The organism is Pseudomonas protegens, from assembly GCF_003363755.1.
Classification (GTDB): Bacteria; Pseudomonadota; Gammaproteobacteria; order Pseudomonadales; family Pseudomonadaceae; genus Aquipseudomonas; species Aquipseudomonas danubii.
This window is the reverse complement of the sequence record NZ_CP031396.1, coordinates 1,375,408-1,433,078: the sequence shown is the minus strand read 5'-3', so window position 1 is coordinate 1,433,078 and position 57,671 is coordinate 1,375,408. Positions and strand designations below refer to the sequence as shown.

Here is a 57,671-nt window from a genome sequence, read left to right as displayed (position 1 = left end):
CGAAAGCCTGATCCAGCCATGCCGCGTGTGTGAAGAAGGTCTTCGGATTGTAAAGCACTTTAAGTTGGGAGGAAGGGCAGTTACCTAATACGTGATTGTTTTGACGTTACCGACAGAATAAGCACCGGCTAACTCTGTGCCAGCAGCCGCGGTAATACAGAGGGTGCAAGCGTTAATCGGAATTACTGGGCGTAAAGCGCGCGTAGGTGGTTTGTTAAGTTGGATGTGAAAGCCCCGGGCTCAACCTGGGAACTGCATCCAAAACTGGCAAGCTAGAGTATGGTAGAGGGTGGTGGAATTTCCTGTGTAGCGGTGAAATGCGTAGATATAGGAAGGAACACCAGTGGCGAAGGCGACCACCTGGACTGATACTGACACTGAGGTGCGAAAGCGTGGGGAGCAAACAGGATTAGATACCCTGGTAGTCCACGCCGTAAACGATGTCAACTAGCCGTTGGGAGCCTTGAGCTCTTAGTGGCGCAGCTAACGCATTAAGTTGACCGCCTGGGGAGTACGGCCGCAAGGTTAAAACTCAAATGAATTGACGGGGGCCCGCACAAGCGGTGGAGCATGTGGTTTAATTCGAAGCAACGCGAAGAACCTTACCAGGCCTTGACATCCAATGAACTTTCTAGAGATAGATTGGTGCCTTCGGGAACATTGAGACAGGTGCTGCATGGCTGTCGTCAGCTCGTGTCGTGAGATGTTGGGTTAAGTCCCGTAACGAGCGCAACCCTTGTCCTTAGTTACCAGCACGTTATGGTGGGCACTCTAAGGAGACTGCCGGTGACAAACCGGAGGAAGGTGGGGATGACGTCAAGTCATCATGGCCCTTACGGCCTGGGCTACACACGTGCTACAATGGTCGGTACAAAGGGTTGCCAAGCCGCGAGGTGGAGCTAATCCCATAAAACCGATCGTAGTCCGGATCGCAGTCTGCAACTCGACTGCGTGAAGTCGGAATCGCTAGTAATCGCGAATCAGAATGTCGCGGTGAATACGTTCCCGGGCCTTGTACACACCGCCCGTCACACCATGGGAGTGGGTTGCACCAGAAGTAGCTAGTCTAACCTTCGGGAGGACGGTTACCACGGTGTGATTCATGACTGGGGTGAAGTCGTAACAAGGTAGCCGTAGGGGAACCTGCGGCTGGATCACCTCCTTAATCGACGACATCAGCTGCTTCATAAGCTCCCACACGAATTGCTTGATTCATTGAAGAAGACGATAGAAGCAGCTTTAAGCTCCAAGCTGATAGCTCCAAGCTAACAGTTACAAGCTCGAAATTGGGTCTGTAGCTCAGTTGGTTAGAGCGCACCCCTGATAAGGGTGAGGTCGGCAGTTCGAATCTGCCCAGACCCACCAATTTTGTTATGGGGCCATAGCTCAGCTGGGAGAGCGCCTGCCTTGCACGCAGGAGGTCAGCGGTTCGATCCCGCTTGGCTCCACCATAAACTGCTTCTGAAAGCTTAGAAATGAGCATTCTGCTTGAATGTTGATTTCTAGTCTTTTGATTAGATCGTTCTTTAAAAATTTGGGTATGTGATAGAAAGATAGACTGAACGTTACTTTCACTGGTAACGGATCAGGCTAAGGTAAAATTTGTGAGTTAAATTGCAAATTTTCGGCGAATGTCGTCTTCATAGTATAACCAGATTGCTTGGGGTTATATGGTCAAGTGAAGAAGCGCATACGGTGGATGCCTTGGCAGTCAGAGGCGATGAAAGACGTGGTAGCCTGCGATAAGCTTCGGGGAGTCGGCAAACAGACTTTGATCCGGAGATCTCTGAATGGGGGAACCCAGCCATCATAAGATGGTTATCTTGTACTGAATACATAGGTGCAAGAGGCGAACCAGGGGAACTGAAACATCTAAGTACCCTGAGGAAAAGAAATCAACCGAGATTCCCTTAGTAGTGGCGAGCGAACGGGGACTAGCCCTTAAGTGGCTTTGAGATTAGCGGAACGCTCTGGAAAGTGCGGCCATAGTGGGTGATAGCCCTGTACGCGAAAATCTCTTAGTCATGAAATCGAGTAGGACGGGGCACGAGAAACCTTGTCTGAATATGGGGGGACCATCCTCCAAGGCTAAATACTACTGACTGACCGATAGTGAACTAGTACCGTGAGGGAAAGGCGAAAAGAACCCCGGAGAGGGGAGTGAAATAGATCCTGAAACCGTATGCGTACAAGCAGTGGGAGCAGACTTTGTTCTGTGACTGCGTACCTTTTGTATAATGGGTCAGCGACTTATTTTCAGTGGCGAGCTTAACCGAATAGGGGAGGCGTAGCGAAAGCGAGTCTTAATAGGGCGTCTAGTCGCTGGGAATAGACCCGAAACCGGGCGATCTATCCATGGGCAGGTTGAAGGTTAGGTAACACTGACTGGAGGACCGAACCGACTACCGTTGAAAAGTTAGCGGATGACCTGTGGATCGGAGTGAAAGGCTAATCAAGCTCGGAGATAGCTGGTTCTCCTCGAAAGCTATTTAGGTAGCGCCTCATGTATCACTGTAGGGGGTAGAGCACTGTTTCGGCTAGGGGGTCATCCCGACTTACCAAACCGATGCAAACTCCGAATACCTACAAGTGCCGAGCATGGGAGACACACGGCGGGTGCTAACGTCCGTCGTGAAAAGGGAAACAACCCAGACCGTCAGCTAAGGTCCCAAAGTTATGGTTAAGTGGGAAACGATGTGGGAAGGCTTAGACAGCTAGGAGGTTGGCTTAGAAGCAGCCACCCTTTAAAGAAAGCGTAATAGCTCACTAGTCGAGTCGGCCTGCGCGGAAGATGTAACGGGGCTCAAACCATACACCGAAGCTACGGGTATCACGTAAGTGATGCGGTAGAGGAGCGTTCTGTAAGCCTGTGAAGGTGAGTTGAGAAGCTTGCTGGAGGTATCAGAAGTGCGAATGCTGACATGAGTAACGACAATGGGTGTGAAAAACACCCACGCCGAAAGACCAAGGTTTCCTGCGCAACGTTAATCGACGCAGGGTTAGTCGGTCCCTAAGGCGAGGCTGAAAAGCGTAGTCGATGGAAAACAGGTTAATATTCCTGTACTTCTAGTTATTGCGATGGAGGGACGGAGAAGGCTAGGCCAGCTTGGCGTTGGTTGTCCAAGTTTAAGGTGGTAGGCTGGAATCTTAGGTAAATCCGGGGTTCTAAGGCCGAGAGCTGATGACGAGTTACCTTTTAGGTGACGAAGTGGTTGATGCCATGCTTCCAAGAAAAGCTTCTAAGCTTCAGATAACTAGGAACCGTACCCCAAACCGACACAGGTGGTTGGGTAGAGAATACCAAGGCGCTTGAGAGAACTCGGGTGAAGGAACTAGGCAAAATGGCACCGTAACTTCGGGAGAAGGTGCGCCGGTGAGGGTGAAGGACTTGCTCCGTAAGCTCATGCCGGTCGAAGATACCAGGCCGCTGCGACTGTTTATTAAAAACACAGCACTCTGCAAACACGAAAGTGGACGTATAGGGTGTGACGCCTGCCCGGTGCCGGAAGGTTAATTGATGGGGTTAGCTAACGCGAAGCTCTTGATCGAAGCCCCGGTAAACGGCGGCCGTAACTATAACGGTCCTAAGGTAGCGAAATTCCTTGTCGGGTAAGTTCCGACCTGCACGAATGGCGTAACGATGGCGGCGCTGTCTCCACCCGAGACTCAGTGAAATTGAAATCGCTGTGAAGATGCAGTGTATCCGCGGCTAGACGGAAAGACCCCGTGAACCTTTACTATAGCTTTGCACTGGACTTTGAATTTGCTTGTGTAGGATAGGTGGGAGGCTTTGAAGCGTGAACGCCAGTTTGCGTGGAGCCATCCTTGAAATACCACCCTGGCAACTTTGAGGTTCTAACTCAGGTCCGTTATCCGGATCGAGGACAGTGTATGGTGGGTAGTTTGACTGGGGCGGTCTCCTCCTAAAGAGTAACGGAGGAGTACGAAGGTGCGCTCAGACCGGTCGGAAATCGGTCGTAGAGTATAAAGGCAAAAGCGCGCTTGACTGCGAGACAGACACGTCGAGCAGGTACGAAAGTAGGTCTTAGTGATCCGGTGGTTCTGTATGGAAGGGCCATCGCTCAACGGATAAAAGGTACTCCGGGGATAACAGGCTGATACCGCCCAAGAGTTCATATCGACGGCGGTGTTTGGCACCTCGATGTCGGCTCATCACATCCTGGGGCTGAAGCCGGTCCCAAGGGTATGGCTGTTCGCCATTTAAAGTGGTACGCGAGCTGGGTTTAGAACGTCGTGAGACAGTTCGGTCCCTATCTGCCGTGGACGTTTGAGATTTGAGAGGGGCTGCTCCTAGTACGAGAGGACCGGAGTGGACGAACCTCTGGTGTTCCGGTTGTCACGCCAGTGGCATTGCCGGGTAGCTATGTTCGGAAAAGATAACCGCTGAAAGCATCTAAGCGGGAAACTTGCCTCAAGATGAGATCTCACTGGGATCTTGAATCCCCTAAAGGGCCGTCGAAGACTACGACGTTGATAGGTTGGGTGTGTAAGCGCTGTGAGGCGTTGAGCTAACCAATACTAATTGCCCGTGAGGCTTGACCATATAACACCCAAGCAATTTGCTTAAGAAGCGAGTTGCGGTGTGTGAAGACGAAACAAACCGAAAGTTTGCACAACACACAAATCTATTACATACCCATTCGCTGGCACGTTGCACAAGCAACGGACTGGCTACCGAATTTCTTGACGACCATAGAGCGTTGGAACCACCTGATCCCATCCCGAACTCAGAAGTGAAACGATGCATCGCCGATGGTAGTGTGGGGTTTCCCCATGTGAGAGTAGGTCATCGTCAAGATTAAATTCCGAAACCCCAATTGCGAAAGCAATTGGGGTTTTGTTTTTGCGCGGAGAAAAAGCCAAGTCCTACAGCGACCAGAAAGGACATTGCCCACGCATAGCCCCACAACCGCAGTGAGGGCCAGCACCATTGATCACTCGTGATGGAAATCCCCTCTAAAACAGTGAGTGGTTTTTGCTATGGTGCAGCTCTTTTTAAGGACTTGAGTTCACCCGCACGGATCAGCGTCGACCTCTATTCAACGAGAAGTTGTAGCAATGCCCGAAGCGATTCCGATCAAGGACCACGAAAAAGAGAGCCGCCTGGTCAACAAGCGCCTGCTCGCCTGCGCTATGTTGGTGGTGGCCATTACTTGCGCCTTGGTAGGACGCATGTACTTCCTGCAGGTGGTGGAGTTCGACTATCACTCCACCGTCTCGGAAAACAACCGTGTCCACGTGCTGCCGATCACCCCGACCCGCGGGCTGATCTATGACCGCAATGGCGTGGTCCTGGCGGACAACCGCCCCAGCTTCAACCTCACCATCACCCGCGAACGCACCACTGATCTCAAAGGCGAGTTGGACACGGTGATCGACCTGCTGCACCTGCCGCCAGAGGATCGAACCCTGTTTGACAAGGAAATGAAGCAGGCCCGCCACCCCTTCGTCCCCGTGACCCTGTTCTACGAGCTCACCGAAGAGCAGATCGCCGTCCTTGCGGTCAACGAGTACCGCCTGCCAGGACTGGATGTGCAAGCCCAGTTCGTCCGCCATTACCCCATGGGCGCCCACTTTGCCCACTCCATCGGCTACGTTGGACGGATCAACGAGAAAGAAGCCAAGACCCTGGACTCGGTGGAATACCGTGGCACTCAGTCCATTGGCAAGACGGGCGTCGAGAAGTTCTATGAGTCCGAGTTGCACGGTCACGTCGGCTATGAAGAGGTGGAGACCAACGCCCAGGGGCGGGTCATGCGCGTGCTCAAACACACCGATCCTATCCCTGGGAAGAACATCGTCCTGAGCCTGGATATCAAGCTCCAGGAAGCTGCCGAAGAGGCCCTGGGGGACCGTCGCGGCTCAGTGGTGGCCCTCGAACCCGCCACGGGCGAAGTACTGGCCATGGTCAGCAAGCCAAGCTTTGACCCAAACCTGTTCGTCACCGGCATCAGCTTCAAGCAATACGCGGCACTGCACGACTCCATCGACCGCCCGCTGTTCAACCGGGTGCTGCGCGGCCTCTACGCACCGGGTTCCACCATCAAGCCAGAAGTGGCGATTGCCGGCCTCGACACCGGCGTGGTGACCGCCTCGACCCGAGTCTTCGATCCCGGTTACTACCAATTGCCGGACTTCGATCACAAATACCGCAACTGGAACCACAGCGGCGATGGTTGGGTGGATATGGACGCAGCGATCATGCGCTCCAACGACACCTACTTCTACGATCTGGCCCACAAGCTCGGCATCGACCGCCTGCACGACTACATGGCGATGTTCGGTCTGGGTCAGAAAGTCTCTCTGGACATGTTCGAGGAATCCCCCGGGTTAATGCCATCCCAAGACTGGAAGCGCGCCACCCGCCGCCAGCCCTGGTTCCCGGGGGAAACCGTGATCCTCGGCATTGGTCAGGGCTACATGCAGGTCACGCCGCTGCAACTGGCCCAGGCCACAGCGCTGATCGCCAACAAGGGCGTGTGGAACCGCCCACACCTGGCCAAGACCATCGATGGCATGGCTCCGGTGGATGAGCACCCAATGCCCAACATCCTGCTGAAGAACCCCCACGACTGGGATCAGGTCAGCCACGGTATGCAGATGGTGATGCACGACCCGCGGGGCATCGCCCGTGCTGCCGCCGCCGGTGCGCAGTACCGCATCGCCGGCAAGAGCGGCACCGCCCAGGTGGTGGCGATCAAGCAGGGCGAACGCTATGACCGCCTCAAGACCCGCGAGCGCAACCGCGACAACGCCTTGTTCGTTGGCTTCGCCCCCGCCGAGCACCCACAGATCGTAATTGCGGTCATGATCGAGAACGGTGAGGCCGGCGGCCGGGTCGCCGGGCCCGTGGTGCGACAGATCATGGACGCCTGGCTGCTGGACCAGAACGGCCACCTCAAGCCGCAATACGCTACACCCGCCAAGGCACCTGGCGATCCCCACGTCTGACTCATTGCAACACCGGGCTGTCCGGCATCTTGTGAGTCCGCCCGAGCGTCCCTTGCCTCACTGAGCGGTGAGGCGTTCCTGCAGCAGCTCCAGGAACAGCACCTCGGCACGGCTCATGCGTTGTTCACGGTTCCACAGCAGATGGATGTCGACATCGGCGATGCCGTCGTGGGGCGGCAGGCGCCACAGCAGCCTGGCGTCGACATCGGCCGCCACCACGTGCTCAGGCAGGCAGCCGATGCCAAACCCGGCGATCACCAGGCGCCGTACCTCCTCCAGGCTCGGCGACGACGCGACGATGCGCCCGCTGAAGCCTTGCTGGTCACGGAAGATGGTCAGCGGCGAGAGCATGCCGCCGATCTGGTCGCTGGTAAAACTGACGAAGTTCTCTCGCTGCAGATCGCCCTCGGCCACGTCCTGGCGCCCGAACAACGGGTGATGCTTGCCGCAAAAAAATGCGTAGCGCTGCCGCAGGAACAGCCGTTGTTCCAGGCGTGGCTGTGGCCGCCGATTAAGGCTCAGGCCCAGGGTCGCGGTCTTCTCTTGCAGGGCGCTGACGATATCCGAACTGCGCATCACCTCCACCTCCAGGTCGACGCGCGGATGCAGGCGATGGAAGTCGGCCAGAAAGTCATCGAAACGCTCATTGAGTATCCGGCTGATGATCAACAGCCGCACCTTGCCGATCACCTCGTCGGCGGGTTGCTCTAGCACGCTGCTGACCTGGGACATCTGGCCGTAGATTTCTCCGGCCAGGGCAAAGATCTGTTCGCCCACTTCAGTCAGGGCAAAGCGCGGCCCGCGCCGGGCGATCAACTGTCGTCCCAGCTGTTCTTCCAGGCGCTTGAGGGCTTGGCTCACTGCCGGTTGGGTCAGGTGCAGGCGTGCCGCTGCGCGACTGATGCTCAGTTCCTGGCCGATCACCCGGAAGGTGCGCAGCAGGTTCCAGTCGAGGCGGTCATTGAGCAGGCGTCGGGCATCGCGGTCGGACATGGCAGGGCTCTGGATCGGGATCTAGGCGAATAATAAGCGAGGATAATAATCGAGATAACCAATAGAAAATTGACTAATTATCCGGCGAAACGGATAAATCCCCCCAGACGGACGCCCACAGAAGCCCCTGCGCTTGACCCTTTCTCCTGCCACAAAAATAACCAAAGGAGCCAACCATGAAGCCTTCCGCTTCGCCGCAGCCACGTCGGGCCGCGGCCGCCGCCTTTATCGGCACCATGATCGAGTGGTACGACTTCTACATCTACGCCACCGCTGCGGCGCTGGTGTTCGGTGCCTTGTTCTTCCCCTCCGACGACAAACTGTTCAGCACCATGGCCGCCTTCGGAACCTTCGCCGTGGGCTTCTTCGCCCGGCCCCTGGGGGGCATCATCTTCGGCCATATCGGCGACCGTATCGGCCGCAAGAAATCCCTGGTCATCACCTTGCTGATGATGGGCGTGGTCACGGTGTGCATCGGCCTGTTGCCGACTTATGCACAGATCGGCGCCCTGGCCCCGGTGCTGCTGATCCTGCTGCGCATCGTCCAGGGCATTGCCGTGGGAGGCGAGTGGGGCGGGGCGGTGCTGATGGCCGGCGAACATGCGCCCAAGGGCCGGCGCAACTTCTTCGCCTCCTTCGCGCAATTGGGCAGCCCGGCGGGTTTGATCCTCTCGTTACTGGCCTTCAGCGCCGTGACCCGCCTGCCCGAGGACGCGTTGATGAGCTGGGGCTGGCGCCTGCCGTTCCTCGCCAGCGCGTTGTTGCTGCTGGTAGGCCTGGCGATTCGCCTGGGGGTCAACGAGTCGCCGGAGTTTCTCGCCAGCCGCGAGCAGGCGGCCAAATCGCTGCGCAAGGAACAGGCACCTGTGATGCAAGTGCTGCGCACGGCCTGGCGTCCACTGCTGCTGTGCATCGGCGCCAATACCCTGGGGATCGCCGGGGTGTATTTCACCAACACCTTCATGATTGCCTACACCACCCAGCAACTGGAGATTCCCCGTTCGCTGATTCTCGAATGCCTGTTCGTGGTGGCGATCATCCAGTTCTGCATCCAGCCCCTGGCGGCCTGGACCGCCGAGAAAATCGGCGCCACGCGCTTTCTATGCCTGGTGTCAGTACTGGCCATGGCCTCGCCCTATCCGATGTTCGTCCTGGTGAGTTCCGGCCAGGCGCCGCTGATGATCCTCGGCATCGCCCTGGCAGTGGTGTGCATGGCCTCCTTCTACGCGGTGATCGCCGGTTACGTCAGCGGCATGTTCGAGACGCGGGTGCGCTACACCGCGATCTCTCTGGCCTATCAAGTCTGCGGTGCCCTGGCCGGTGGCCTGACCCCGCTGATCGGCACCTGGCTGGCCCATCGGTTTATTGGCCAATGGTGGCCGATGGCGCTGTTCTACAGCCTGATCGCTGCCGTTTCGCTGATCTGCGTGCTGGCCCTGGCACGCCGGCATGCTCACGCCCATCGCCTGGAAATGGCATCCCACGCCTGATTGTCTGGAGAATCTGATGATGTTGAAAATCAATGGCCAGCGCCTCTGGGCGAGCCTGATGGCCATGGCCGAAATTGGCGCCACCGCTCGCGGCGGCAGCTGCCGCCTGGCCCTGAGCGATGAAGACCGGGCCGGGCGCGAGCTCTTCGCTCACTGGTGTACAGAAGCCGGCATGACCCTGAGCGTCGACCCCATCGGCAACCTGTTTGCCCGGCGGCCCGGCAGTGACCCGCACGCAGCCCCAGTGATGATGGGCAGCCACCTCGACACCCAGCCCGAAGGCGGGCGCTTTGATGGCGTGTACGGGGTGCTGGCCGGCCTGGAGGTGGTGCGAAGCCTCAATGACCTGGGCATCCAGACCCGCAAGCCCCTGGAAGTGGCGGTGTGGACCAACGAGGAGGGCGCGCGTTTCACTCCGGCGATGTTCGGCTCGGCGGTGTTCACCGGGGTCATGGCCCTGGACGCCGCCCTGGCGGTGCGCGACGCCGATGGCATCAGCGTTGCCCAGGCCCTGCAGCGCACCGGTTACGCCGGCAATCGGCCTTTGGGCGGGACGGTGGATGCCTATTTCGAAGCCCATATCGAGCAGGGCCCGATCCTTGAAGACAACGCCAAGAGCATCGGCGTGGTCAGTGGCGGTCAGGCGATCCGCTGGCTCGACGTTCAGGTTGAAGGCAGGGCCGCCCACGCCGGCACCACGCCGATGTCACTGCGCAAGGATGCTCTGTATGGCGCCGCGCAGATGATCCTCGCCGTGGAGCAGGTGGCAGCGGATTTTGCCCCGCAAGGCCTGACCACTGTCGGTGAGCTGAGCGTTGCCAAGTCGTCGCGCAATACCATTCCCGGGCGGCTGACCTTCACCGTCGACCTGCGCCATCACCATGATCAACAGATCACTGCCATGGAGCAGCAGGTTGAGGAACGCCTGGAGCGCATTGCCCGGCAGCGCGGGCTCAAGGTCCGCATCGACCGCCGTTGGCTCAGCCCGGCCACGCCCTTTGATGCCGAGTGCGTGGCGGCGGTGCAGCAGGCGGTGGACGGGCTGGGCTATCCTCATCAGTCCATCGTCAGTGGCGCGGGCCACGACGCCATCTTGCTGGCGCGCTATTGCCCCACCGCCATGGTGTTCATTCCCTGTGTCGGTGGCTTGAGTCATAACGAAGCCGAAGACGTGTTGCCCGAGGACGTGTGCCAGGGCGCCGATGTATTGCTTAATGCCGTGCTGGCCCGTGCCGGCCGGGTGGCCTGAGGAGACCTTGATGCGCAGTTTTTTCCACCCTGAACAATTGCTTCACCATCCCCGCAGCTATTACTCCCGGGGCCAGCTGCGCACGCCTCAGGAAGTCCCCGAGCGCGCCCAGCGCCTGGTGCAGGCGGCGCATTCCCTGAGCTTTGCGGTGTGCCAACCCGAGGACGCCGGTCTGCAGCCGTTGCTGGCGGTGCACAGTGCGCCGTACCTGAAATTCCTGGAGGAGGCTTACCCGCACTGGAATGAAATTCCCGAGGACTGGGGTGACGAAGTCATGTCCAACATCTTCGTGCGTGAGCCCAATGCCCTGCGCGGGGTCCTCGCCCAGGCCGCTTGCTACCTGGCCGACGGCAGTTGTCCGGTGGGCGAACAGACTTGGCGCTCGGCCTACTGGTCGGCGCAGAGCGCCATCGCCGGGGCCCGTGCCCTGCTGGATGGCGAACCTGCTGCCTATGCCTTGTGCCGCCCGCCGGGCCACCATGCCCGGGCCGAAGCCGCGGGTGGTTTCTGCTACTTGAACAACGCGGCGATCGCCGCTCAGGTTCTGCGGGAAAAATTCTCCCGGGTCGCGGTGCTGGATACCGATATGCATCACGGCCAGGGCATTCAGGAAATCTTCTACGAGCGGGACGACGTGCTTTACGTGTCGGTGCATGGTGACCCCACCAACTTTTACCCCGGGGTCAGTGGTTTTGCCGAAGAGCGCGGCAGCGGCGCGGGGGAGGGCTATAACCTCAACCTGCCGATGGCCCATGGCGCCAGCGAAGCGGACTTTCTCGCCCGCCTGGAACAGGCCCTGGCCGCGGTGAGGGCATTCGGCGCTGAGGTGCTGGTGCTGTCTCTGGGGTTCGACATCTACGAGCTCGATCCGCAAAGCAAGGTCGCGGTGACCCGAGACGGCTTCGCCATCCTTGGCCAGCGCATCCGCAGCCTTGGCCTGCCGTGCCTGATTGTCCAGGAGGGGGGTTACCACCTTGACAGCCTGGAAGACAACGCCCGCGCCTTCTTTGCCGACAGCGCCGCCTGGTCCCTTTAGGACCGGCCGGACGGCGTTTCGCCCGAAGGCCTTTTCGCCGGCAAGCCAGCTCCTGCAGCAGGGGCTGGCAGGAGGCGTAGGGTACTTGCCATTTGCTTTACGTTAACGTCAAGATGCTCGGGCGCCCGTCCCACTGGCGCAGGTTTTGCTTGATCTCGAATGACAGGGTAAGCAATGCAGGGCTGCCCGATGATCCGGGCAAAGCCCCTTTACTGCCCTCTGAACCCGGTGTAGACATTGACCACGGCTTGCGTGCCTCGCGCAATCCAAGGGAGTGGAGCGGGTATAGCGGGCGGACCGATTCGGAGCGCTTGATGACTCTTATAAAAACAACAAAGGGTGAGCAGCAACACGAAGCCCGGCTGGCCCGGGAGCGGCTGCACCTGGAAGGCGAGATCCCCGACGGGGTCCTGCGTGCGGAAATCGATGCTTCATGGCGGCGCAGCCTGAGCCATGGCGTGCACTTTGGCAGCCAGCATCAACTGACCCTGGAATCTGGCGCCAGCCTCGACGTGCTGCTGGCCAGCAACCGCCTGTTGCTGGACGCGGCAACCCCGGCCATCGACTACCTGAACCAGCATCAAGGCAAGGACGGCCTGATCATCCTGGCCAATGCCGACGCCACCATCCTGGCCATCGAAGGCCGCGCCGACCGGCTCAAGGACAGCGGCGTGCAGGACATCACCCTCGGCGCCTGCTGGAGCGAGGCCACCCGTGGCACCAACGCCCTGGGCACGGCCCTGGTGGAAGCCCGGCCGACCCTGATCGATTGCGGCGAACACTACCTGGATCGCCTCAGCCATTTCTCCTGCACATCGGTGCCCATCCAATGCCCCCAGGGCGAGATCCTCGGCGTTCTTGACCTGACCCGCGAAGGCCCCCTGGGCCGCGTCCAGGACAGCACCGCACTGTTGTCCATGGCGGTCAGCCAGATCGAGGCGCGGGTGTTCCATGCCTCCTACCCGGAGCAGATCGTCCTGGCCTTCCACAGTCGTCGGCAATACCTCGAATCGCCCTGGCAAGGTCTGCTGGCCCTGAGCCTGGGCGGGCAGATTCTTGCGGTCAGCGGCCAGGCCTGCCAGTTGCTCAACGCCCCGCGCGCGGCCCTGGTGGGACGGCGTTGCGAAGAGTTCCTCGGGCTCGACGGCCTGCAACTGCTGGCCCGCCTGCAGCAAGGCGCCGTGGGCAGCCTGCAGACCGCCAAGGGCGAGCTGTTCTACAAGGCCCTGCGGGCACCGCAGCCATCGCTGAACCTGCACCGCACGCCCCGCAGCACACCGAAAGCCACGCCCATGCCCCAGGACCTGGAAGCCCTGGCCGGGGGCAACAGCCGCTACGCCCGCACCCTGCGCATGGCCCGCCAGGGCCTGGCCAACGGCTTGCCAGTGCTGTTGCTGGGAGAGACCGGCACCGGCAAGGAGGTCCTGGCCCGGGCCCTGCATCGTGCGGGCAGTCGTGCCGAGAAACCCTTTGTCGCGGTCAACTGCGCGGCGATTCCCGAAGGCCTGATCGAGTCGGAGCTGTTCGGCTACCGCGAAGGCGCCTTCACCGGCTCGCGCCGCGGCGGCATGATCGGACGCCTGCAACAGGCCCACGGTGGCACCTTGTTCCTCGATGAGATCGGCGACATGCCCCTGGCCCTGCAAGCCCGCCTGCTGCGAGTGCTGCAAGACCGCAAGGTAGCGCCTCTGGGAGCCGGTGAGGAGCAGGACATCGACATTGCCCTGATCTGCGCCACCCACCGCGACCTCAAGCAGCAAGTGCAGGACCAGGCCTTTCGCGAAGACCTGTTCTACCGGGTCAACGGCATCAGCGTGCTGCTGCCGGCCCTGCGTGAACGCGAAGACCTGCAGCCGCTGGTGGACAGCCTGCTGGCCAGGCTCGGCGGCGCCGACGTGAGCCTCAGCGACGAACTGCGCCGGCTGCTGACGGACTACCACTGGCCGGGCAATATCCGCCAGTTGGAGATGGTCCTGCGCACCGCCCTGGCCCTGCGCGAAGAGGGCGAGTGCCACATCGGCCTGGAACATCTGCCCGACAGCATGCTCGACGATCTGCAGGCCAGCGAGCGGCCGCAGACCGGTAGCATCCGCGAGAACGAGCTGGAGCTGATCCGCAGTGCCCTGGACAACCATCAGGGCAATGTCTCGGCGGCTGCGGACGCCCTGGGCATCAGCCGCGCGACCCTGTACCGCAAGCTCAAGCAGTTGCGCGCCTGATGCGGCGCCTGATCACCCGGCTGGTGGACAGCCGCGACCCCCAGGCCCTGAGTGCCGCCCTGGGCTGGCTCTACAGTTTCGTGCGGCCCCATCGGCTGGCCATCGGTGGCCTGCTGGGGCTGTCGGTGTGCGCCTCGTTGCTGGTGCTGGTGCAACCCTGGCTGACCAAGCTGCTGATCGACGACGGCCTGCTGGCCCGGGACTTCTCCAAACTGGTGCTGATCGCCGGCTTGATGATCCTTGCCGGTCTGCTGGGCACGCTGTTGTCCGGGGTCAATCGCTACCTGCATACGCGCCTGTCCGGACGCATCCTGTTCGCCCTGCGCGACGACCTCTACCGCCATCTGCAACGACTGTCGCCGAGCTTCTACGGGCAGCGGCGAATCGGCGACCTGATGTCGCGCCTGGACGGCGATGTGGCGGAGATCCAGCGCTTTGCCGTCGACTCATTGTTTTCCGCAGTGTCCAGCGTGATCGGTCTTGTCGTCGCCCTGGCCATGCTCCTGACCCTGTCCTGGCAACTCTCGCTGCTGGCCCTGGTGTTGATTCCCCTGGACGTGCTCTGGCTGCGCTGGATGCGGCGCAAGGTGGAGCGCGATGTGCGCCAGTTGCGCGAGCGTTCCGCGGACATGTCTTCGTTCATGGTGGAAACCCTGCCGGTGATGAAGTTCATCCAGAGCGCCGGCCAGCAGCAACGGGAGGCTCAGCGCCTGGACCGCCTCGGCCAGGGCTACATGAGCCAGTTGCTCAAGCTGCAGGTCACCGAGTTCTTCACCCAGGCGGTGCCCGGCACCCTGACCTCATTGTCCCGGGCCTGCGCCTTCCTGATTGGCGGTTACTGGGTGGTGCAGGGCACCTGGCAACTGGGGGCGCTGATTGCCTTCTCCACCTACCTGGGCATGGCGGTGGGACCGGTGCAGAGCCTGCTGGGACTGTATGTGGCGATCCAGCGCATGACCGTGAGCCTGGGCCGGGTCATGGAACTGCGCGGTGAGGAGCCGGACATCAGCGCCCCCGTAGCGCCCTTGCCGGTGCCGGACAACGGCGAGCTGCACTTCAAGGATGTGCACTTCAGTCATCCGGGGCGCGGCTCGACCCTCAAGGGCATCGAAGCGCGGATTCCCTATGGCCTCAAGGTCGCCCTGAGCGGCACTTCGGGGGCCGGTAAAAGCACCCTGATCGACCTCTTGCAGCGCCATCACGACCCCCAGTCCGGGCAGGTGCTGCTGGGGGGCATCGACCTGCGTCAACTGGACCTGGCGCAACTGCGCCGTCAGGTGGCGGTGGTCAGCCAGGACATCGTGCTGTTTCGCGGCAGCCTGGCGGACAACCTGGCCTACAGCGTGCCCGCTGCCAGCCGCGAGGCCGTGGCCGAAGTGGCGCGGCTGGCGCAACTGCAGGGGCTGATCGAGTCCCTGCCCGAGGGCCTGGACAGCCCCCTGGGCGAGCGTGGCCAGCAGCTGTCCGGCGGGCAGAAACAACGCATCGCCATCGCCCGTGCATTGCTCCAGGACCCGATGATCCTGGTGCTGGACGAAGCCACTTCGGCGGTGGACGAGGCCACCGAGCGCGAGGTGATCGACGCCATCGACCGCCTGTTCGCCGGGCGCACGCGCATCCTCATCAGCCACCGGCCTTCGACCCTGGCCGACGCAGACCTGCGTTTCGAGTTGCTCGACGGTGTATTGCACAGCGTGGTGGTGGCCCATGAAGCCTGAGCTGCGCATCGGCGTGATCGACAGCGGCCATGCCCCTCATCAACGGGTGGTGGCCGGTCGGCGTTTCTTTCTGCTGGGCGAAGGCATGGGCGAGGGCGAGTTGCAGCAGGACGCCCTCGGTCATGGCAGCGCGATCATCGAGGCCATCGGGCAGCGCGCGCCCGATGCCCAGCTGTATCTGGCCCAGGTGTTCGATCAGCGCGGAGTCACCAGTGCCGCGCAAGTCAGTGCCGCCCTGTATTGGCTGCTGGAACAGGATGTACGCCTGATCAACCTCAGCCTCGGGCTGCGCCAGGATCGCGATTCACTGCGCGCCGCCTGCGCCGAGGCCGTGGCACGCGGCGTGCTGCTCTGCGCGTCCAGCCCGGCCCAGGGCGAGCCGGTATTCCCGGCCCGCTATCCCGGCGTGTTGCGGGTTACCGGCGATGCGCGTTGCAGTGCGCAGCAATGGTCCTGGCTGAACACGGCCCAGGCCGATTTCGCCGCCTGCGTGCGCGCCGGCCGCCCGGGGCCGTCCGGCGCCAGCCTGGGCTGTGCCGCCTTGAGCGGGCATATCGGTGCCTACCTCAAGACCCAGCCCGGCGCGAGCAATCTGCAGGTGCGCCAGTGGCTGCAGGAGCAGGCCGCCTACCAGGGGCCCGAGCGCCGGAGCGTGCCATGCAAACGATCCTGATCCTGGGGGCGGGGCCGGCCGGCGCGGCGGTGGCCCTGGGGCTGCGGCGCCTCGGTTACCCGGTGACCCTGATCAGCGACTGGCGGCGTTTTGCGGCGCTGGAAGGGGTCTCGCTGCGGGTGCTGGAAGCCTTGCGCGGCGCCGGTCTGGAGTCGGCACTGGCCCAGGCCCTGCATCCTTCCCAGCGGCAAGTGGCGTGGAACGGCGCGCAGCATGCACAGAACATCGAATACCTGCTGGATCGCCCGACGTTCGACCGTGGCCTGCGCGATGCCCTGCATCAGGCCGGGGTGACGCTGATCCAGGGCCGTGTACTTAGGGTGCAGTCCACGGCGCTCGGGCATCGGGTGCAGGTGCAGGGGCACGAGGAGCTGCTCGGCGAGTTCCTGGTCGAAGCCCGCGGGCGTCAGGCGCCTGCGCTGGACAAGGCCCTGCAGCACGGCGTCGGAAACGGTCGGCGAGGCCCGGAAACCCTCAGCCTGCTCAACCGCTGGCAAGGGCCGTCTGGCACTGCCGCCAGTGCCGTGCACAGCCTGGAGGACGGCTGGGCCTGGATGGCCCGGCGCAGCGACGGCCAGTGCTACTGGCAACTGACCCTGGATGTGGCCAGCGCCGCACTGCCGGGCAAGGCGCAGTTGCTGGAGTACTGCCGTCAGCGCCGTCAGGCGTCTGCCCTGGTCGCGGATTTTTTTGCCGGCGCTGCCGAACATGATCTGCAGCTGCACGCCCGTAGCAGCACGGCCATTCTCTGCCCCCAGGTGTGCGGCGCTAACTGGTTGCGGGTCGGGGATGCGGCCATGGCGGTGGACCCGCTGTCTGGCAATGGCATCTTCCAGTCCCTGTCCTCGGCCCTGCAGGCACCGGCGGTGATCAACACCCTGTTGCAGCGGCCGGAGCGCAGAGCCCTGGCCGGGCGCTTTCATCAGCAACGGGTGGAGCAGCTGTTCCTGCGCTTTGCGCGTATTGGCCGGGATTTCTACGCCGACGAGCAGCGCTGGCCCGAGCAACCGTTCTGGCAGGCCCGCCGGCACTGGCCGGACCAGCAGCCGGCGCACGCGGCCGTGGACTTTGCCGCCCTGCGTATCGAGCACGCCCCGGTCCTGCGCGATGGCCTGGTGGATGAAGCCGAAGTGGTGATCACCCCGGACCAGCCCCTGGGTATCTGGCATGTGCAGGGTGTGGAGCTGGCGCCGTTGTTGCGCCGCTTGCAGCACCAGCCCCCGAACCAGGCCCTGGCGGACCTGAGCCCGGAGCAGGGGCGGGTGGTGCGGGGCTGGTTGCTGGCCCAGGGCTATCGACCCTGAACCCGCCGTGCACAAGCGAGCGGGCTCAGGTTCACTGCCCTGAGGGTAGGTTCAGTTAGCGCTGGTACACCCGCTGGCCGCCTTTCCAGGTCTGGTAGACCTGGATGTCCCTGATGCCGGTAGCCGGAATGTTTTCGTCGAGCGGGTCCTGTTCGAGAATCACCAGGTCGGCGAAGTTGTTGTCCTGCAACGACCCCATCCAGCGCTCGGCGTGGCATTGCCAGGCGGCATCGTAGGTGATGGCTTTCAGCGCCTCTTGGCGAGACAGGCATTCGCCAGCGTTGAGCACCGGGTAGTCTTCAGGGTTCTGCAGGACCGGATACGGCGATTGTGTACTACGGATGCCCTCCATCTTGCGGGTCACGGCCTGCTCCATGGAGCGCAGGGGGCCCAGTGGGGTGACCGTGCAGTCGCTGTGCAGGGAAATGCGCAGATTGTGCTTGAGGGCCGATTTGCACAGGTCGAGCATGGTCTCGGCCCGCTGCTCGAAAATCGCCTGTTGGAAGGAGTAGCCCCAGTAACCGACATGCCCGATCAGGAAGCTCGGTGACAGCCCCAGCTGTTTCATGCGCTCAAGACTGTCCGCGTTCAGCAGCGAGCAGTGTTCGATGCGATGGCGCTTTTCCAGGCCGTTACCGTCCTTGAAGGCCCCTGCGTAGGCTTGCAGGGTGAAGTCGATGGCTCGGTCGCCGTTGGCATGAATCATCAGGGGCCAGCCGGTCTCGACCGCTTTGCTGACCAGGGTCTGGTAGGCCACGGGGAGGGTTTGTGGCTCTGGCTGCTGCTCGTCGCAGACATTGAAATTGCCCCGGCGGGGGGTGGTTTCACAGCAATAGTCCACGCTCTGGTAGCCGGTCAGGCCCTGGTTGGAGCCGTCTGATACCAGCTTCACCGAGCCCTGGTAGATGCGTTTGGCTTCTTCGCGGGTGGCGGGTCGATAGGGTGGCAGGCTTTGCAGGCTTTTGGCGGAGCCGTCGCAGGCGGCGGCGTAACCGATCCGCAGATTCCTGGGATGAGTCAGGAAGTAGGCGTCTAGCACCAGTCTTGAGATGGGGTCCATCATGGCGTCGTACAGCAGGGTGATTCCGCGTTGCGTGGCGGTGTTGAAGTAGTCTTTGAGGTGCTTGAAGATCTTCAGCATCTGCAACTGCTGCTGGACCGGAATGGAGCGAATGGCGTGCAGGATTTCACGCTCCTGCAACAGGCCTTTGTTGGCTTTGACGCCGGTCTTGCGAAAGACCGCTTCGCTCGCCGCACTGTTCATGTAGGCGGTGTGCATCGACGCACTGATCAGCAGGATCGGGCGCTCGGCGTCGATGCTGTCCAGGTTACCGATCTCTTCATCGAAGCCACAGCCCAGGGTTATGAGTTGGTTCAGGCCACCTTCCACCTTCTTGAACGGCATCAAGGCCGGATCGACCATGCGCCCGAGAATCCATGACGAAGGGTCTTTGACCGGGGCACTGCGCAGGGTCTCGACCAACCAGTTCCAATCGTAGGTTTCTCGCAGGCGTTGTCGCTCTTGATCGAACGCGCCCACCGGTATCCAGTCTTCCATGGCGCAGCTCTGCACGATGTGCGCGTGGGGCTCGACCAGGCCCGGAAGCAGGGTCCTGCCTTCCAGCGACTGGACCCTGTAGGCGATGCCCAGGGCTCGCAGGCGGGATTCGACGTCGGCCAGGGTGCCTGAGGCGACCACATCGCCGGCGTGGATGCCCAGTGCCTCGACCCGCTCGTCCATGTTGCCGTTGCGTAGCGGATAGATGTGGCCATGGGTGAAGACGATGGATTCGCCACCCGTTTCAAGGCCCGGGCCATGGGCGTTGGCAGGCTGGCCCGTCAGATGGCCGGCGGGGTTCAGGCTGTGCTTCAAGGCCTCCCAGATCGGGTTGTGGCATCCACACTGGATGTGGTCGTGATCATTTCCATTCGATCCCATGATGCGTTCCTCGGCGGTGCGATGGTATGAGGGGTACAGGAAGAGGGGCCGGGCTCCTTGTACCAGCTGTCGAGCGGGCCCGGGCTGAGCGTAGCAGCGCTTTGAGTGAAGGCCGGGGGGCGTCGAAAAAATCGGGCGCCCCTGGCGATGACGCTGAACGTCCGGAGGGGGGAGGCTGTGCCAGCCACGGATCAGAGCTTGATCAGCACCGATTTCAGTTCGGTGTAGTGCTCGATGGCCGCGTGGCCCATTTCCCGGCCGAGCCCGGACATCTTGTAGCCGCCGAACGGCAGTGCCGGGTCCAGGGCGCTGTGGCAATTGACCCACACCGAGCCGGACTTGATCTTCGGAATCATCCGGTGCACCGCTGCCAGATCGTTGGACCAGATGCTTGCGCCCAGGCCATAGGGGCTGTCGTTGGCCAGGCGCAGGGCGTCGGCCTCGTCGTCGAAGGGAATCGCCACCAGCACCGGGCCGAAGATTTCTTCCTGGACCAGCGAGTGCTTCTGGTCGACATCGACGATCACCGTCGGCTTGACGAAATACCCCGGGCCGAACTGCTCGCCGCCACAGGCAATGGTGGCGCCGCTGTCCCGGCCCATCTCGATGTAGCGATAGACCCGTTCCTGCTGGCGCGCGGAAATCAGCGGGCCCATCTCGACGCTGGCGTCCAGGCCGTTGCCCAGCTTCATGGCATTGGCGATGCCGGCAATGTCGGCCACCACGTTGTCGAAGTGCTTGCGCTGCACATACAGCCGCGAGCCGGCGCAGCACACTTGGCCCTGGTTGAAGAAGATCGCGCTGGCAGCCCCGGCGGCGGCACTGCCCAGGTCGGCGTCGGCCATGACGATGGTCGGCGATTTGCCCCCCAGCTCCAGGGTGACCCGGGTCATGGAGTCCATGGCGATCTTGCCGATTTCCTTACCCACGGCGGTGGAGCCGGTGAAGGTCAGTTTGTCCACCAGAGGGTTGTGGGTCAGGGCGCTGCCGGCGGTGATGCCGGTGCCGGTGACCACGTTGAACACGCCGTCGGGGTAGCCGGCTTCCTGCACCAGTTCTGCCAGTTTCAACGCACTGAGCGGGGTTTCATCCGCCGGCTTGAGCACCAGGGTGCAACCGGTGGCCAGGGCCGGGCCGAGTTTCCAGCAGGCCAGCAGCAAGGGGAAGTTCCAGGCGACGATGGCGCCGACCACGCCCACCGCTTCGCGACGGATGAAACTGTGGAACTGGTCGTCGGGCATCAGCGGCAGCGAGACCTCGACGCTTGAACCCTCGATCTTGGTCGCCCAGCCGGCCATGTAGCGCAAGAAGTCGATGGACAATTGCACGTCCATGGCCTGGGCCACAGCGGCGCTCTTGCCATTGTTCAGGCATTCCAGCTGGGCCAGCAGTTCGGCGTCGCGCTGCATCAGGTCGGCGAGTTTCCACAGCAGGTTCTGCCGCTCCCGGGGACGGGTGCGGGTCCAGGGCGAGTCGTCGAAAGCCTGGCGCGCTGCCAGCACTGCGCGGTCGACATCGTCCACCGTGGCCCGGGGCACCAGGCACAGCTGTTCGCCGGTGGCGGGGTTGCGCAGGGGCATGGTCTGGCCATCGGCGGCCTCGACCCAGTGGGCGCCGATCAACATGCGCGGGGCGCGCTGGATAAACGCCGTGGTAGCGGCGAGCAGTGGGGCAATAGCCATGGCGAAGCCTCTTGTTGTAGGTGAGGCAGGGTCTTTCGCAATGGCTATGCCAGTTCCGTCGTGGCGGCGTGGCCTCGGGATTGCGGGGGCTTGGGCACGCTGCCGAGGCTGGCGCGGCGGTGGCTTTTCGCAAACTGCGACAGCCCGGTGAGATTCAAGAGACGCGCCGGTTCGTCGGTCTGGGCCCATGACCGCAAGCCTGGGGCGAAGCGGCTCAGAGTGAAAGTTGACCATTTCGCGATAATTGAAAGGAGGTTCTCGTTAGACGGTCGCCAGTGAGGGTTTCTACAGTAGCCGCTTTGAATCCGTGAGTACTTCCCATGCCCATTTACCCAAGGCCTGCATGGGCCCTGTGCGCCCTGTTGGCCGGCTGCACCCTGGGGCCGGAACGGCCGCCCGGCAGCACTGTGCCCCTGCCTGTGAGCCAGCTGGATGCAGCGGCCGAGCAGGGGCTCGATCAATGGTGGCAGCTCTACCGTGATCCGGGGCTCAATGCCGCCGTGCAGGAGGCCCTGAGCCAGAACCGCGACCTGCGGATGGCCGCAGCCAACCTGCTGCAGGCCCGGGCGCTGCTGCGCGAAACCGATACCCTGCGCCAGCCCGCCACCCAGGTGACGGCCCGGGCCGGCTACGGCAGTACTGCGGATGATCAGCTGGAAGCCGCCTTGCAGGACAGCCAGAGGATTCGCACCGGCAGCCGCTATGGGCTTGGCCTGGATGTGCAGTGGGAGGCTGACCTGTTCGGCCGCCTGCACGGTCTGGCGAATGCTGCCCGGGCCGATGCCGAGGCGGCGCGGGCCGCCGAGGACGGCCTGCGGGTGGTGGTGGCCGCGGAAACCACCCGCGCCTGGTTGCAGGCTTGCAGCTACGGCCAGCGCCTGCAGGTGGCCGGCGAGTCCCTGGCACTGGTGGAGCAGGGCCGGGCCCTGAGCGCCCAGCTGTATCAGGCCGGCGCCGCGGTGACTCTGGATGTAGTGCGCGCCGAGGGCCTGGTGGGCCAGGTGCAGGCCAGCTTGCCGCCGTTGCAGGCCGGGCGGCAGCGGGCCCTGGCTGAGCTTGCGGTACTGCTGGGGCGTCCCCCGGGCGCTGCACCGGCGGCGGCCGAGGCTTGTCACCAGGCCCCGCGCCTGGGTTCGCCCATGCCTCAAAGCGATGCCCTGGCGATGCTGCGCCGGCGTCCCGATGTGAGCCAGGCCGAGCGCCGGCTGGCAGCGGCCACGGCGCGCATCGGCGTGGCCCGGGCCGACCTCTATCCGCGGGTCAGCCTGGGGGCTGGGGTCTACACGTCGGCGCACCAGCCCTCGGGTTTCGATGAGCGCGACGCTTCGGTCTGGCAATTGGGGCCGCTGTTGTCCTGGAGCTTGCCCAACCTCAATGCCGCCCGCGCGCGCATCGCCCAGGCCGACGCCCGGGAAAGCGCGGCGCTGGCGGATTTTGACCGCAGCATCCTGGCGGCCTTGAAAGAGCAGCAGCAAGCCTTGAGCGACTACCAGGCCAAGTTGCAGCGCCAGGAGGCCCTGCACCTGGCGGCCGAGCGCGACCACCAGGCCTTGCACCTGGCCGGGCTGGCCCGCGCGGCCGGTGCTTCCAGCGCCCTGGATTACCTCGACGCCCAGCGCAGCGCCGTGCGCACCCGGGCCGCGGCGGCGCAGGCCGACGCGGCGGTGATCGATGCCCAGGTGCTGGTGTTCAAGGCCCTGGGCGGTGGCTGGCGCAGCGCACCGCCGATTGTCCTGCCGCCGCCGAACCGGGTGGCGGCCAACCCTTTCCTGCGAACTTCCGACGAGCCTGTGCCATGACCCAGAACCCTGTTTCCGTTTCCCCGGCGCAAGCCGTCACCCGCCGTCGCTTGCTCGGTTATGCCGGGTTGGCGCTGGTGTTGTTGCTGATCCTGGCCTGGTGCCTGAACTGGTGGTTCAGCGGGCGTTTCCTGGTGGAGACCGACGACGCTTACCTGCGGGCGGACATCGTCACCATTGCGCCCCAGGTGGCCGGTTACCTGGCGACGGTCGAGGTCCAGGACAACCAGTCGCTCAAGGCCGGCGACCTGCTGGCGCGGATCGATGACAGCGACTATCGGGCCCGGGTCGAACAGGCCGAGGCGGCGCTGCGCGAGGCCCTGGCCGAACAGCGTGCCGGGCAGGCGCGGCTGGCCAATCTGGCAGCCCGTCAGCAACAGCAACAGAGCCTGATCGCCGAGGCCCAGGCCCGGGTCGGCGCTGCCGAGGCCGAGGCGCAACGGGCCGGCCAGGAAGGGCGGCGCCAGCAGCACTTGGCCAGCCAGCAGGTCAGCAGCGTGCAGCAACTGGAAAGCGCCGCGGCCTTGGCGCGTCAGGCCGATGCCGCGCTGGGGGCGGCCCGGGCTACGCTGGCGGCGCGGCGCCAGCAGGTGCAGGTGCTCGATACCGAGCAGCAAAGCGCCCGGGCGCAACTGGACAAGCTCGAAGCGGGCGTGGCCCGGGTCAGTGCCCAGCGGCAGCTGGCCCGTATCGATCTGGCGCGCACCTTGATCCGCAGCCCGGTGGCCGGTATCGCCGGCCAGCGCCGCCTGCGCCTGGGGCAGTATGTCGAAGTCGGCGCGCCACTCTTGGCGGTGGTGCCCGAGGACGCCTATGTGGTGGCCAACTACAAGGAAACCCAGGTCGACGGCATGCGCCCCGGGCAGCCGGCGCGGGTCGAGGTCGATGCCTTGGGCGGCCACGTGCTGTTGGGCCGGGTGGAGAGTTTTGCCCCGGCCTCCGGTGCCGAATTCGCCCTGCTGCCGGCGGACAACGCCACCGGCAACTTCACCAAGATCGTGCAGCGCATGCCGGTGCGCATCCGCCTCGATCCGGGGCAGGCGCGACAGGCGGAACTGCGCCCCGGAATGTCGGTGGTGGTGAGCGTGGATACCCGTCATGACTAGTGCCCAGGCGGTACAGGACACCGCGGGCGAGGTGGGCGCGCAGGCGATTTCCCTGCGCACCTGGGTGGCGGTACTGGGCAGCGTGGTGGGCTGCTTCATGGCCGGGATGAACGTGCACGTGACCAACGCTTCATTGCCGGACGTACGCGGTTCCCTGGGCGCCACCTTCGAGGAGGGTTCGTGGATCACCACCGCCTACCTGGTGGCGGAGATCATCATCATTCCCATGACCGGCTGGCTGGTGTCGGTGTTTTCCATGCGCCGGGTGCTGATGGTGGGCACCGCCGGTTTCGTGCTGTTCTCGATTGCCTGCTCCCTGGCACCGAATATCCACAGCCTGATCTTCGCCCGGGTGCTGCAAGGGGCCTTTGGCGGGGTGCTGATTCCCTTGTCGTTCCAACTGATCGTCACCGAGCTGCCGGCGGCCCGGCACCCCATGGGCATGGCCCTGTTCGCGGTGGCCAACAACGTGGCCCAGGCGGCCGGGCCGTCCCTGGGCGGCTGGCTCACCGATGCCTATTCGTGGCGCTGGATCTTCTACCTGCAAGTGCCGCCGGGGCTGTTGCTGCTGGCGGCCATCGGCTGGTCGGTGCGGCCCCAGCCCATGGTCCTGGCAAGGTTGCGCCAGGGCGACTGGGGCGGGATCGCCAGCATGGCCGTGGGCCTCTCGGCGTTGCAGATCATGCTGGAGGAGGGCGGCCGTCATGACTGGTTCGCCTCGGGCTTCATCCTCAATTGCGCGGTCCTGGCCACGCTCGGCCTACTGGCCTTCGTGGCCATCGAATTGCGCCGCGAGCAGCCGCTGATCAACCTGCGCCTCTTGGGCCGCTACAACTTCGGCATTGCCAGCCTGATGCAATTCACCTTCGGTGCGGTGGTGTTCGGCGTGGTGTTCCTGGTGCCCAACTACTTTGCCCAGATCCATGGCTACAACGCCCGGCAGATCGGTTTGATGATGATCCCCTACGGCCTGATCCAGTTCGTCATGTCGTTCGCCACCCCGCGCCTGATGCGCTGGACCAGCGCTCGCACCATCATCATTGCCGGCTTCGCCATCACCGGCATCGGCTGCCTGATGAACATCCACCTCAACCCCGATGCCTCGGTCAACGTCATCGTGCCGTCGCTGGTGGTGCGCGGTATCGGCCAATCGCTGGTGGTGGTGGCGCTGGGGGTGATGGCGATCCAGGGGCTGGAAAAGGATCAGGTGGGCTCGGCCTCCGGGCTGTTCTCCATGGTGCGCAACGTGGGTGGGGCGATTGGTATCGCGCTGTCCAGCCAGATCGTGGTGGAGCGCGAGAAGCTTCATGCCCAGCGCATCGGTGAGTCCATCAACCTGTTTGCCCAGGCCACCCAGGAGCGTTTGCTGGAGCTGGTGCGGCTGCTGGCCCAGGCGCCGGTGGAGTCCGCCAGTGCCCTGCACTCGGCGGCGCTGGCGCCGTTGCGTCAGCAAGCCCTGGGCCTGATGGACAAGGTGCTGCACCGCGACGCCTTGCTGCTGGCCTACAGCGATGCCTTCCTGCTGGCGGGGCTGGCCATGCTGTTGTGCGTGGTGGCCGGCCTGTTGCTGCGCCGGGCCTGAGCCCTCAGCGGTAGAACTCCGACGGTGGTGTGCCGAACTGGCGCTTGAAGGCGGCAGCGAAGGCGCTCTGGCTGTCGTAGCCGTGTTGCAGCGCCACTTGCACCACCGGCATGCCCTCGGCCAGGCATTCCAGGGACATCAGCAGGCGCGCCTGCTGGCGCCAGCGGCCAAAGGTGATGCCGGTGTGGCGCTGGAACTGGCGATGGAAGGTCTTGGCGCTCATGGCCAGGCAGTCGCTCCATTGCTCGGCGGTGCGATTGTCCGCCGGGTCGTCCGCCAGCGCCTGGCACACCCGCAGCATGCGCGGCTCATGGGGCCAGGGCAGGCTGAACGGCAGCACCGGCAGCGAGCGCATCTCATCGAGGATCAGGCGCATCAGGCGGCCGTCGCGGCTGTCCGGCGCATACTGGGTGCCGACCTGGGCGGCGGCCAGGATCAGCTCGCGCAACAAAGGCGAGACCTCGATCACGCAGTCATGCTCGGGCAGGCCGTCTATGGCATCAGCGTTGATGAACAGGCTGCGCATGCGCACTGCGCCGCGCATCCGCACCCGGTGTTCGACACCTGCCTGCAGCCACACCCCGCGACTGGGCGGTACCACCCAGCGTCCGGATTCGGTGTCGATCACCAGCACGCCTTCGATGGCATAGGCCAGTTGTGAGCGAGGGTGACTGTGGGCCGGTATTGCATGGCCGTTGGGGTAATCCACGGCGATGCTGGTGACCGGCAGCGCCAGGCTATCGATGGACGAGACAACCAGCAGATCGGACATGCAGCGCAGCGCCTCCGGAGCGGAAGGGATCATGGGGCGACCATCATAAATTCAAATGTCCATTTCGCGATAATAAAAGGCTGTTTAGCGCAGTACATTCAGATGGCAGCCCCCTAGACTGCCAGTCATTCCTTTCGTCCAGACGGTTGCCACCGCCCATGAATCCCCGGTTCCTGACCCTGCTACTAGCCCTACCCCTGCCTTACGGCCGGGGTCTGCCGGTGCTGCCAGGAAGCTGGCACCCAGGCTGATCTCCCCCAGACTCCGGCCTCGAAGCGCTTTCCATGCTGAAAGCGGGGGAGATCCATCGCCTTCTCCATTGTGCTTTCGAGGTCAGTATGCTCGCCCATCCCCATACCAAATATCGTGCCTTTGCCCCCGTGGACCTGGACTCACGCCAGTGGCCGTCACGCACCATCACCCAGGCGCCGATCTGGCTCTCCACCGACCTGCGCGATGGCAACCAGGCGCTGTTCGAGCCGATGAACCGCGAGCGCAAGCTGCGCCTGTTCGAGGAGCTGGTGCGCCTGGGCTTCAAGGAAATCGAAGTGGGATTCCCCGCCGCTTCGCGTACCGATTTCGAGGTGGTTCGTGAGCTTGTGGAACAGCAACGGATTCCCGCCGACGTCACGCCCATGGTGATGACCCAACTGCGCGAGGACCTGATCCGCGAAACCGTACGCAGTGTGCAGGGCGCGCGCCGGGTCATCGTCCACCTGTACAACGCCATCGCCCCGGTCTGGCGGCGCGTGGTGTTCGGGCTTTCGGTGGACGAGGTCGAGGCCCTGGTGGAGCGCCATGTAAGGCTGTTGCGCGACTTGACCGACCAGCACCCGGAAACCCAATGGGTGTTGCAGTACTCCCCCGAAACCTTCTGCATGGCGGAGCTTGAGGTGTCGCTGCGCATGTGCAACACCGCGATCCGCACCTGGGACGCCGGCCCCGGGCGCCCGATCATCATCAACCTGCCGACCACCGTCGAGGTGGCCACCGCCAATGTCTTTGCCGACCAGATCGAATGGATGCACAAGCGCCTGGAGCGCCGTGATCAGGTGACGTTGTCGGTGCACCCGCACAACGATCGGGGCACCGGCGTGGCCTGTGCCGAGCAGGCGTTGCTGGCCGGGGCCCAGCGGGTCGAGGGTTGCCTGTTCGGCAATGGCGAGCGCAGTGGCAACCTGGATCTGGTGACCCTGGCCCTGAATCTCTATACCCAGGGCATCAGCCCCGGGCTGGATTTTTCCGATATCGCTGCGGTGGCCCGGGTCGCCGAGGCGTGCACGGCGCTGCCGATCCACCCGCGCCATCCCTATGTCGGCGATCTGGTGTTCACCGCCTTTTCCGGCTCGCACCAGGACGCCATCGCCAAGGGCTTTGCCGCCCAGGCGGCCGACGGTTTCTGGGAGGTGCCCTATCTGCCCATCGATCCGCAGGATCTGGGGCGGACCTACGACAGCATCGTGCGCGTCAACAGCCAGTCCGGCAAAGGTGGAATCGCCTTCCTGCTGCAGCGCGACCACGGCATCGTCATGCCTCGGCGCATGCAGATCGAATTCAGCGCCATCGTGCAGAAGCTGGCCGATGCCAGTGATGCCGAGTTGAGCAGTGACGCTTTATGGGAGGTGTTCCAGCGCACCTATCTGGCTTGCACGCAGGCAACGGCCGGCCTGCAGTATCTCGGTCACCGATTGTTCGATGCCCCCGAGGGGCAGGGCATCGAGTTGCGGATCGCCACCCCCGGGAACCCGGCGCTGTGCTTGCGTGGAGTGGGCAACGGACCTGTCGCCGCGACCTCGGCCGCCCTGGGCTTGCCCCTGCGCATCGACAGTTTTGAAGAGCGCAACCTGGGAGCAGGGGCCGATGCACAGGCGCTGGCCATTGTTGAAGCGGCGTGGCCAGGGGTTGCCGGTTCCCGCTTTGGCGCCGGGTGCCATGCCAATACCGTCACCGCTTCGGTGCAGGCGGTGATCAATGCCGCGGCGCGGTTTTATCCGGAACCAGTGCTGAGGTTCACCCCAGCCTCGAAATCCGTCCTGGAGCCCGCGACTCGCTGAGCGACTCAGGTCCGTGGCCGGCCCTTTGTTGTGCCGGCCGCCGGATGCCCGGACAAAAAAAAGCCCGCTATAGGCGGGCCAAATGGGATTCGTTCAGGAATGGCAATCAATCTAAGGGAGGCGAGGTGAAAGTCCTGTGAAAAAAAGGTCGTGCTGAGGAAAAAGCCTAAAGTCATTTGTCCAGATCGCACGGCGTTTTAGGATCTGTCCGATAGGACCGTCCCCAGCACCTGCGTATATTCCTCCCTGCTCGCCCAGCCAAAGGGGGTACTTCGGCTTAGGTGCCACTGCCGAAGTGATGGGCGAGCACTTTTTCCTTCCTGCCTTTTCCTGCTTCTCGTTTCCCACCTGCTGTTTCCCACCTGCTGTTTCCCACCTGTTTGCTTCCCAGCTATCGCTCCTCACCTGTTGTTTCCGCTCTGATTGGCCTGCGCCAACCGTCCCGCTGCACGCTCCAGCGACATTCCTTTCAAGACCTGATCCATGCTCGTGCCTTTATGGGGGCCCGGCTTGGTGGCGGCCCGTCCTTCAGGCCAGGTTGAGGCGGCGATGAATCTCGGCCCACAGTTGCGGGTCGTCGAAGTCCTGGATCACCCGATGGGCGCCGGCATTCAGCAGGGTCTGTGGTTGCTGGCTGGTGGCCAGGCCGAAGGTGCAGATGCCGGCCTTGACCGCGGCGGTCAGCCCGGGGACCGAGTCCTCGAAGGCCAGGGAATGCTCGGCCCTGGCTTGCAGGCATTCCAGGCCGCTGAGGTAGGGCAGGGGATCGGGCTTGGCCCGGGGCAGTTCCTCGGCCACCAGGACCGTCTGGAAACGCTCCTCAAGGCCCAGCACCTTGAGCATGTGCTCGGCGTTGGCCCGCGGGGCGTTGGTCACCACACACACGCCAATGCCGTGCTCGGCGGCAAAGTCCAGCAGGCGCAGCAGGCCGGGCATGGGCTTGAGTTGGGGGGACAATTGACGAAAACGCACTTCCTTGCGTTCGGCGAAGGCTTCATGTTCCGCCACGCTGCGCTCGGGGAACAGGTAGCGGCACATGTTGGCGTTGGCCTGGCCACTGACGTGGGCGGCGAACTCTTGCTCGGTGAACACCCGGCCGTCCTCCTCCTGCAACAACTGTTGCAGGGCCAGCAGGTGTAGGGCGTCGGTGTCGGTCAGGGTGCCATCGAGGTCGAAAAGCAGAGCGTTGAGCATGGGACAGTTCCTGTCGGGCCCCATCCGGGCCGGTTGGCTGAATCGATCAAGCCCGCATCCTAGCAGGCTTGATTGCCACCGTGACCAGCTCGCCCAGGGCCTCAGCCCTGAGCGTTGTCGCCTTCGCCCTGGTCTTCTTCTTCGTCCGGTTGTGGGCAGTGCTCCTGCGGGTTGACCGGCCACAGCACCTTGTCCTGGCCGTCACGCACCTGCTCGGCGCCGCACTCCACCTGGCTGACCTGGAAGCTCGGGGTGCCGTCCAGGCGATACAGGGCCTTGAGGCTGCGGGTCTGGTCGTCGCCCAGGCCTTCCACGGCATAGCCGAAGATTGCGCCGCGGGCTTGGTCCACCACCAGCTCCTGCCACTTGCTGGCGATCAGGCGCTTGCCTTTGAGGTCATACAGGGCCGAGGTGGCCAGGGGCGAGGTGTCGTCGGTGGCCAGCAGGTAGTGGCCGCTGGCATCCAGATGGATATCGACGTACTGGCCCGGCTCCACCAGCACCTTGCCGCTGGCGTCCATCAGGCCCACGGTGCGCACTTGGGTGGCCTGGCCGAACAGGGTGGCCTGCTTGGTCGGGCTGTTGGCGGTGCTGAAGACGAACAGGTCGGCGTTGATCGCACCGATCTGGGCGTAGGTGGGCTTGAACAGCTCGACGCCCTTGTCCACATCGAAGATGCCGAAGGTGGCGCTGAACACGTTCTGCAGCACCGCGACCTGGTTCAGCCCCGATACCTGCTTGAACATCCCCAGGGGGCTGAAGCCGGCCGGGTCTGCCGAGTCATAGACCGGCTGCACCTTCCACTGGCCCTGACGGTCAATGAACCCGGCCTTGCCGGAGCTGCCGTCGGCATTCTTGGCGGTGACCAGCGCGCCCTGCTTACCGAACACCTGGCAGGTGCCGAACTGGGCCTGGATCACGGTCTTGCCCTGGAAGTCCATGTAGCCGCAGGGGCTGTCGTATTGTTCGCGGAAGGCCACCAGGCCGTCTCCCGGCTCGCCCATCCAGTTGTAGGTGGCGGCGCTGATCAATTGGGCCTTGGCATCGGCCAGGGCCTTGCCCTGTTCGGTGCTGACCACCAGATGCTGGTTGGCAAAGTCGTCGATGCTGTCGAAGTCGATCTTTTTCTGCTCGCCGGTCTTGAGGTTCAGCGCCCACTTGTCACTGCCACGCTCGGCGATCATCCACCAGCCGCGCTTGGCGAAATCGTCGCGGACCATGCTGCTGTCGAACACCGCTTCGGTGAGCACCTGCCCGGTGGCGCTGAGAATGCCGCGCTTGCCACCGATCTCGTAGACGATGAAATCGTCGTTGCCGCCCACGTACAGATCGTCGAAGCGCGGTGGCTGAATCTGCTGGCCGGCCTGGTCGATGATCCCCAGCTTGCCGTCCTGGCCGAAGCCGAAGAGGCCGGGGGTCAGCAGACGCAGGTCATCGGTAAAGTCGGCCTTGATGATTTGCTTGCCATCGGCGCTGGCCAGGTTCCAGGTGCCGTCCTTGGCGAACAGGAAGCTCTTTTCCAGGGGCATGGCGACCACGGCGTCGTAGTCATTGTCGGCGCTGACCAGTACCGCACCGTTCTGGTCCAGTACGGCGCATTCGCCATTGGCGCAGATCGGCATGACCATGGCCGCCGGAGCCGGGGCCGGCGCGAGGGTGGTGGTTTTGGGACTGGAGTCTTCCTTGCATCCAACCAGGGTCAGAGCAGACAACGAGAGGATCAGCGAGCCGAGACGGGCACAGGCGCTTCTATCCATGAACTTCAGGTTCCTTGTAAATGAGGGGTAGTGCAGAGCGCCCCGAAACACGGGGCGGGCAAAGCGCGGAAGATTCTGCGGTGGCGCCGGATAAATGCAAGATCCAATTGCAAAGAAAACCACAGGTACAGCGCTAAACCCTGTCTCAGACTGAGACGTTTGTCGCGAAATTGTACGTCGAGTAACACCCATCAGCCCGATGGCGCTCCGGGCATCTGTCTAAGTCATTGATCGGGCGCTGGTTTGTAAGCTGGCACGCTCCGTGTATTGCATAGCTTCAGACGTTTCTCTTGCCTCCATGGCCGGTATCGCCGGACATGGCAGAAACCAAAAAAACGACTCGCTAAAAATAAGAAAGCACCGTGGGAGGTTCGACCCTGATGAAGAGAAAACTCCGCCTTAGGCTGAGCGCCAGCCTGCTGGCCATTGCCACCTGTAGCGCCTTGCATGCCCCTTCGAGTTTCGCCGCCCGGGATGCGCAGAGCATCCTCAAGGAAACCTGCCAGGGCTGCCACACCCCCGAGGCCGGGGGCGCCCTGAGCCGCATCAGCCATCAGCGCAAGACCCCGGAAGGCTGGCTGATGAGCATTGCCCGCATGCAGGTCATGCACGGGCTGCAAATCAGCGATGACGAGCGCCGCACCCTGGTCAAGTACCTCGCCGATACCCAGGGCCTGGCCCCCAGCGAGACCGACGGCGTGCGCTACGCCCTGGAGCGGCGCTTGAACACCGTCGAGCACTTCGACGAGCAGACCACCCAGATGTGCGCCCGTTGTCACTCTGGCGCGCGCATTGCCCTGCAACGGCGTCCGGCCCAGGAATGGGAGCGCCTGGTGAACTTCCACCTCGGCCAGTGGCCGTCCCTGGAGTACCAGGCCCTGTCCCGGGACCGCGAGTGGTTGCCCACCGCCCTCAAGGACATGGTGCCCTTGCTGGCCCAGCGTTACCCCCTCGACAACCCGGCCTGGAAGGCCTGGCAACAGGCCCGCCCGCCAGCGGCGGCACTGGCCGGCGACTGGAGCTTCAGCGGCCATCTACCGGGCAAGGGCGCACTGGCCGGGGTGATGAGCGTCAGCGCCGAGGCAGGCGATCAGTTCAAGGTCAGCGTCAAGGGTCAGTACGCCGATGGCAGCCCGTTCAATGGCCAGGGCAGCGCGATCCTCTACAGCGGTTATGAGTGGCGCGGCAATGTCACGGTCGACGGCGTGGTCATGCGCCAGGTGCTGGCGGCCCAGGGCAACGCCCTGCAAGGGCGGATGTTCGAGGCCGAGCATGACGAGCGCGGCCTGGATTTCATCGCCGCCAAACAGGGCAGCCAGCGTCTGCTGGCTGTGCAGCCGGGTTACCTGAAGGCCGGCGCAGAGGCTGAAGTGACCCTGGTGGGCGCGGGCCTCTCCGGCACCCCGAGCTTCGGCAAGGGCGTCGAGGTGGTGCAGGTGCTGGAGCAGAGCCCGGAGCGCATCCGCCTCAAGCTCAAGGCGGCGGCCAGCGCCCAGCCGGGGCTGCGCGAAGTCAGTGTCGGCAGCCTCAAGGGCGCCACGCTGGCGGTGTACAAGCGCATCGCCGAGGTCAAGGTGGTGCCGGCGTTCGCCGTGGCGCGAGTGGGTGACGGCGGCGGTTCGACGCCCAAGGTCCAGGGGCGTTTCGATGCCGAGGCCTGGGGCCAGGGCGCCGACGGCAAGGCCTATCGCATCGGCGTGATGCCGGCGCAATGGAAGGTCGAGGCCTTCGACGAGCAGGCGGCCAAGGACGAAGACGTCAAGTACGCCGGCAGCATGCAGGCCGACAGCGGGGTGTTCACCCCCGGCGATGCGGGGCCCAACCCGCAGCGCAAGATGTCCACCAACAACGCCGGCAACCTCAAGGTGATCGCCGCCGTGGATGACGCCGGCAAGGCCCTGACCGGCGAGGGCCAACTGATCGTCACCGTGCAACGCTGGAACAATCCACCCATTCCCTGAAGGCCGTCGAACGCTACCGACAGACACTTTCAGGCAATGACCGCAGGCCCCGAAAGCGGGGCTTGCACAGGAGGTTGTAATGGGCGCAATTCTGAATCTGGTGGAGCGCAACCTGCATGAAGTGCAGGTGGACGCCGACCGCATGCTGTTCCATATCCCCAGCAGTTCGCTGTTCGCCAGCGATGCCTTGACCTGCAGCATCATCGATGCCCTGCGCGGGCCCGGCTGTACCCCGGAAGACTTGATCCAACAGCTGGCTGGCGCTTACGACGGCTTGGATGTCAGCGACACCCTGCGCGAGCTGATCGCCCTGGAGCTGGTCAGCGACGGCTCGCCCCTGACCCCGGAAATCGGCGTCAAGCGGGTCGAGCGCACGGCAATCAATACCGTGGTGCTCAACGTCAACACTGGCTGCAACCTGAGCTGCACCTACTGCTACAAGGAAGACCTGGACAAGCCCTCGGCAGGCAAGAAGATGGGCCTGGACACGGCCATCGCCTCGGTGGAGATGCTGCTCCAGGAATCCCCGGACGAAGAACGCTACACCGTGGTGTTCTTCGGCGGCGAGCCCCTGAGCAACCGGCCGCTGATCGAGGCCATGGTGGACTACTGCGAACAGCGTTTTAGCGCGGCCGGCAAGTTCGTCGAGTTCGTCATGACCACCAACGCCACGCTGTTGACCGAGGAGGTAGTGGATTACCTCAACGCTCATCGTTTCGGGCTGTCGGTGAGCATCGACGGGCCCAAGACCGTGCACGATCGCAACCGCATCACCGTGGGCGGGCAGGGCACCTATGACGTGGTGCGGCGCAAGGCGCAGATGCTCCTGGCGCGTTACAACAGCCGCCCGGTGGGGGCGCGGGTGACCCTGACCACCGGGGTCACCGACCTTGAGACCATCTGGGACCACTTGTTCAACGAGCTGGGGTTTGCCGAGGTGGGATTCGCCCCGGTGACCTCGGGCGACATCAGCAGCTTCAACCTCAGCAGCGAGGAGTTGATCGAGGTCTTCGCCAGCATGAAGCGCCTGGGGCGGCGTTATCTGGAGGCGGCGCTGGAGCACCGCAATATCGGTTTCTCCAACCTGCACCAGTTGATCACCGACATCCACGAAGGCCACAAGAAGGCGCTGCCCTGCGGCGCCGGGCTGAAGATGCTGGCGGTGGACCACAAGGGTGAGCTGAACCTGTGCCACCGCTTTACCGGCTCAACCTTGCCGACCTTCGGCAACGTGCATGACGGCGGAGTCAAGCAGGTGCAACTCAACGACTTCCTGTCCCAGCGCCTGGACCGGATCCACACCGGTTGCGACAGCTGCCGCATCCGCAACCTGTGTTCCGGTGGCTGCTACCACGAGAGCTACGCCCGCTACGGCGACCCGGCGCACCCGACCTATCACTATTGCGAACTGATGCGTGACTGGGTGGATTTCGGCATCGAAGTCTACAGCCGGATCATGGCGCACAACCCTGCGTTCATCAGCACTTACATCACTCCGCGCAAGGCCCACTGACATGAAACATCTCAAGCCGATCAATAACAAAGCTCAGAAACTGACCGAGGCTGCGGCCCAGGACCGGATCGAAGACGTGCTGGCGATGAACTCCGTGGCCGGTTGCGCTTCCACCACCGACCCGGGCTGGGAAATCGACGCCTTTGGCGGGGTCTCGTCCCTGTGCCAGCCCATGGAGGCCGACCTCTATGGCTGCTCCGACCCGTGCTGGTGGCCGGCCCAGGTGCCGGACATGATGAGCACCTACCCCGACTGGAACAAGGACGCCCAGGCCTCCAACGACAACTGGCGCAACCTCGGCACTGTCTTCCCGAAAGACAAGTGATGAACAAGAAGAAGGATTCCAGCATGCACAGCATCAAAGCCTGCGGCCTGGTCGCACTCGCGGTTCTCGGCGCCTGCTCGTTCAGCGTTCTGGCCGATGAAGGCCTGGCCCTCAACAGTGGCCACGAATACATGGTGACCACCAATTACCCGAACAACCTGCACGTCATCGATCTGGCCAACGACAGCCTGTACAAGACCTGCAAGATGCCCGACGCCTTCGGCCCCGGCACCGTGCAACTGTCGCCGGACCGCAAGATCGCCTACGTGTTGAACAACCACTACGCGGATGTCTACGGCGTCGAGCTCGACAGCTGCAAGCAGGTGTTCCACGCCAGCATCACCCAGCACCCGGGGGAGAAGGCGCGCTCGATGTTCGCCTTCACCGTCAGCCACGACGGCAAGGAGTTGTACACCGTGGCCAACCCGACCTTGCTGCTCAATGATCGCTACGAGGTCAAGGAACCGCGGCTGGATGTCTACGCCACCGACGCCGGGCTCAATGCCAAGCCGGTGCGCAGCTTCCCCGCGCCGCGCCAGCTGACCATCATGCAGAGCGGCGATGACGGTACCCTGTATGTGGCCGGGCCGGACCTGTACAAGGTTGACGTCAAGACCGGCAAGTTCGAGGTGCTGATCCCCAGCCGCCATTGGCAACGTCCCAACTACAGCGCTCCGGACGTGCTCTACGTGTGGAACCAGCAAACCTACCGGCATGACTTCTCGCTGCTCTACACCGCCGCGAAGTTCAAGGACAAGCAGCAGGACCCGGCCACCGCCGAGCCGCTGTACGGACTGTTCAGCGTCGACCTTGCGACCGGCAAGACCGAGACCACCGACTTCGGCCCCCTGACCGAAATCTACTTCAGCGGCATGCGTTCGCCCAAGGACCCGAACCTGATGTTCGGCGTGCTCAACCGCCTGGCCAAGTACGACATCAAGCAGAAGAAGCTGCTCCAGGCTGCAACCCTGGAACACTCCTACTACTGCATCTCGTTCAACCGGGCGGGGACCAAGATCTACCTGTCGGGGACCTTCAACGACGTAGCGATCTTCGATGTGCAGAGCATGCAGCAGATCGGCAAGATCACCTTGCCCGGGGGCGACATGGCCATCACCACCGCGCAGATCTTCATCCGCTGACTGCGTCTCCCGCCGCCGGCTCCTGTGGTAGGAGCCGGCGGGCCGGCGAACAGGCCCGCACGCTGTGGGGCGTCCTCACCGATGCTTTGCGGGCAAGCCCGCTCCTATTGCCTGGGTACCGGGCAGCTCAAATCCCCTTCCTCGCACTTCAGGTATTGCTTGAAGCTTTCCACCCGAGTCTTGGTCAAGGCCGTGATGCAGTTGCTGTAGGCCACCGGATACAGGCTGCCACCTTCCACCCCCGAGGTGGAAAAACCGCACTCGGCATCGCGGAACGCCAGCCAGGCGCGTTGGGCGCTGACCAGCAGCTTTTTGCTGCGTGGCTGGTCTTTCAGGCGCTGGTTGATCTGTTGGTAAAGGGTATTCAGCTCCTTGTCCGCGGCCTTGTTCAGGGCGTTGGCGCACAGGTTCATATCGGTCTGGGTGCTGCTGTTGCAGTCGTAGGCCTGGGCCAATGGAGCCAGCAGCAGCGGCGCAAGGGCCAGAAGCAGGATCGGACGCATGGAAAGTCTCGCAATCGGTCAATGAGAAAAAACAGTCTAGCCGCGGCTGGGTTGCCACTCGGGCCAGCGCTCCAGCGCTTCGTCGGCCAGCCAGGGCACATCGTGGGAGGTCCAGATATGCACCTGTGGCGTCTGCCCCGGATCATCGTCCAGGGTCGCCACTCGCAGGATCACGTGGGGCTGGCCCGGCCGCTCCGCCAGCAAGTGAGAGCCGCAGACCGAGCAGAAGTGCCGCAGCTTGCCCGGCGAGGACTCGAACGCCCTCAGCAGCTCCTGGCCCCGGGTCCAGCGAAAGTGCTCGCGCATCACCCCGGCGGTGGAGGCAAAGGCCGCGGCATGGGCCTTGCGGCAGGTCCGGCAATGGCAGTGACCGATGGGCATGTCCAGGCGTTGCACTTGATATTGCACGCCCTGGCACAGGCAACTGCCGTTGAGTGGTCGGGCAGAGGCGTGGCGTTGCGAGGCTTGTAGCAGGTCGTCGGCCATGGCCTGGATGTCATCGCCCATGTGCAGTTGGGCCAGCCAGTGCGGCGGTATCCCCTGGACCCCATAAAAGGCTCCGGCCAGCTGACCGACGATGGCGGCAGTGGTGTCGGCGTCATCCCCCAGGTTAGTGGCGGCGAGCACCGCTTCGGCGTAGCTGTCCGTGTGCTGGAAGCACCACAGCGCGGCCTCCAGGGAGTCGACGCAGTAGCCGCTGCCGCGAATCTGCTCGCGGCTTTTCTCCCGGTAGCCGCCCTGGGCCAATGCCGCGACCTTGGGCTGGCTGAACGCCTGATCATCGAGCTGTTGCAGTTCCACCCTGCTGGCGCCACCCAGGGCCTTGGCAATCAGCCCGGCGAACAACTGGCAGCATTCGACGGCTTCGGCGGCGCCGTGGGTGGTGCGGGAACTGGCGCCGGCAAATTCACGGACCCGGGCCAGGTCGGGGTAGTGAAACAGCACCACGGGCGCCAGGCGCATCAACGAACCATTGCCGGCGGTTTGCGGGTCGGTTGCGCCGGCGAAGGGCTGGCCGTGTTCCTGGAAGTCGCTCAGGGCCTGGCGCACGGTCATGCCGATATCGAAGCACTCGCCGGTGGCGCTCAAATAGCCCCATTGCCACCAATTGAGGTAGCGGCCCATCTGGTCGGCCGGGTCGAAGCCGTCCTTGCGCAACAGGCTTTCCCCCAGGCACAGGGCCATGGAGGTGTCGTCGGTCCACTGTCCGGCCTTGAGGTTGAAGGGGCCGCCGCCCAGCAGATCGGTGACTGGCGTGAAGCTGCCACGGGGCTTGAATTCGACGCTGGTGCCGACGGCGTCGCCACAGGCCAGGCCCAGCAGGCTGCCACGGTAGCGGTCGATCAGGGAGAGGGGCATGGCAGATCCTTTGCAAAGTAGAGGTGCAGTGGCGCCGGCGACAGTAGCATTTTTCGTTGGGGACGATCAGTCGCGCCTTCGGCCAGATAAAGGTTGCGCTGGACTCACAGAGGTCTAAGGTCTGTACGAAAACCCGCCGAACGAAGATCAGGTAGTTTCCGTACAGAGCTAGTGCTCATCACTGGAGGTGATCCATGAACTCTTCAGATCGCATCGAACGCAAGATCCTGCTGCATGCCAGTCCGGCGCAGGTATGGGCGGCACTGAGTGAAGCCGAGACCTTCGGTCGCTGGTTCGGCGTGGCCCTGCAGGGCCAGCATTTCGCTCCCGGCCAACGCACCCGGGGGGCGGTCACTTACCCAGGTTATGAACACCTGACCTGGGATGTGCAGGTGGAGCAGATGCTGCCCGAAGAGCTGTTTTCCTTTCGCTGGCATCCCTACCCCGTTGACCCGGCCCATGACTACTCGGCGGAGCCCACCACCCTGGTGCAGTTCGAACTGGAACCCCATGGCGGCGGCACCTTGCTGCGGGTGGTCGAATCGGGCTTCGACGGCATTCCCAGCGAGCGTCGGCTCAAGGCCTTTCGCATGAACAGCCGTGGTTGGGACGAGCAGATGAGCAACATAGAAAATCACTTGCAGCTGCGCTGAAGTCGTTTGCGGCAAGCGGCACGTTGCGGATCGAGTCGTGGTGTTTGAAACTTGCCGCTTACCGCTTGGAGCTGTTCTTTTGTTCGCAACCTATCTCGAACGTTGGCGTCTGCTGCCCGATGGCGAGGCCATCGTCACCCCGGGCAGCCGTTTGCTGCCCGTACGCCTGGAAGACGGCGCGCCAGCCATGCTGAAACTCGCCCTGGATGAGGACGAGCAGGGCGGTAACCGCCTGATGGCCTGGTGGGCCGGGGAGGGCGCGGCGCAGGTTTATGCCCAGGAGGATGAGGCGCTGTTGATGGAACGCGCGCAGGGCTCGCGTTCATTGATGCGCATGGCCCTGGCGGGCGAGCACGACGCCGTCAGCCACATTGTCTGCGCCACGCTGGCGCGCCTGCATGCGCCACGTGCGCAACCCTGGCCGGCGTTGCTGCCCCTGGATCATTGGTTCAAGGATCTGCGCGAGGCAGCGCAACAGCAGGGTGGCTTGCTGCTCAATAGCCTGGCCATGGCCGAGCAACTGTTGGCCGCGCCTCGGGACCTCGTGGTACTGCACGGCGATGTGCACCACGACAACGTGCTGGACTTCGGCGAGCGCGGCTGGCGGGTGATTGACCCAAAACGCGTGTACGGCGAGCGCACCTTCGACTTTGCCAACCTGATCTGCAATCCGGACTTGCCCAGTGCCACTGATCCACTGCGCTTTGCCCGGCAGGTGCAGGTGATCGCCGCGGCGGCGCAGCTCGACCCTCGACGCCTGGTGCAATGGGTGCTGGCGTTCAGTGGCCTGTCCGCCGCCTGGTTCCTCCAGGATGACCACCAGGCCGGAGCCCGCCACCAGCTCAAAGTCGCGGCTTTGGCCATTCAGGCACTGGCGTGTTGAGCTAGGGGTTTGCGTAAGTGAGCTATAGCGAATTTCCTACACGCGCTGTAATTCAATGCGCCTTCTGCGCACCGGGCTTTGTGTTTAATCTTCTTTCCCACAACTGCAGCGCAGGAAGCGCTCAGGATCAAGGAAGATCGACCATTAGCACGGATGCTGCAGACAGGAAGTCATGATGGTCTTGGAAAAAACCCGCTTCGGCGGGTTTTTTTTCGTCTGCATTTTCCAGTACCGCAGTCCTCGATAAACCCTGCAGCCGGCTTGCCGGCGAAGGGGCTGTTCAGGTCGCTTTCGCCGGCAAGCCGGCTCCTACGAATAGTGGTTGAGTTCGGCGGGTGATGTGCTGGCCGCAACCCGGAGTGCTCACGCTCAGCGGGTGACTTCGTTGCGGACTTTTACCAGGGCCTGTTCCAGCAGCGGCAGGCCAATGGAGCCCAGGGCTACCCGCAAAGCCTGGGGCACGTGAGCGGTGGTGGCGAAGGGTTCTGCCGAAGTCACCGTCACCCCCTGATGCTCCAGGGCCGACACCACGGCCTCGGCTCGCAAGCCTTCAGGCAATGTCAGCCAGAGAAAATACGACGATGGCCAGGCCTGAACATCGCAGTCCTTGAGTACCCGCCTGGCCAGCTGCTGGCGGCTGCGGGCATCGTTGCGCTTCTGCTCTTCCAGGCTGTCCACCAGCCCCGACTCGATCCAGCGACAGCCCAGGGTCACGGTCAGCGACGGGGTGCTCCAGGTCGACACGCGGATAGCCCGCTCCAGGGCCGGGATCATCTCCGGCGGCGCGACGATAAACCCCAGGCGCAATCCCGAAGCGACACTTTTCGACAGCCCGGAAATGTACAGCGTGCGCTCCGGGGCCAGGGTCTGCAGTGGCGGCGGTGCCGGTTCGGCGAGGAAAGCGTAGGCGCCGTCCTCGATCAGCAGCAGGTCATGCTCGCGGGCCAGTTGCGCCAGGCGTCGACGTTCGGCCAGGGGCATCACTGTGCCCAGTGGGTTGTGCAGGGTCGGCATGCAGTACAGCGCCCGCACCGGGCGCCGGCGGCACAGGGCCTGCAGGGCGTCGAGGTCCATCTGGCCGTTGTGTTGCGGCAGTGGTTCCAGGTCCAGGCGCTGGACCTGGGCCAGGGTCTTGAGACCCGGGTAGGTCAGGGCGTCCACCGCCAGGATATCCCCGGGCTGGAGCAGCGCCAGCAGGCTCACCGCCAGCCCCTGCTGGGCGCCGTTGACGATCAGTACCTGCTCGGCGGCGACGCGGATCTCGCGGTTGCGCAGGTGCCGCGCTGCGGTCTGGCGCTCATGGGGGCGCCCACCCTGGGGCGCGGAATGCAGCAGGGCATCCAGGTCGCCGGAGGCGGCAATCGCCCGCAGGCCCTCGCGCAGGCTTTCCGCCTGGCCGGGCAGGGACGGGTAGTTGAACGACAAGTCCACCGAGGCGGCGCCGGCGGGGTGCTGTTCCAGGCCCATGCCCCGGGGCAGGCTGGTGTCGCGGACAAAGGTGCCGCGCCCGGGCTCGCCCACCACCAGGCCGATGGCTTCCAGCTCGTGGTAGACCCGCAGCGCCGTGGCCAGTGCCACCTGCTCGCTGGCCATCAGCGCCCGAACCGTTGGTAGCTGGGTGCCTGGGCACAGCTGGCCGGCGCGGATGCGCTGGGCGAAGTGATCGACGATGGTTTTGTAGCGGGTACGGCGCATGCTCGGCCACCTTGTGTATCTAGAACACTTTTTTGTTTGTATCAGATAGGGGGCCTAATCTAGCGGCTTTTGCGCAGGAGCGCGCACATGCCGGACCTTTCCACTCTGTCGATCTTCCTGGGTGCCGTGTTGCTGTTGCTGCTGTCGCCGGGGCCCAACATGGCCTTTGTCATCAGCCATGGCGTGGCCTATGGCTGGCGCGGTGGGGTGGCGTCGGGGTTGGGGATTGGCGCGGCGGATATCGGCCTGACCCTGCTCACGGCCACAGGCGTCACCGCCGTGGTGGCCAGCTGGCCACCGGCGTTCGATCTGCTCCGCTATGCCGGGGTCGCCTACCTGCTGTGGCTGGCCTGGAAAGCCCTGGCGGGTAACGGCGCCTTGAACCTCGTCGATGCCGTCCGGGTGCCGCTGTCCACGGTGTTTGTCCGGGCCCTGTGCAACAGCCTGCTGAACCCCAAGGCGTTGTTGTTCTTCATGGTGTTCCTGCCGCAATTCGTCCGGCCGGCTCACGGCAGCATCGCCTTGCAGCTGGTAGTCCTGGGACTGTTGCTGACCCTGGTCAGCGGAATCTTTCACACCAGCCTGGGGATCTTCGGCGCGCTCCTGACACGGAGCTTCTCCGGCACGACGGCACGTTTTGCCCGGCTGCAATCCTGGCTGCTGGCGGCGGTGTTGCTGGCGCTGGCTTTGCGCCTGGCACTGTTGGCCCGGCCGGTCTGACTTATCACCTCAACGGAGTTCAAGCATGTACATCGCCGCCTTTATCTATAAGCCGGGCCAGCGGGACGAGGAGTTCCATCGCCTCAGCGCGCTGATCGACGAAATTGCCATCAGCTTGCCGGGCTTTGTCGGCGCCCAATCCTGGACCAGCGCGGATCAGGCGCTGATCAATGCCAGTTATTACTGGGAGGATGAGGCTTCGATCCAGGCCTTTGCCCGTCACCCCAGGCACCTGGAAGCCAAGCGCCAGTACCGGCGCTGGTACGCCGGTTATCAGGTGGTGATTTCCAAAGTCGAACGCACTTATGGTGACGGCGCCATTGCTCAGTTGCTGAGCAATGATCGCCATGGGCAGGTACGCCGCGCCTGAAGGGAGGAGGCGTTGCGCGGCTCAACCGGCTTGCAGTCGGGCAGCCGCCCGCAGGGTGATCTCCCGGCGCTTGTGCAGGGAGTCCGCTGCCCGGCTGCGGGCCTCTTGCACCACGCTGGCCGGGGCGGTGTCCGGGCTGCCGGCCTCGAACGGCGGCGCCGGGGCGTACTCCAGTTGCAGTTGCACCCGCTGCGCGGTGGCGGCGTCGAACAGTTCGGCGGCCAGGGTCAGGGCGAAGTCGATGCCGGCGGTAATGCCGCCGCCGGTCAGCAGGTTGCCGTCACGCACCACCCGCTCGCGCACCGGGATCGCCCCCAGGGGTGCCAGCAGTTCGTGGTAGGCCCAGTGGGTGGTGGCGCGCTTGCCCAGCAGCAGGCCGGCGGCGCCAAGCACCAGGGAGCCGGTGCACACCGAGGTCACATACCGCGCCCGGGCCGCTTGCCGACGGATGAACGCCAGGGTCTGGGGATCTTCCATCAAGGGCCCGACACCGGCGCCCCCGGGAATGCAGAGCACATCCAGGGGCGGGCAGTCGGCAAAGCCGGTGGTGGCCTGCAGCACCAGGCCGGAGCTGGCGATCACCGGCCCGGTTTCCTTCCAGAGCAGGTGCAGCTGTACGTCGGGCAGCGAGGCCAGCACGTCGTGGGGACCGGTCAGGTCCAGTTGTTGAACCTCTGGAAACAACAGAAAACCTATCTGCACTGTCATGGCCTGTTCCTTGTGTGGGTGGGGTGGACGGCTTGACTCTAGCGTTCTAGGATTTGGCGCATACGCCAACCTGCCCTCGATTTACGCCAATCATGTCCAGCTCCGCGAAAAATGTGTTTGTCCTGGCCTTCGCCAATGCCCAGTTGCTGGATGTCACCGGCCCGTTGCAGGTGTTTGCCTCGGCCAATGACCGGGCCCGTGGCCTGGGCTTGCCCTTGCCCTACAACCCCAGGGTCATTGCCAACCCGGGCGGGGCGACCCTGAGTTCATCGGGGCTGGCGCTGCTGGCCGAGGCCCTGCCGGCGCCGGAGGTGGCCTGCGACACCTTGATCATTGCCGGCGGTTGGGGCGTCTACGAGGCGGCTCGGGACCCGCAGCTGGTGGCCTGGGTCGCCCAGCGCGCAACGGCCTCGCGGCGGGTGGCCTCGGTCTGCACCGGGGCTTTTTTGCTGGCCGCCAGTGGCTGGCTGGACGGGCGCCGGGTGGTGACCCACTGGACCCGCTGCGATCAACTGGCCGAGCAATACCCGCAGTTGCGGGTGGAGCCCAATCCGATCTTTATCAACGATGGCCCGGTGTGGACCTCGGCCGGAGTCACCGCCGGTATCGACCTGGCCCTGGCCCTGGTGGAGGCCGACCTGGGGCGCGAGGCGGCGCTGGATGTGGCCCGGCAACTGGTGGTGTTTCTCAAGCGCCCGGGCGGCCAGTCGCAGTTCAGCGTGACCCTGTCGCTGCAAAACAGCGGCGGGCGTTTCGATGGCTTGCACGCCTGGATTGCCGAGAATCTCAGTCGCGAGCTGACCTTGCCGATCCTGGCCCAGCAGGCGGGCATGAGCGAGCGCAGCTTCGTCCGTCACTACCGCGCCGACACCGGCCAGACCCCGGCCCGGGCCATCGAACTGATCCGCGTGGAAACCGCCCGGCGCCTGCTGGCCGACACCGGCCTGCCGATCAAGCGCATCGCCGCCCAATGCGGTTTTGGCAGTGAAGAAACCCTGCGCCGCAGCCTGCTGCGGGCCCTGGGGGTGACGCCCCAGGCCTACCGCGAACGTTTTGCCAGCACCGAGCAGGTCTGAGCCCGGGGGCGCGGTTCAGCCTTCGACCAGGCTCAGCCGGCCGTCGCTATACAGCACTTCGCGGCCGACCCAGGCCGTGTCCACTTGCGGCAGCACCGCCGACGGCTTGCGCAGTTCCCGCAGTAGCGTGGAGCCGTGGGACAGGCGCCCACCCATGCGCGCGATCACGGCCCGGGCCGCTTGGTAGTGAGCGTGGCGCCCGGGATCGAGGGTATCTTCCAGGAGGATATCGACCCCCAGCACGCCCTGGACCTGCCCCGGATAGATCATGAAGCCCGCGGCCTGCTCGCTGCCTTCGCGGCCGTCCTGCCAGAAGCTGCCGCCGCGGCTGCGCGGCTGCTCGTGGGGGGCGAACCAGTAGCCGCGATCGGCCTCGGGCACGGCGTGGTGCAGGCGGAAAAAGATCCGCATCAGGTTGTCCCGGTACCACTCGCGCACTTGCAGGTAGTAGCCGCGCATGCCCGGCAAACCCAGGCGGTGGGCCAGGGTGATGGCCGGGCTCCAGTGCGGGAAAGCCTGCAGCGGCAACTCGGTGCAGGGCGGGCGCGGGGTGCCGGGGTCGGTTTCCCAGGGCAGGCGATGGGGGCTGTGGTCCAGGTTGTCGTAGGCGGTGGGCGGGCGCCCCAGCAGCGCGCCGCCGCTGCTGGCCAGGGCGGTGGCTATGCACAGGTTGCCCTGCACCACGAACACATAGAAACGGCTGAACCAGTCCGCCAGTTGCTGGCCGTTGGCAGCGCTCTGATGCAACTGCGCCAACTCGTCATCGAAGCGCCGCAGGCCGCGTTCCAGGGTCAGCAGATGGCCTCGGGCAACGTGCTGCATGCGCAGGAAGCGCGGCAGCGAGCGCAGCAGCCGCAGCGGGCGCAGGGGCAGCTCCGGGGTGGCGCCACCGACTTCCCCGGCGTAGCTGGAGGAGGGCAGGCCCCAGTCGGCCAGGCGCGCCAGGAACAGGTCGTTGTTGATGTAGGAAGCCCCGCCGAACACCGCGGTGAAGGGTTCGTTGTCCTGCAGCACCCGGCTGTCCCAGCGGGCCATGATCGCCGGGATACTCACCGCTGCCCGGCGCTGGCCGTACTCGACGAAGCGGCTGGGTTGCGGCGGCAGGATTTCGGCGATATTGGCTGCGGTCAGGTGCCGGCGCCAGCCGTAGTCGCTGATGGGGCGGTACTGCAGCAGCCACAGTTGCTGACCGTCCCAGGCCCATTCCACATCGCCGGGCACATAGTGGAAGACCTTCAGCACCCCTTGCAGGAAGTCCCACAAGGCACTGGCGTCGAGTCCCTGGGTGCTGGCGAAGTGGCCACTTTCCCAGGCACTGCCCAGCCGCGAGAGCACCGCCCGCTGGGGGCTGACCTGACCGTCGGCGAGGCTTTCCAGATGGCCTTCGACCCACTCCAGCTCCACCGCGAGATGACGCACGAAGGCGATCCCCGACAGGGTCGGCTGGATGAAGCGCTGCACCACCACTTCCTCGACGCCGGCGTCCCGCAGCTCGCTGATACGCGCAGGCACGTCCGTGCTGGCGACCCGCAGGTAAGTGGTGCTCAGCCCGGCATTGGCCGAGTCGGCCTGATCTTCGCCGTAGCTGGAAGAGCGTACCGCCCATAAGGCCTGCGGCTGGCTGGCGAGCAGGGCCGGCAAGCGCGGGTCGCCGGCGCTGTCCAGGGACAGGGCGCTGGGCACCGGCCGGCCGGCCAGTTCTGCCAGGCGCAGGCGGCCGCCCTTGGTGTGGGCGACGAAACCCGGGTCGCCGGACTCCAGCCAGTCGACGAACGCCGTCGGCGCATCGATCCAGGGGTAATGGCCCCAGCCCGGCTTGAGGCTGATCCGCAGGTCGGCCCGGGCCAGGATCGCCGACCAGGCCGCAGCCTGGGCCATCCCCAGCAGCCGGTCCTGGTCGCCCCAGACCAGGTGCACCGGGTCCCTGATCCACTCCAGCAGTGGCAGCGCGGTGTCGGCCCGCAGCTGTTGCCACAGCGGCACGAAAGCCCGGCAGCGGGCATAGCCCGAGCCCATGCGCTGGTATTGCTCCTGGGTCCACGGCTGGCGCGAGAACTTGCCGGCGAACAGGGTCGGTTTATGGCTGAGCAAGCCATGAATCAGCAGGCGCGCCGGCAGCGGCGACATCAGTGCCGGCAGGCGCCGTTGCCAGAGAAAGGCCCCCACCGGCGACAGCAGCACACTGCGCGAGAAATGCCCGGGGCAGCGTTGCAAGGCGTGCAGCACGATCAACGCGCTGACCCCCACCGCGACAATTCCCTGGCCCGGCTCGGTCATGCCCAGCAGGGCCTCGGCGTATTCGCCGAGGTCATTGCAAGGAGGCAGTGGATTGTCGCCAAAGCCCGGCAGTTCCAGCGGCTGCACCTGATAGCGCTGAAAGTGCGGCAGGGCATCGTCCCACCAGTCGGCGGCGCTGCCATTGCCCGCCAGCAGGTACAACAGGGGCTTGCTCATGGGCATTCCTCAGCTCAGGTCAGGTCGCGCAGGGCCGCGTCCAGGGTCGGGTAACGGAAGCGGTAGCCGGCCTGCAGCAGGCGCGCGGGCACCACCTTCTGGCCGTCGAAGAACAGCTCGGCCATTTCCCCGGCCAGGGCTCGCACCGGCGCGGCCGGCACATGCAGCCACACCGGACGCTTGAGCACCTTGCCGACGGTGGTGGCGAAGGTGCCCTGGCTCACCGCTTCCGGCGCCACCATGTTGTAGGTGCCGGACAGGGACGCGTCGTTCATCGCCCGGGCCATCACCTGCAACACGTCGTCGCGGTGCACCCAGCTCATGATCTGCTGGCCATCGCCCATGCGTCCGCCAAAGCCGAAATGGAAGGGCAGCAGCAGGGGTTTCAAGGCGCCGCCGGGACCGAACACGATGCCCAGGCGCAGCACCACCTGGCGCACGCCGAAACGGGTGGCCGGTTCCGCCGAGGACTCCCAGCGTGCGCACAGATCGGCCATGAAGCCTTCACCGCGCTCGGCGTTTTCATCCAGGCTCTGGCTGGCGTCGCGCACCCCGTAGAAGCCGATGGCCGACGCCTGGATCCACAGCTCCGGCTTGTGCTGTGCGTGTTGCAGCCAGTTGAGCAGGGCCTCGGTGGTGCCGACCCGGCTGGCCAACAGTTGCGCCTGGCGCTTGGCCGACCAGCGCGGCCCGGCCACCGGGGCGCCGGCCAGGTTGATGATCACGTCGAAGGCCTCGCCATGGCCCAGCTTGCTCAACGAGCGCAGGCAGCGGGCACGACCGTCGAACAGGTAGGCGGCGCGCAGCGGATCGCGGGCCAGCACGCTGACGGTGTGCCCGGCATCCAGCAGTTGGTTGACCAGGGTTTCACCGATAAAGCCGGTGCCACCGGTGACCAGCACCCGTTTGCCGGCACCGCCGGCAAAGGGATTGGCGCCCTGGCCCTGGCGTTGCAAGCGCAACGCCGCCAGGCCGTCACGAATCCCCGAGGCCGTCACACCGACGGCGAACAGGCTCAGGGCCCAGCCTTGCCAGCCCAGGTCGATGGGGCTCAAGGCGCTGGGCAGGCGCGACCACTCCAGCAGTTGCAGGCCGTACAGGGCGAAGAAGGCCCCGGCATTGATCGCCAGCACGGTGTGCATGATGCGTTCGATGGCCGGCAGCTTGCGGCTGCGGTCCTCGACGACGAAGTCCCACAGGGTCAGGCCGATTTCCAGGGCGAACAGCACGGCGATCACCAGCGCCCAGATGCCCTGGAACACCAGGTGGGCAATGCCCATGAACAGTACGCCGTAGAAGCACGAGCGCAGGGCATGGATTGCCAGCTCCTTGCGCGCGCCGTGGCGTTGCGGCAGGGCCACGGTGAGTTCGTGATGGTAGATCGTGTCCAGGGCGCCGAGCACGCCCTGGGCGAGCAACAGGGCGATGGCCCACTGCAGGATTGGCAAATCAGCCACGATGGTGAAGTCCTTTTACGAGGGAAGACGAGAGGTACGGCGGTCGTGGCGCTGCAGCCACAGTAACGGTGGCAGCAGCACCAGCAGGGCGAAGCTGTCGATCCACAGGTGCGCGGTCATGTTCATCTGCCACGACAGCCACATGTCCTGGGGCGCCCACAGCACGATCCCGGCCATCAGCCAGGCCCAGGCCGCCGGTGCCCGCAGGCGGTTGCCCAGGTGCACCAGGCCCAGCAGGTATAACGAATAGCTTTGCAGGGTGGCGCCGAACAGGCCCAGCCACCAGACCTGCTGGGCCCGGGCCGGCGCCGGTGCGGCGGCGCCCCAGAAGGCCTGTTCGATACTGGCCAGGTAGTCGTTGAACAGGCCGCTGTGGCCGGCCCAGGTCAGCAGCAGTCCGGCCAGCAGATGGCCGGCGCCGACAGCGTAGAGCCAAAGCACCAGGGCCCGGCGCAGGCCGGGCCGGGGGGAAGTCGTGGCGGGCAACATTCCATGTCCTGTGGGGGATCAAAGGCGCGAAGTGTACCGATTTTTCCCCGGCATGGCGTGCAGCCTGCAGCTCTTCTCAGGCGTTCTGGAGCAACTCCAGCAGCGCGTCGAGGGTGGCTTGCGGGGCTTCCTGGGGCAGGTTATGGCCGACACCGGGCAGGATACTGCGCTGATAGGGCCCGTTGAACAGGCCGATATCGGGGTCCGGCTCGGTGGCCGGGCCGACCCCGTCGTCGGCGCCACAGAGGGCGATGGTCGGCACCTGGATCGGCGGTTGTGCCTGCAACGCCTGCTCGATGCTTTCCAGGCTGGGGTCGCCGGGTACGTAGCCGAAGCGATGGCGGTAGGAATGGATCACCACTTCGACAAAGTCCGGGTTGTCGAAGGACGGCGCGCTCAGGCCATAGCACTGCGGTCCCTGCTTCCAGGTCGGCGACCACTGGCGCCACAACAGCTCGCAGAAGGCCCGACGGTTGGCCGTCAGCCCATCCACCCCGCGCTGGGTGTTGAAGTAGTACTGGTACCACAACCGGTGCTCGGTCTCTGGCGCCCTGGGTTCGCAGGCCCCGGGGATGTCCTGGATGTTGTAGCCGTCGGCGCTCATCAGGCCCTTGACCCGCTGCGGCCACAGGGCGGCGACGATGCAGGCGGCGCGACCGCCCCAGTCGTAGCCAGCGAGGGTGGCTTGGGGCAACTGCAGTGCATCCATCAGATCCAGCAGGTCCCGGGCCAGGGCGGCCTGCTGCCCGGAGCGCATGATCTGCTCGCTGACAAAGCGCGTCGGGCCGTAGCCCCGCAGGTAGGGAACGATGACCCGATAGCCGCGCTCGGCCAGGGGCGGGGCGATCTCGTCGTAGGCCCGCACGTCGTAGGGAAAACCGTGGAGCAGGATCACCGGCTCGCCAGTGGTCGGGCCGTGTGCTTCATAGGCAAGGTGCAGGCTGGGGGTCGTGACCTGATGCAGGGTGGCTGAGCTGGGCATGGTGGCTCCGGGGTTCGGTGACTTGAAACACCCTAGCTCAAAACGGTTACGGCTGATCTAGAGCGACTCGTACTGGCCGTCCTGGTCGACGTAGAACACCTCGCTGAGGTACCAGCGCTGGCCGCTGAAGATCAGGTGGTAGTGGTAATCGGCAGCAAAGCCCTCGCCGGGGCTGATTGCCCGGGTTTTCACTAGCGCGCGATCCGCGGTTCGGCTGCTGGAGAGTATCTGCTCGTACGCCGTGCCGTGGCTGGCCGGGGAACTGAAGGCAATGGGCTGGCCCTGAAAGCCCGGCAGGCAGAACTTGGTCAGCAACTGGGCGTACTCCTGCTGTGCCAGATCCATCGATTGCAGGGGCGCGTTGTCCGCTTGGCGGGCGCTGGCCCTGTCGCTCCACTGCTGATAGTCGGCAATGAATTGCCGGACCAGCGCTTCGGGTGAATCGCTGAACGAGGCGCACAAGGCGGGGTTGCAGAACAACAGGGCAAGCAGGGCGACAAATTTTTTCATGGGTGGGGAGTCACTTGCGTTTTGGTAGGCGAACGGCGCGCAGGCGCGGAGTCTAGCGCTGCTTGGCACCTGGCGTATCGATGGCCTCACACTGCCTTCGCCGGCACGCCGGCTTCTACAGTTCGTCGCTGCGGATCAGGTGCTTGAAGTGATGTCGCCACAGGTCAATACCCAGGCCGCCGCTGCGGTCCAGGGATGAACCCACCGTCAGGTCGGTAAGCAGGGTCGGCTGCAATCCGGCATCGAACAGGGCAAAGCCGGCGGCCAGCACGCAGGTGTCGGTCTGGATGCCACACACCAGCACGCGTTCGGGACAGAGGCTTTTCAGGTAGTCGAGTATCTCTGCCGTTGGCCCATAGCCGTGCTTGATGAAAACCTTATCGGCGGCCACCAGGCTCTGGTCGTCCGCCGCCGGTTGCCAGCCCAGTTGCCGGGCGAAGGGCGTGCGGCTTTCATCATGGCGTTCCACCGTGGCCACCGAGGGCATCTGTCCCAGCAGTGCGTTGATGCCTTCCACCAGCCATGGCGGTGGGTTGAAACAGGGTTGCACATCAATGATCAGCAGCACCTGATGCATGCCGTTTCTCCTTGGGGCTCGGGTGAAAAGCTCGTCAGTGTGCCGCCAGTTAACGCGTCAGGCGAGCGTCGCTGGCTGGCGCAGGCCGATGCAGTTGCCCCAGGGGTCCTGCACCTGGCAGATCCATTCACCGCCTTGATCGGAGAGTCGGGCATGGGGCCAATTCCGTTTCTGGCGGGCACAAAGGGCTGAGCGCTTCGGTCAGCACCGGAGCCGGGCTCAGGGTGTCAGAGCGTTCAGTTCGGTTGCTGCCGCCGCAGCCCGCGCAGCAGCAGCTCAAGCCCCTGCAGCGACTCATCGAGGCGGGCCTCAGGCTGCTCGGCGGCGGCAATCCACAGTGCGGCCTCCACCAGGCTGCCGTTGATCAATCGCGCCAGGGCCTGGGGCGACGCCGGTTCGATCACCTGCTCCTGGATCAGCCGGCTCAGCAGGGCACCAAGGGTGTCGATGCACTGATCCTCGCCGGCCTGGGTGACGTCCCCCAGCACCGCCCGTGCGTCTTGCAGGACGATGCGCTGGATTTCCGGCTCCAGCGCCATCTCCAGATAGGCCTGGCAACGCTGGCAGAAAGCCTCCCAGGGATCGGCAACCTCGCTGGAGATGGCCTCCAGGCGTTGATCCATTTCCCCGTCGATCTGTTCCACCACCGCCGCCAGCAACCCCTGCTTGTCGCCGAAGTGGTGATACAGCGCGCCGCGGGTCAGTCCGGCTTCGGCGGTCAGGTCGTCCATGGACGTCTTGGCATAGCCCAGGCGGGCAAAGGCCTGGCGCGCGCTGGCAATCAGCCTGGCGCGGGTGGCTTCGATCATCTCGGCGCGAGGGCGGCGGCTCATGAACACAGTTCTCCAACAAAGGGTGGGTTGACATACGCGGCGTATGTTTACATGATTTTTGACATACGCGGCGTATGTATTTTTACTGCGCGAGCACTTTGTGGCAAGTTGCAGCCCCCCAAGGAGTCGTTGTAAATGGCAAACCCCTATCGCGAACTGTTCAAGGCCCCCGGCAGTCGGGCGTTCGTCCTGGCCGGCATGATCGCGCGCATGCCGATCTCCATGACCGGCATCGGCCTGATCACCATGCTCGCGCAGCTCCATGGCGGTTATGCCCTGGCCGGTTCCGTGGCGGCCACCTTTGCCTTGGCCACGGCCTTCTGCGCGCCCCAGGTGTCACGCTGGGTGGACCGCTTCGGCCAGGGCAGGGTGCTGCCCCTGGCCGCGGGCCTTGGAGGCGGTGCCTTGCTGGCGCTGCTGCTGTGCACGCGTTTGCAGGCCCCGCACTGGACTCTGTTCATCTGCGCCGCCCTGGCCGGTTGCATGCCCAGCATGTCGGCCATGGTCCGCGCCCGCTGGACCGAGCTGTACCGTGGCCAGCCGCAGTTGCAGACCGCCTACGCCCTGGAGTCGGTGCTCGATGAGGTCTGCTTCATCATCGGTCCCCCGGTGTCGGTGGGCCTGTGCGTGGGGCTGTTCCCCGAGGCCGGGCCCCTGGCCGCGCTGTTGATGCTGGCCCTGGGGGTCAGTGTGTTCGTCATGCAGAAAAGCACCGAGCCGCCGGTGCACCCCCACGAGGAGGGGCATGCGGGCTCGATCATTCGCTCCGCTGAAATCCGCCTGTTGATCCTGTTGATGGTGGCCATGGGCACCATAGTCGGCGTGGTGGATGTGGTCAGCGTGGCCTTTGCCCAGCACCAGGGGCAGCCGGCGGCGGCGAGCATCGTGCTCTCGGTGTACGCCATCGGCTCGTGCCTGGCGGGCATTGCCTTCGGCGCGCTGAAACTGGCCACGCCCTTGCCCCGGCTGTTCATGTACGGCGGTATCGCCACGGCCCTGGCCACCTTGCCGCTGCTCTGGGCGAGCAATGTCTTTGGCCTGTCCCTGGCGGTGTTCGTCGCCGGGCTGTTTTTCTCCCCGACCCTGATTGTCGCCATGGCCCTGGTGGAGCGCATCGTGCCCCCGGCCAAGCTCACCGAGGGCCTGACCTGGCTGGTCACCGGCCTGAGCATTGGCGTGGCCCTGGGGGCAGCGGGGTCCGGGTTCCTGGTGGACCATTTCGGCGCCCGCAGCGGCTTCTGGCTGGCCCTGGGCGGCGGCGCGGTGGTGCTGGGGGCGGCGTTGCAGAGCTATCGACGCCTGATGCGCGATGCGCCTGAGCCGGATGCCACCTGAGTCCGACGTCAGCTGAATCCGACGTCGCCTCAAAACCACCAGCAAGCGTGCGGCCTGAGCGGGCGCCTCCTGCCGGCGTGCGCCCGAGCGTGGACGGTGCGTTCATCCGGCCAGGCGAGGGGGGTATTTCCCGACCATACTTGCCCCACGTTGCCTGACCTGTGCGTCGCGGCCGCGTTTTTTCTGGCCGGGGATTGCACATGAACTATTTCAGCATACGAGCACGGCTCATCGTTCTTATCGTTCTGATGCTGGTGGGCAGCCTGGCGATAGGGGTTTCGGGTCTGCTGGGGGTAGAGGGGGTCCTGGGGCGGCTCAACAGCGTCTATCTGGATCGTGTGGTGCCCTTGCGGGACTTGAAGCAGGTGGCTGATCTGTACGCGGTGAATATCGTCGACAGCAGCCACAAGGCCCGCAATGGCAGCTTGTCATTCAAGGAAGCTCGGCAGCGGGTGGAGGAGGCCGAGCAGCAGATCGCGGACATCTGGAAGGCCTACAAGGCCACGTTGCTGATCGATGAAGAGGTGCGCCTGATCGAGCGCATCGAGCCCTTGATGGCCCAGGCCAAGCAGCCATTGCAGAAGCTCAAGACCTTGCTCGGCAGCGAAGACAAGGCCGGCTTGGCGCTGTTCACCGCCCAGGAACTGTATCCGGTGATTGATCCGCTGTCAGAGGACTTCAATCAACTGATTGCCGTGCAACTGCAGGAGTCGTCTCGCAGTTACGAACAGGGCAAGCGGGTCTACGAGAACAATGTGCTGTTCACCTGGGGACTGCTGCTGATTCTCCTGTGTGGCGGTGGCGGCTTTGCGTGGTTGCTCAGCCGCAGCATTACCCAGCGTTTGGATGGCCTGCAAAAGACGGTGGCCCGCACCGCCTCGGGGGATTTGCGTGAGCCGGTGAAGGTCGCCGGTCGCGACGAGATCAGTCAGGTTCAGCTGTCGCTGCAGAGCATGCAGAACACCTTGCGCGATACCTTGCAGGCGATTCAGGCCAGCGCTACGCAATTGCACAAGCAAGCCCAGGGGCTGCGTGTGACCGCGACCAGCAACAAACAGGGCATCAGCCAGCAGAACCAGGAAATCGAGCTGGCCGCGAAAGCGGTCAACCAGATGTCCCTGGCGGTGGATCAGGTCGCTCGCAACGCCAACCTGACCTTCGACTCCACCCGTGATGCGCAGCGCGAGGCCCGTTCAGGGCGTGAACAGGTGGGGCAGACCTGCCTCACCATCGAACAGCTGGGACAGCGGTTGCAGACGACCTCGGGCACCATCACGCGGCTGGCCGATGAAGTGTTGTCCATCAGCCGAGTGCTGGAAGTGATTCGCGCCATTGCCGAACAGATCAACCTGCTGGCCCTCAATGCGGCCATCGAGGCCGCCCGGGCAGGCGAGCAGGGGCGAGGGTTTGCCGTCGTCGCCGACGAAGTACGAGCGCTGGCGCAACGCACCCAGAGCTCCACTGCGGAAATCGAAGGCATGATCACCTCCGTTCAGGCCACCAGCCGTGAGGCGGTGCAGGCGATGGTCGCGAACAATGAGTATGTCGAGCGCAGCAATGCGAAGGCGTTGGAGGCTGACGGGGTGCTGGCGCAGATTGCCGAGCGCATCGTTCAGATCAACGAAATGAACCAGGCAATTGCCAGCACCGCAGAGCAACAGGCGCAGGTTTCCCGGGAAGTCGATCAGAATCTGCTGGCGATTCGCGACGTGGCGGTACACAACGTCGACAGCGCGGCACAGACTTCCAGCGTCAGCGACCAGTTGGCGAGCCTGGCGGGAGACCTGCATGGCCAGGTCCAGCGCTTCCAGCTATGAGCACCTTGGACCGGCTCGCCACGCTTACGCGGCGTCGCAGACAACCGGTTAGCGCCGGCCCATGGGTTGCCGTCCGCTTGCCGGGGGCGAGCGCGTCCTAATTTCTCCGCCTTGCACTGCGTTTCCTTAACAGATCATCTGTCGAGGGATAAACCGTGACCCAATTGAACCTGCTGTGCCTGCCGTATTCCGGCGCCAGCGCCATGGTCTACAGCCGCTGGCGGCGCAAGCTGCCTCAGTGGCTGCACCTGACACCCGTGGAACTGCCCGGGCGCGGCGCCCGTTACACCGAGCCCCTGCACACCGACATGCGGGTGCTGGCGATGCAGCTTGCCCGGGAACTCCAGAGCACGTTGCGCGCGCCCTATGCCCTGTTCGGCCACAGCCTGGGGGCCTTGCTGGCCTGTGAGCTGGCCCACGCCCTGCGCGCCCTGGGGTGTCCGGAACCGGTGGCGCTGTTCGCTTCCGGGACAGCGGCACCGACCTTGCGCAGCGAATACGACCGAGGGTTTGCCGAGGCCAAGACTGACCAACAGCTGATCGAGCAGTTGCGTACCCTCAATGGCACCAGCGAAGAGGTGCTGGCCAACCAGGAACTGATGAGCCTGACCTTGCCGATCCTGCGGGCCGACTTCCTGCTGTGCGGGCGTTTTCGCCCGCTGCAGCGCCCGTTGCTCAATTGCCCGGTGCATGTGCTGGGGGGCACGACCGACCGCGCCACCAGCGAACAACTGATTGGCTGGAGCCAGGAAACCTGCGGCAGCTTTTCCGTGGACATGCTCGCGGGCGGGCACTTCTTCATCCACGAGCAGGAAACCAAGGTGCTGAGCCTGATCAAGGGCCACCTGGAAGTGCATCGCCGGCGCCACCTGCAACCGGTAGCCGCGCTTTCCTAGCGGCTACAGACATGCTCCCTGTAGCCGCTGCCGCAGGCTGCGCACGGCCCGCAGGGACGCAAAAAACCTGAGGGCTCCAAAGGTTCGACTGGCGATCGCCAAGCAAGGGCCTTCGGGCCTTTGCGCAGCTTCGCGGGCTCGGCAGCGGCTATAGGGAATAGGGGGCGGTTGGTGGGCTCAACCCAGGGACATACCCAGGCGCCAGTAACCCATCAGGGTCAGGTTGCGCCGTTCCTGGCCGCGCTCGTTGATCAGATGGCGGCGGATGCTCATCACCGTCGCCGACTCGCCGGCTATCCAGGCATAGAAATGGTTGTCTGCTGGCGCTGCGGTGTCCCAGAGCCGTTGCGCGTCGTGGCGCTCGGAAACCTTGAGCGGCCGGCGGCCACCGTTGGGCGGTGGCAGCTCGGCCAGCTCCCGGGCGGCATGGAGCAGGGTTTCACCGTGTTGGGCATTGAGCACGTCCCGAGGCAGCCAGTTGACCCGGGTCTGCGGATTGCAGCGCAGGTCGATGCAGTCGCTTTCGCAGGGCACCTCGATGAACACCTGCACGTCCGGGTAATCCGGGTAATCCTGCAACTCCTCCAGAATCCCGGCGATGGCGGGCAAGGCGGTTTCATCGCCCATCAGCAGCACCTTGCCAATCCCCGCCGGCGGCAGCCACTCATAACCGCCGGGGTCGCCGCTGTAGGCCTTGTTCGGCACCACCATCTGCAGGCGGTCGCCGGGCCGGGCGTGGGTGGCCCAGGCAGAGGCCGGGCCGTTGACCCCGTGCAGCACGAAATCCACATCCATCTCTGCCGGCTGCATGCGCAAGGCACGAATGGTGTAAGTGCGCATCGGTGGCTGCTGCTCGGCCGGCAACTGGCGCCGGGCCGCTTGCCAGTCGCCTTCCACCGGTAATTGCGCAGGCGTGCCGTCGGCCCCGGGAAACAGCAGCTTGATGCGCTGGTCCGGGGCCAGGGTGCGGGCCTGGGCGATGTCCTCGCCGCCGAACACCAGGCGGGTCATGGAGGGGCTGAGGTCGATGCGTTGCTTGAGTTCGACGTTGATCAGCCGGTAGCTCCGGGGTTGTTGGGCGCCGGCACCTACCAGCTTGCGCAAGCCATTTGCCAGTGAGCTGGCCAGGGAAGTGGCTGAGGACATGATCGCGACCTTATTAAGGGGAAGGTCCTGATTTGACGAGCCGCAAGCGCTGGAATTTACCGTGCAAGCCCTGATCTGCCTGTCGCGCAGGGGGTTAATTTTTCACCAGGCCCATCCGTTTCGTAGGGATAGCCGAGCCAACGCTCGATACCCAACATGTACGGATGAATCCAGATGAACGCTGAAAAGTCCCTGAAACTTGCACGCCGATTTATCGAGCTGCCGCTGGAGAAGCGCCGGTTGTTCCTCGATAGTCTGCGGGCGGAAAATATCGACTTTTCGTTGTTTCCAATCCCTGCCGACGTGGCCGTGGAGGACCGTCAGGAACTGTCCTACGCCCAGCGGCGCATGTGGTTCCTGTGGCAGCTGGACCCCGAGAGTGGCGCCTACAACCTGCCGGGGGCGGTGCGTCTGACGGGGGCGCTGAATCACCAGGCGCTGGAGCAGGCATTCGCCGCCCTGGTGGCGCGCCACGAGACCCTGCGCACGGTGTTCAAGCGCCACGCCGATGATCGCCTGGAACAGGCTGCGGCAGAGGTCGAGCTGGCCGTGCAATACCTGGATCTGAGTGCAACCGACGCATCGGAACAGGAGCAGGCGGTGGCGGCACAGGCGCAGCAGCAGTCGCTGCTGCCGTTCGACCTGGCAACCGGTCCGTTGCTGCGGGTCAAGCTGATCAGGCTGGCCGCCGAGGAGCACGTGTTGCTCCTGACCTTGCACCATATCGT

General features: G+C 64.3%; 43 protein-coding genes, 2 tRNA genes, 3 rRNA genes and 1 pseudogene (2 of these 49 only partly in view). 30 read left to right on the top strand and 19 right to left on the bottom strand.

Annotated elements, in window-relative coordinates; genetic code table 11:
* From DWF74_RS06005 to mrdA, 6 genes are all read left to right on the top strand, one after another.
* A 16S ribosomal RNA gene (locus DWF74_RS06005) occupies positions 1-1,165 on the top strand (it extends 374 nt beyond the left edge of the window).
* 123 nt (positions 1,166-1,288) lie between these two features.
* A tRNA-Ile gene (locus DWF74_RS06000) sits at positions 1,289-1,365 on the top strand.
* A 10-nt stretch (positions 1,366-1,375) separates the two neighbouring features.
* Positions 1,376-1,451: transfer RNA gene (locus DWF74_RS05995), tRNA-Ala, on the top strand.
* A gap of 221 nt (positions 1,452-1,672) precedes the next feature.
* Positions 1,673-4,564, top strand: a 23S ribosomal RNA gene (locus DWF74_RS05990).
* A 139-nt stretch (positions 4,565-4,703) separates the two neighbouring features.
* Positions 4,704-4,819: ribosomal RNA gene (gene rrf, locus DWF74_RS05985) — 5S ribosomal RNA — on the top strand.
* The 16S, 23S and 5S rRNA genes sit together here with 2 tRNA genes alongside, the layout of an rRNA operon.
* Before the next feature lie 260 nt (positions 4,820-5,079).
* Positions 5,080-6,972 carry a penicillin-binding protein 2 gene (mrdA, locus tag DWF74_RS05980; protein ID WP_115580592.1) on the top strand — a complete coding sequence of 631 codons (1,893 nt, stop codon included), beginning with the start codon at positions 5,080-5,082 and terminating at the stop codon, positions 6,970-6,972.
* A 57-nt stretch (positions 6,973-7,029) separates the two neighbouring features.
* Here the strand turns inward: mrdA and DWF74_RS05975 are convergent, their stop codons facing one another.
* On the bottom strand, positions 7,030-7,965 hold the full coding sequence (locus DWF74_RS05975; RefSeq protein ID WP_115580591.1) for a LysR family transcriptional regulator: 936 nt from the start codon (positions 7,963-7,965) through the stop codon (positions 7,030-7,032).
* A 176-nt stretch (positions 7,966-8,141) separates the two neighbouring features.
* Here DWF74_RS05975 and DWF74_RS05970 point away from each other — a divergent pair, with 176 nt between their 5' ends.
* The 7 genes from DWF74_RS05970 (at position 8,142) to qhpG (ending at position 17,654) form a co-directional block, all read left to right on the top strand.
* Positions 8,142-9,455, top strand: coding sequence for an MFS transporter (locus DWF74_RS05970; protein ID WP_115580590.1), 1,314 nt, complete (start codon positions 8,142-8,144; stop codon positions 9,453-9,455).
* A 19-nt stretch (positions 9,456-9,474) separates the two neighbouring features.
* Positions 9,475-10,704 carry a Zn-dependent hydrolase gene (locus DWF74_RS05965; RefSeq protein ID WP_115582427.1) on the top strand — a complete coding sequence of 410 codons (1,230 nt, stop codon included), beginning with the start codon at positions 9,475-9,477 and terminating at the stop codon, positions 10,702-10,704.
* A 10-nt stretch (positions 10,705-10,714) separates the two neighbouring features.
* Positions 10,715-11,740 (top strand): histone deacetylase family protein, encoded by a 1,026-nt coding sequence (locus tag DWF74_RS05960; protein WP_115580589.1) that lies wholly within the window; start codon positions 10,715-10,717, stop codon positions 11,738-11,740.
* 314 nt (positions 11,741-12,054) lie between these two features.
* Positions 12,055-13,959: a sigma-54-dependent Fis family transcriptional regulator gene (locus tag DWF74_RS05955; RefSeq protein WP_115580588.1), complete on the top strand. Its 1,905-nt coding sequence runs from the start codon at positions 12,055-12,057 to the stop codon at positions 13,957-13,959.
* Positions 13,959-15,677, top strand: coding sequence for an ABC transporter ATP-binding protein (locus DWF74_RS05950; RefSeq protein ID WP_115580587.1), 1,719 nt, complete (start codon positions 13,959-13,961; stop codon positions 15,675-15,677). Before DWF74_RS05955 ends, DWF74_RS05950 begins: the two co-directional genes overlap by 1 nt.
* Complete coding sequence (gene qhpE, locus DWF74_RS05945; RefSeq protein ID WP_102861795.1) at positions 15,667-16,350, top strand: subtilisin-like serine protease QhpE; 684 nt, start codon at positions 15,667-15,669, stop codon at positions 16,348-16,350. Before DWF74_RS05950 ends, qhpE begins: the two co-directional genes overlap by 11 nt.
* A complete protein-coding gene (qhpG, locus tag DWF74_RS05940) occupies positions 16,335-17,654 on the top strand; it encodes a flavin-dependent monooxygenase QhpG (protein ID WP_115580586.1) in 1,320 nt (439 codons plus the stop codon). Before qhpE ends, qhpG begins: the two co-directional genes overlap by 16 nt.
* A gap of 55 nt (positions 17,655-17,709) precedes the next feature.
* Here the strand turns inward: qhpG and DWF74_RS05935 are convergent, their stop codons facing one another.
* Complete coding sequence (locus DWF74_RS05935; RefSeq protein ID WP_115580585.1) at positions 17,710-19,593, bottom strand: amidohydrolase; 1,884 nt, start codon at positions 19,591-19,593, stop codon at positions 17,710-17,712.
* 191 nt (positions 19,594-19,784) lie between these two features.
* On the bottom strand, positions 19,785-21,275 hold the full coding sequence (locus DWF74_RS05930) for an aldehyde dehydrogenase family protein (RefSeq protein ID WP_115580584.1): 1,491 nt from the start codon (positions 21,273-21,275) through the stop codon (positions 19,785-19,787).
* A gap of 320 nt (positions 21,276-21,595) precedes the next feature.
* Between DWF74_RS05930 and DWF74_RS05925 the strand changes: the two genes are divergently transcribed.
* From DWF74_RS05925 to DWF74_RS05915, 3 genes are read left to right on the top strand one after another with little or no spacing between them, the layout of a single operon-like run.
* The gene (locus DWF74_RS05925) at positions 21,596-23,074 is read left to right on the top strand and encodes an efflux transporter outer membrane subunit (RefSeq protein ID WP_115580583.1); all 1,479 of its coding nucleotides are present in this window, start codon (positions 21,596-21,598) and stop codon (positions 23,072-23,074) included.
* Positions 23,071-24,180 (top strand): HlyD family secretion protein, encoded by a 1,110-nt coding sequence (locus tag DWF74_RS05920; protein WP_115580582.1) that lies wholly within the window; start codon positions 23,071-23,073, stop codon positions 24,178-24,180. The genes DWF74_RS05925 and DWF74_RS05920 overlap by 4 nt, the downstream gene beginning before the upstream one ends.
* Positions 24,173-25,762 (top strand): DHA2 family efflux MFS transporter permease subunit, encoded by a 1,590-nt coding sequence (locus DWF74_RS05915; RefSeq protein WP_115580581.1) that lies wholly within the window; start codon positions 24,173-24,175, stop codon positions 25,760-25,762. The genes DWF74_RS05920 and DWF74_RS05915 overlap by 8 nt, the downstream gene beginning before the upstream one ends.
* Before the next feature lie 4 nt (positions 25,763-25,766).
* On the opposite strand, the gene DWF74_RS05910 is transcribed toward DWF74_RS05915, so the two are convergent.
* The gene (locus tag DWF74_RS05910) at positions 25,767-26,534 is read right to left on the bottom strand and encodes an AraC family transcriptional regulator (protein ID WP_102861806.1); all 768 of its coding nucleotides are present in this window, start codon (positions 26,532-26,534) and stop codon (positions 25,767-25,769) included.
* Between the two features lie 338 nt (positions 26,535-26,872).
* Here DWF74_RS05910 and DWF74_RS05905 point away from each other — a divergent pair, with 338 nt between their 5' ends.
* Entirely contained in the window at positions 26,873-28,588 is a 1,716-nt protein-coding gene (locus DWF74_RS05905) for a 2-isopropylmalate synthase (RefSeq protein ID WP_115580580.1), read from the top strand.
* A 528-nt stretch (positions 28,589-29,116) separates the two neighbouring features.
* On the opposite strand, the gene DWF74_RS05900 is transcribed toward DWF74_RS05905, so the two are convergent.
* Together DWF74_RS05900 and DWF74_RS05895 are read right to left on the bottom strand one after the other, a co-directional pair.
* The gene (locus DWF74_RS05900; RefSeq protein ID WP_102861788.1) at positions 29,117-29,782 is read right to left on the bottom strand and encodes an HAD family hydrolase; all 666 of its coding nucleotides are present in this window, start codon (positions 29,780-29,782) and stop codon (positions 29,117-29,119) included.
* Between the two features lie 101 nt (positions 29,783-29,883).
* Positions 29,884-31,539 carry a WG repeat-containing protein gene (locus DWF74_RS05895; RefSeq protein ID WP_115580579.1) on the bottom strand — a complete coding sequence of 552 codons (1,656 nt, stop codon included), beginning with the start codon at positions 31,537-31,539 and terminating at the stop codon, positions 29,884-29,886.
* 380 nt (positions 31,540-31,919) lie between these two features.
* On the opposite strand from DWF74_RS05895, the gene peaA reads away from it, so the two are divergent.
* The 4 genes from peaA (at position 31,920) to peaD (ending at position 36,480) form a co-directional block, all read left to right on the top strand.
* Positions 31,920-33,500 carry a quinohemoprotein amine dehydrogenase subunit alpha gene (gene peaA, locus DWF74_RS05890; RefSeq protein ID WP_115582426.1) on the top strand — a complete coding sequence of 527 codons (1,581 nt, stop codon included), beginning with the start codon at positions 31,920-31,922 and terminating at the stop codon, positions 33,498-33,500.
* A gap of 79 nt (positions 33,501-33,579) precedes the next feature.
* Positions 33,580-35,013, top strand: a complete 1,434-nt coding sequence (peaB, locus tag DWF74_RS05885; protein ID WP_115580578.1) for a quinohemoprotein amine dehydrogenase maturation protein — start codon at positions 33,580-33,582, stop codon at positions 35,011-35,013.
* 1 nt (position 35,014) lies between these two features.
* The gene (gene qhpC / locus DWF74_RS05880; protein WP_102861784.1) at positions 35,015-35,338 is read left to right on the top strand and encodes a quinohemoprotein amine dehydrogenase subunit gamma; all 324 of its coding nucleotides are present in this window, start codon (positions 35,015-35,017) and stop codon (positions 35,336-35,338) included.
* 23 nt (positions 35,339-35,361) lie between these two features.
* The gene (peaD, locus tag DWF74_RS05875) at positions 35,362-36,480 is read left to right on the top strand and encodes a quinohemoprotein amine dehydrogenase subunit beta (protein ID WP_115582425.1); all 1,119 of its coding nucleotides are present in this window, start codon (positions 35,362-35,364) and stop codon (positions 36,478-36,480) included.
* 104 nt (positions 36,481-36,584) lie between these two features.
* On the opposite strand, the gene DWF74_RS05870 is transcribed toward peaD, so the two are convergent.
* The 3 genes and pseudogenes from DWF74_RS05870 to DWF74_RS05865 all read right to left on the bottom strand — a co-directional run.
* Positions 36,585-36,983: a lysozyme inhibitor LprI family protein gene (locus DWF74_RS05870; RefSeq protein ID WP_115580577.1), complete on the bottom strand. Its 399-nt coding sequence runs from the start codon at positions 36,981-36,983 to the stop codon at positions 36,585-36,587.
* Positions 36,984-37,019: 36 nt separating this feature from the next.
* Positions 37,020-37,469: a GFA family protein gene (locus DWF74_RS30610; protein WP_308412655.1), complete on the bottom strand. Its 450-nt coding sequence runs from the start codon at positions 37,467-37,469 to the stop codon at positions 37,020-37,022.
* Between the two features lie 51 nt (positions 37,470-37,520).
* Positions 37,521-38,342 (bottom strand): annotated as a pseudogene (locus DWF74_RS05865) (ADP-ribosylglycohydrolase family protein); the annotation flags it as partial.
* A gap of 194 nt (positions 38,343-38,536) precedes the next feature.
* On the opposite strand from DWF74_RS05865, the gene DWF74_RS05860 reads away from it, so the two are divergent.
* Both DWF74_RS05860 and DWF74_RS05855 read left to right on the top strand, forming a co-directional pair.
* Positions 38,537-38,995 (top strand): SRPBCC family protein, encoded by a 459-nt coding sequence (locus tag DWF74_RS05860; protein ID WP_115580575.1) that lies wholly within the window; start codon positions 38,537-38,539, stop codon positions 38,993-38,995.
* A 79-nt stretch (positions 38,996-39,074) separates the two neighbouring features.
* Positions 39,075-39,878, top strand: a complete 804-nt coding sequence (locus tag DWF74_RS05855) for an aminoglycoside phosphotransferase family protein (protein WP_115580574.1) — start codon at positions 39,075-39,077, stop codon at positions 39,876-39,878.
* Positions 39,879-40,247: 369 nt separating this feature from the next.
* Here DWF74_RS05855 and DWF74_RS05850 read toward each other — a convergent pair whose 3' ends face one another.
* Positions 40,248-41,573, bottom strand: a complete 1,326-nt coding sequence (locus DWF74_RS05850; RefSeq protein ID WP_115580573.1) for a PLP-dependent aminotransferase family protein — start codon at positions 41,571-41,573, stop codon at positions 40,248-40,250.
* 87 nt (positions 41,574-41,660) lie between these two features.
* Here DWF74_RS05850 and DWF74_RS05845 point away from each other — a divergent pair, with 87 nt between their 5' ends.
* Positions 41,661-42,293 (top strand): LysE family translocator, encoded by a 633-nt coding sequence (locus tag DWF74_RS05845; protein ID WP_102861776.1) that lies wholly within the window; start codon positions 41,661-41,663, stop codon positions 42,291-42,293.
* Positions 42,294-42,318: 25 nt separating this feature from the next.
* A complete protein-coding gene (locus DWF74_RS05840; protein ID WP_102861775.1) occupies positions 42,319-42,663 on the top strand; it encodes an antibiotic biosynthesis monooxygenase family protein in 345 nt (114 codons plus the stop codon).
* Positions 42,664-42,684: 21 nt separating this feature from the next.
* Here the strand turns inward: DWF74_RS05840 and inhA are convergent, their stop codons facing one another.
* Positions 42,685-43,371: an isonitrile hydratase gene (gene inhA / locus DWF74_RS05835; protein WP_115580572.1), complete on the bottom strand. Its 687-nt coding sequence runs from the start codon at positions 43,369-43,371 to the stop codon at positions 42,685-42,687.
* Between the two features lie 92 nt (positions 43,372-43,463).
* Between inhA and DWF74_RS05830 the strand changes: the two genes are divergently transcribed.
* Positions 43,464-44,447 (top strand): GlxA family transcriptional regulator, encoded by a 984-nt coding sequence (locus DWF74_RS05830; protein WP_115580571.1) that lies wholly within the window; start codon positions 43,464-43,466, stop codon positions 44,445-44,447.
* 15 nt (positions 44,448-44,462) lie between these two features.
* Here the strand turns inward: DWF74_RS05830 and DWF74_RS05825 are convergent, their stop codons facing one another.
* From DWF74_RS05825 to DWF74_RS05790, 7 genes are all read right to left on the bottom strand, one after another.
* Positions 44,463-46,901, bottom strand: coding sequence for an alpha/beta hydrolase (locus DWF74_RS05825; protein ID WP_115580570.1), 2,439 nt, complete (start codon positions 46,899-46,901; stop codon positions 44,463-44,465).
* 14 nt (positions 46,902-46,915) lie between these two features.
* Entirely contained in the window at positions 46,916-48,358 is a 1,443-nt protein-coding gene (locus tag DWF74_RS05820) for a TIGR01777 family oxidoreductase (protein WP_115580569.1), read from the bottom strand.
* A gap of 15 nt (positions 48,359-48,373) precedes the next feature.
* Positions 48,374-48,847: a hypothetical protein gene (locus DWF74_RS05815; protein WP_102861770.1), complete on the bottom strand. Its 474-nt coding sequence runs from the start codon at positions 48,845-48,847 to the stop codon at positions 48,374-48,376.
* Positions 48,848-48,923: 76 nt separating this feature from the next.
* Complete coding sequence (locus DWF74_RS05810) at positions 48,924-49,829, bottom strand: alpha/beta fold hydrolase (protein WP_115580568.1); 906 nt, start codon at positions 49,827-49,829, stop codon at positions 48,924-48,926.
* Between the two features lie 57 nt (positions 49,830-49,886).
* Positions 49,887-50,339 (bottom strand): hypothetical protein, encoded by a 453-nt coding sequence (locus DWF74_RS05805; RefSeq protein ID WP_102861768.1) that lies wholly within the window; start codon positions 50,337-50,339, stop codon positions 49,887-49,889.
* A 115-nt stretch (positions 50,340-50,454) separates the two neighbouring features.
* Entirely contained in the window at positions 50,455-50,916 is a 462-nt protein-coding gene (locus tag DWF74_RS05800; RefSeq protein WP_102861767.1) for a cysteine hydrolase family protein, read from the bottom strand.
* Positions 50,917-51,152: 236 nt separating this feature from the next.
* A complete protein-coding gene (locus tag DWF74_RS05790) occupies positions 51,153-51,749 on the bottom strand; it encodes a TetR/AcrR family transcriptional regulator (RefSeq protein WP_102861766.1) in 597 nt (198 codons plus the stop codon).
* Positions 51,750-51,884: 135 nt separating this feature from the next.
* Between DWF74_RS05790 and DWF74_RS05785 the strand changes: the two genes are divergently transcribed.
* The 3 genes from DWF74_RS05785 to DWF74_RS05775 all read left to right on the top strand — a co-directional run bounded on the left by DWF74_RS05785 (position 51,885) and on the right by DWF74_RS05775 (position 55,797).
* Entirely contained in the window at positions 51,885-53,084 is a 1,200-nt protein-coding gene (locus DWF74_RS05785; RefSeq protein WP_102861765.1) for an MFS transporter, read from the top strand.
* A gap of 200 nt (positions 53,085-53,284) precedes the next feature.
* On the top strand, positions 53,285-54,901 hold the full coding sequence (locus tag DWF74_RS05780; protein ID WP_115580567.1) for a methyl-accepting chemotaxis protein: 1,617 nt from the start codon (positions 53,285-53,287) through the stop codon (positions 54,899-54,901).
* A gap of 155 nt (positions 54,902-55,056) precedes the next feature.
* A complete protein-coding gene (locus DWF74_RS05775; protein WP_102861763.1) occupies positions 55,057-55,797 on the top strand; it encodes a thioesterase II family protein in 741 nt (246 codons plus the stop codon).
* A 177-nt stretch (positions 55,798-55,974) separates the two neighbouring features.
* Here the strand turns inward: DWF74_RS05775 and DWF74_RS05770 are convergent, their stop codons facing one another.
* Positions 55,975-56,943, bottom strand: a complete 969-nt coding sequence (locus tag DWF74_RS05770; protein WP_102861762.1) for a siderophore-interacting protein — start codon at positions 56,941-56,943, stop codon at positions 55,975-55,977.
* Positions 56,944-57,117: 174 nt separating this feature from the next.
* Between DWF74_RS05770 and DWF74_RS05765 the strand changes: the two genes are divergently transcribed.
* On the top strand, positions 57,118-57,671 hold the 5' end (the start) of the coding sequence (locus DWF74_RS05765; RefSeq protein WP_115580566.1) for a non-ribosomal peptide synthetase. It continues 8,743 nt past the right edge of the window; only the first 554 of its 9,297 coding nucleotides appear in the window; the start codon lies at positions 57,118-57,120; its stop codon lies beyond the right edge, outside the window.

Bases quoted from the DNA above. Each gene is read 5' to 3' on its own strand.
- qhpC (WP_102861784.1), top strand. From the start codon at position 35,015: ATGAAACATCTCAAGCCGATCAATAACAAAGCTCAGAAACTGACCGAG.
- DWF74_RS05935 (WP_115580585.1), bottom strand. From the start codon at position 19,593: ATGGGATCGAATGGAAATGATCACGACCACATCCAGTGTGGATGCCAC.
- DWF74_RS05955 (WP_115580588.1), top strand. From the start codon at position 12,055: ATGACTCTTATAAAAACAACAAAGGGTGAGCAGCAACACGAAGCCCGG.
- DWF74_RS05785 (WP_102861765.1), top strand. From the start codon at position 51,885: ATGGCAAACCCCTATCGCGAACTGTTCAAGGCCCCCGGCAGTCGGGCG.
- DWF74_RS05950 (WP_115580587.1), top strand. From the start codon at position 13,959: ATGCGGCGCCTGATCACCCGGCTGGTGGACAGCCGCGACCCCCAGGCC.
- DWF74_RS05970 (WP_115580590.1), top strand. From the start codon at position 8,142: ATGAAGCCTTCCGCTTCGCCGCAGCCACGTCGGGCCGCGGCCGCCGCC.
- DWF74_RS05860 (WP_115580575.1), top strand. From the start codon at position 38,537: ATGAACTCTTCAGATCGCATCGAACGCAAGATCCTGCTGCATGCCAGT.
- DWF74_RS30610 (WP_308412655.1), bottom strand. From the start codon at position 37,469: ATGGCCGACGACCTGCTACAAGCCTCGCAACGCCACGCCTCTGCCCGA.
- DWF74_RS05770 (WP_102861762.1), bottom strand. From the start codon at position 56,943: ATGTCCTCAGCCACTTCCCTGGCCAGCTCACTGGCAAATGGCTTGCGC.
- qhpE (WP_102861795.1), top strand. From the start codon at position 15,667: ATGAAGCCTGAGCTGCGCATCGGCGTGATCGACAGCGGCCATGCCCCT.
- DWF74_RS05915 (WP_115580581.1), top strand. From the start codon at position 24,173: ATGACTAGTGCCCAGGCGGTACAGGACACCGCGGGCGAGGTGGGCGCG.
- inhA (WP_115580572.1), bottom strand. From the start codon at position 43,371: ATGACAGTGCAGATAGGTTTTCTGTTGTTTCCAGAGGTTCAACAACTG.
- DWF74_RS05825 (WP_115580570.1), bottom strand. From the start codon at position 46,901: ATGAGCAAGCCCCTGTTGTACCTGCTGGCGGGCAATGGCAGCGCCGCC.
- DWF74_RS05895 (WP_115580579.1), bottom strand. From the start codon at position 31,539: ATGGATAGAAGCGCCTGTGCCCGTCTCGGCTCGCTGATCCTCTCGTTG.
- DWF74_RS05800 (WP_102861767.1), bottom strand. From the start codon at position 50,916: ATGCATCAGGTGCTGCTGATCATTGATGTGCAACCCTGTTTCAACCCA.
- DWF74_RS05790 (WP_102861766.1), bottom strand. From the start codon at position 51,749: ATGAGCCGCCGCCCTCGCGCCGAGATGATCGAAGCCACCCGCGCCAGG.
- peaD (WP_115582425.1), top strand. From the start codon at position 35,362: ATGCACAGCATCAAAGCCTGCGGCCTGGTCGCACTCGCGGTTCTCGGC.
- DWF74_RS05780 (WP_115580567.1), top strand. From the start codon at position 53,285: ATGAACTATTTCAGCATACGAGCACGGCTCATCGTTCTTATCGTTCTG.
- DWF74_RS05965 (WP_115582427.1), top strand. From the start codon at position 9,475: ATGTTGAAAATCAATGGCCAGCGCCTCTGGGCGAGCCTGATGGCCATG.
- DWF74_RS05910 (WP_102861806.1), bottom strand. From the start codon at position 26,534: ATGTCCGATCTGCTGGTTGTCTCGTCCATCGATAGCCTGGCGCTGCCG.
- DWF74_RS05815 (WP_102861770.1), bottom strand. From the start codon at position 48,847: ATGTTGCCCGCCACGACTTCCCCCCGGCCCGGCCTGCGCCGGGCCCTG.
- DWF74_RS05840 (WP_102861775.1), top strand. From the start codon at position 42,319: ATGTACATCGCCGCCTTTATCTATAAGCCGGGCCAGCGGGACGAGGAG.
- qhpG (WP_115580586.1), top strand. From the start codon at position 16,335: ATGCAAACGATCCTGATCCTGGGGGCGGGGCCGGCCGGCGCGGCGGTG.
- DWF74_RS05925 (WP_115580583.1), top strand. From the start codon at position 21,596: ATGCCCATTTACCCAAGGCCTGCATGGGCCCTGTGCGCCCTGTTGGCC.
- DWF74_RS05870 (WP_115580577.1), bottom strand. From the start codon at position 36,983: ATGCGTCCGATCCTGCTTCTGGCCCTTGCGCCGCTGCTGCTGGCTCCA.
- DWF74_RS05905 (WP_115580580.1), top strand. From the start codon at position 26,873: ATGCTCGCCCATCCCCATACCAAATATCGTGCCTTTGCCCCCGTGGAC.
- DWF74_RS05920 (WP_115580582.1), top strand. From the start codon at position 23,071: ATGACCCAGAACCCTGTTTCCGTTTCCCCGGCGCAAGCCGTCACCCGC.
- DWF74_RS05805 (WP_102861768.1), bottom strand. From the start codon at position 50,339: ATGAAAAAATTTGTCGCCCTGCTTGCCCTGTTGTTCTGCAACCCCGCC.
- DWF74_RS05900 (WP_102861788.1), bottom strand. From the start codon at position 29,782: ATGCTCAACGCTCTGCTTTTCGACCTCGATGGCACCCTGACCGACACC.
- mrdA (WP_115580592.1), top strand. From the start codon at position 5,080: ATGCCCGAAGCGATTCCGATCAAGGACCACGAAAAAGAGAGCCGCCTG.
- DWF74_RS05845 (WP_102861776.1), top strand. From the start codon at position 41,661: ATGCCGGACCTTTCCACTCTGTCGATCTTCCTGGGTGCCGTGTTGCTG.
- DWF74_RS05975 (WP_115580591.1), bottom strand. From the start codon at position 7,965: ATGTCCGACCGCGATGCCCGACGCCTGCTCAATGACCGCCTCGACTGG.
- DWF74_RS05960 (WP_115580589.1), top strand. From the start codon at position 10,715: ATGCGCAGTTTTTTCCACCCTGAACAATTGCTTCACCATCCCCGCAGC.
- DWF74_RS05830 (WP_115580571.1), top strand. From the start codon at position 43,464: ATGTCCAGCTCCGCGAAAAATGTGTTTGTCCTGGCCTTCGCCAATGCC.
- DWF74_RS05810 (WP_115580568.1), bottom strand. From the start codon at position 49,829: ATGCCCAGCTCAGCCACCCTGCATCAGGTCACGACCCCCAGCCTGCAC.
- peaA (WP_115582426.1), top strand. From the start codon at position 31,920: ATGAAGAGAAAACTCCGCCTTAGGCTGAGCGCCAGCCTGCTGGCCATT.
- peaB (WP_115580578.1), top strand. From the start codon at position 33,580: ATGGGCGCAATTCTGAATCTGGTGGAGCGCAACCTGCATGAAGTGCAG.
- DWF74_RS05930 (WP_115580584.1), bottom strand. From the start codon at position 21,275: ATGGCTATTGCCCCACTGCTCGCCGCTACCACGGCGTTTATCCAGCGC.
- DWF74_RS05850 (WP_115580573.1), bottom strand. From the start codon at position 41,573: ATGCGCCGTACCCGCTACAAAACCATCGTCGATCACTTCGCCCAGCGC.